This window comes from Pseudomonas fluorescens (genome assembly GCF_000968015.1).
Lineage (GTDB): Bacteria > Pseudomonadota > Gammaproteobacteria > Pseudomonadales > Pseudomonadaceae > Aquipseudomonas > Aquipseudomonas fluorescens_W.
Genome location: NZ_LACH01000002.1, coordinates 209,255 through 266,925, shown reverse-complemented (window position 1 = coordinate 266,925; position 57,671 = coordinate 209,255). Strand labels below are relative to the sequence as shown.

At 59.4% G+C, this 57,671-nt stretch carries 48 protein-coding genes (1 of these 48 cut by a window edge); 30 read left to right on the top strand and 18 right to left on the bottom strand.

Annotation, left to right across the window (positions count from 1 at the left end; all coding sequences use genetic code 11):
• Positions 1–1,319 carry the 5' portion of a DNA translocase FtsK gene (locus VD17_RS02375; RefSeq protein WP_046052494.1) on the bottom strand. It extends 1,084 nt beyond the left edge of the window, so 1,319 of the gene's 2,403 nt are visible here — the first part of the coding sequence; its start codon is at positions 1,317–1,319; the stop codon falls past the left edge of the window.
• Positions 1,320–1,614: 295 nt separating this feature from the next.
• Here VD17_RS02375 and trxB point away from each other — a divergent pair, with 295 nt between their 5' ends.
• The 4 genes from trxB (at position 1,615) to infA (ending at position 4,414) form a co-directional block, all read left to right on the top strand.
• On the top strand, positions 1,615–2,574 hold the full coding sequence (trxB, locus tag VD17_RS02370; protein ID WP_046052493.1) for a thioredoxin-disulfide reductase: 960 nt from the start codon (positions 1,615–1,617) through the stop codon (positions 2,572–2,574).
• A gap of 64 nt (positions 2,575–2,638) precedes the next feature.
• Positions 2,639–3,319 carry a leucyl/phenylalanyl-tRNA--protein transferase gene (gene aat / locus VD17_RS02365; RefSeq protein WP_046052492.1) on the top strand — a complete coding sequence of 227 codons (681 nt, stop codon included), beginning with the start codon at positions 2,639–2,641 and terminating at the stop codon, positions 3,317–3,319.
• A gap of 57 nt (positions 3,320–3,376) precedes the next feature.
• On the top strand, positions 3,377–4,084 hold the full coding sequence (locus VD17_RS02360) for an arginyltransferase (RefSeq protein ID WP_008154860.1): 708 nt from the start codon (positions 3,377–3,379) through the stop codon (positions 4,082–4,084).
• 111 nt (positions 4,085–4,195) lie between these two features.
• Complete coding sequence (gene infA, locus VD17_RS02355) at positions 4,196–4,414, top strand: translation initiation factor IF-1 (protein ID WP_002553999.1); 219 nt, start codon at positions 4,196–4,198, stop codon at positions 4,412–4,414.
• Positions 4,415–4,668: 254 nt separating this feature from the next.
• Here infA and clpA read toward each other — a convergent pair whose 3' ends face one another.
• Positions 4,669–6,939 (bottom strand): ATP-dependent Clp protease ATP-binding subunit ClpA, encoded by a 2,271-nt coding sequence (clpA, locus tag VD17_RS02350; protein WP_033057050.1) that lies wholly within the window; start codon positions 6,937–6,939, stop codon positions 4,669–4,671.
• Positions 6,940–6,969: 30 nt separating this feature from the next.
• A complete protein-coding gene (clpS, locus tag VD17_RS02345) occupies positions 6,970–7,332 on the bottom strand; it encodes an ATP-dependent Clp protease adapter ClpS (protein ID WP_027925124.1) in 363 nt (120 codons plus the stop codon).
• 225 nt (positions 7,333–7,557) lie between these two features.
• Between clpS and VD17_RS02340 the strand changes: the two genes are divergently transcribed.
• The gene (locus tag VD17_RS02340) at positions 7,558–7,836 is read left to right on the top strand and encodes a cold shock domain-containing protein (protein ID WP_046052491.1); all 279 of its coding nucleotides are present in this window, start codon (positions 7,558–7,560) and stop codon (positions 7,834–7,836) included.
• Positions 7,837–7,911: 75 nt separating this feature from the next.
• Here VD17_RS02340 and icd read toward each other — a convergent pair whose 3' ends face one another.
• A complete protein-coding gene (gene icd, locus VD17_RS02335) occupies positions 7,912–9,168 on the bottom strand; it encodes an NADP-dependent isocitrate dehydrogenase (RefSeq protein ID WP_010458895.1) in 1,257 nt (418 codons plus the stop codon).
• Between the two features lie 496 nt (positions 9,169–9,664).
• On the opposite strand from icd, the gene VD17_RS02330 reads away from it, so the two are divergent.
• The 22 genes from VD17_RS02330 (at position 9,665) to nuoN (ending at position 35,958) form a co-directional block, all read left to right on the top strand.
• Positions 9,665–11,890, top strand: coding sequence for an NADP-dependent isocitrate dehydrogenase (locus tag VD17_RS02330; RefSeq protein ID WP_033057053.1), 2,226 nt, complete (start codon positions 9,665–9,667; stop codon positions 11,888–11,890).
• Between the two features lie 214 nt (positions 11,891–12,104).
• Positions 12,105–12,551, top strand: coding sequence for an NUDIX hydrolase (locus tag VD17_RS02325; RefSeq protein WP_046052490.1), 447 nt, complete (start codon positions 12,105–12,107; stop codon positions 12,549–12,551).
• Between the two features lie 59 nt (positions 12,552–12,610).
• Positions 12,611–13,756, top strand: coding sequence for a tRNA 2-thiouridine(34) synthase MnmA (gene mnmA / locus VD17_RS02320; protein WP_008146022.1), 1,146 nt, complete (start codon positions 12,611–12,613; stop codon positions 13,754–13,756).
• Positions 13,753–14,376: a high frequency lysogenization protein HflD gene (hflD, locus tag VD17_RS02315; RefSeq protein ID WP_033057057.1), complete on the top strand. Its 624-nt coding sequence runs from the start codon at positions 13,753–13,755 to the stop codon at positions 14,374–14,376. The genes mnmA and hflD overlap by 4 nt, the downstream gene beginning before the upstream one ends.
• A 126-nt stretch (positions 14,377–14,502) precedes the next feature.
• On the top strand, positions 14,503–15,873 hold the full coding sequence (gene purB / locus VD17_RS02310) for an adenylosuccinate lyase (protein WP_046052489.1): 1,371 nt from the start codon (positions 14,503–14,505) through the stop codon (positions 15,871–15,873).
• Between the two features lie 86 nt (positions 15,874–15,959).
• A complete protein-coding gene (locus VD17_RS02305) occupies positions 15,960–17,129 on the top strand; it encodes a ribosomal protein uL16 3-hydroxylase (RefSeq protein ID WP_046052488.1) in 1,170 nt (389 codons plus the stop codon).
• The gene (locus VD17_RS02300; RefSeq protein WP_017339601.1) at positions 17,122–17,547 is read left to right on the top strand and encodes a GNAT family N-acetyltransferase; all 426 of its coding nucleotides are present in this window, start codon (positions 17,122–17,124) and stop codon (positions 17,545–17,547) included. The genes VD17_RS02305 and VD17_RS02300 overlap by 8 nt, the downstream gene beginning before the upstream one ends.
• A 244-nt stretch (positions 17,548–17,791) precedes the next feature.
• Positions 17,792–18,553, top strand: coding sequence for a secretin N-terminal domain-containing protein (locus VD17_RS02295; RefSeq protein ID WP_046052487.1), 762 nt, complete (start codon positions 17,792–17,794; stop codon positions 18,551–18,553).
• A 500-nt stretch (positions 18,554–19,053) separates the two neighbouring features.
• Positions 19,054–20,379: an isocitrate lyase gene (gene aceA, locus VD17_RS02290; RefSeq protein ID WP_033057066.1), complete on the top strand. Its 1,326-nt coding sequence runs from the start codon at positions 19,054–19,056 to the stop codon at positions 20,377–20,379.
• A 640-nt stretch (positions 20,380–21,019) separates the two neighbouring features.
• Positions 21,020–21,433 (top strand): NADH-quinone oxidoreductase subunit A, encoded by a 414-nt coding sequence (locus VD17_RS02285; protein WP_008146033.1) that lies wholly within the window; start codon positions 21,020–21,022, stop codon positions 21,431–21,433.
• Positions 21,434–21,443: 10 nt separating this feature from the next.
• A complete protein-coding gene (locus VD17_RS02280; protein WP_008146035.1) occupies positions 21,444–22,118 on the top strand; it encodes a NuoB/complex I 20 kDa subunit family protein in 675 nt (224 codons plus the stop codon).
• A gap of 73 nt (positions 22,119–22,191) precedes the next feature.
• Entirely contained in the window at positions 22,192–23,976 is a 1,785-nt protein-coding gene (gene nuoC, locus VD17_RS02275) for an NADH-quinone oxidoreductase subunit C/D (RefSeq protein ID WP_008146037.1), read from the top strand.
• Positions 23,977–23,978: 2 nt separating this feature from the next.
• On the top strand, positions 23,979–24,476 hold the full coding sequence (gene nuoE, locus VD17_RS02270) for an NADH-quinone oxidoreductase subunit NuoE (protein WP_008146039.1): 498 nt from the start codon (positions 23,979–23,981) through the stop codon (positions 24,474–24,476).
• Positions 24,473–25,828 carry an NADH-quinone oxidoreductase subunit NuoF gene (nuoF, locus tag VD17_RS02265; protein ID WP_008146041.1) on the top strand — a complete coding sequence of 452 codons (1,356 nt, stop codon included), beginning with the start codon at positions 24,473–24,475 and terminating at the stop codon, positions 25,826–25,828. The genes nuoE and nuoF overlap by 4 nt, the downstream gene beginning before the upstream one ends.
• Before the next feature lie 136 nt (positions 25,829–25,964).
• A complete protein-coding gene (gene nuoG / locus VD17_RS02260; protein ID WP_046052486.1) occupies positions 25,965–28,679 on the top strand; it encodes an NADH-quinone oxidoreductase subunit NuoG in 2,715 nt (904 codons plus the stop codon).
• The gene (gene nuoH, locus VD17_RS02255) at positions 28,676–29,683 is read left to right on the top strand and encodes an NADH-quinone oxidoreductase subunit NuoH (RefSeq protein ID WP_008146046.1); all 1,008 of its coding nucleotides are present in this window, start codon (positions 28,676–28,678) and stop codon (positions 29,681–29,683) included. Before nuoG ends, nuoH begins: the two co-directional genes overlap by 4 nt.
• Positions 29,684–29,695: 12 nt before the next feature.
• Positions 29,696–30,241 carry an NADH-quinone oxidoreductase subunit NuoI gene (gene nuoI, locus VD17_RS02250; protein ID WP_019648466.1) on the top strand — a complete coding sequence of 182 codons (546 nt, stop codon included), beginning with the start codon at positions 29,696–29,698 and terminating at the stop codon, positions 30,239–30,241.
• Positions 30,242–30,250: 9 nt separating this feature from the next.
• The gene (gene nuoJ, locus VD17_RS02245; RefSeq protein ID WP_033057072.1) at positions 30,251–30,754 is read left to right on the top strand and encodes an NADH-quinone oxidoreductase subunit J; all 504 of its coding nucleotides are present in this window, start codon (positions 30,251–30,253) and stop codon (positions 30,752–30,754) included.
• Positions 30,755–30,756: 2 nt separating this feature from the next.
• Positions 30,757–31,065, top strand: a complete 309-nt coding sequence (gene nuoK, locus VD17_RS02240; RefSeq protein WP_007946416.1) for an NADH-quinone oxidoreductase subunit NuoK — start codon at positions 30,757–30,759, stop codon at positions 31,063–31,065.
• Positions 31,062–32,915, top strand: a complete 1,854-nt coding sequence (nuoL, locus tag VD17_RS02235; RefSeq protein ID WP_046052485.1) for an NADH-quinone oxidoreductase subunit L — start codon at positions 31,062–31,064, stop codon at positions 32,913–32,915. Before nuoK ends, nuoL begins: the two co-directional genes overlap by 4 nt.
• A 39-nt stretch (positions 32,916–32,954) precedes the next feature.
• Positions 32,955–34,487 (top strand): NADH-quinone oxidoreductase subunit M, encoded by a 1,533-nt coding sequence (gene nuoM, locus VD17_RS02230; protein ID WP_033057076.1) that lies wholly within the window; start codon positions 32,955–32,957, stop codon positions 34,485–34,487.
• A gap of 7 nt (positions 34,488–34,494) precedes the next feature.
• On the top strand, positions 34,495–35,958 hold the full coding sequence (gene nuoN / locus VD17_RS02225; RefSeq protein ID WP_033057078.1) for an NADH-quinone oxidoreductase subunit NuoN: 1,464 nt from the start codon (positions 34,495–34,497) through the stop codon (positions 35,956–35,958).
• Positions 35,959–36,231: 273 nt separating this feature from the next.
• On the opposite strand, the gene VD17_RS02220 is transcribed toward nuoN, so the two are convergent.
• From VD17_RS02220 to VD17_RS02195, 6 genes are all read right to left on the bottom strand, one after another.
• Positions 36,232–37,974 (bottom strand): ABC transporter substrate-binding protein, encoded by a 1,743-nt coding sequence (locus VD17_RS02220; RefSeq protein WP_046052484.1) that lies wholly within the window; start codon positions 37,972–37,974, stop codon positions 36,232–36,234.
• 167 nt (positions 37,975–38,141) lie between these two features.
• A complete protein-coding gene (locus VD17_RS02215) occupies positions 38,142–38,414 on the bottom strand; it encodes a DUF2160 domain-containing protein (protein WP_008146061.1) in 273 nt (90 codons plus the stop codon).
• Positions 38,415–38,424: 10 nt separating this feature from the next.
• Positions 38,425–39,225, bottom strand: coding sequence for a carbohydrate ABC transporter permease (locus VD17_RS02210; RefSeq protein ID WP_033057089.1), 801 nt, complete (start codon positions 39,223–39,225; stop codon positions 38,425–38,427).
• A gap of 8 nt (positions 39,226–39,233) precedes the next feature.
• Complete coding sequence (locus VD17_RS02205; RefSeq protein WP_046052483.1) at positions 39,234–40,100, bottom strand: carbohydrate ABC transporter permease; 867 nt, start codon at positions 40,098–40,100, stop codon at positions 39,234–39,236.
• Positions 40,101–40,102: 2 nt separating this feature from the next.
• Positions 40,103–41,194, bottom strand: coding sequence for an ABC transporter ATP-binding protein (locus VD17_RS02200; protein WP_046052482.1), 1,092 nt, complete (start codon positions 41,192–41,194; stop codon positions 40,103–40,105).
• Positions 41,194–42,288, bottom strand: a complete 1,095-nt coding sequence (locus tag VD17_RS02195) for an ABC transporter ATP-binding protein (protein WP_046052481.1) — start codon at positions 42,286–42,288, stop codon at positions 41,194–41,196. The genes VD17_RS02200 and VD17_RS02195 overlap by 1 nt, the downstream gene beginning before the upstream one ends.
• 388 nt (positions 42,289–42,676) lie before the next feature.
• On the opposite strand from VD17_RS02195, the gene VD17_RS02190 reads away from it, so the two are divergent.
• Entirely contained in the window at positions 42,677–44,542 is a 1,866-nt protein-coding gene (locus tag VD17_RS02190; protein WP_046052480.1) for a sigma-54-dependent Fis family transcriptional regulator, read from the top strand.
• 196 nt (positions 44,543–44,738) lie between these two features.
• Here the strand turns inward: VD17_RS02190 and cysS are convergent, their stop codons facing one another.
• Together cysS and VD17_RS02180 are read right to left on the bottom strand one after the other, a co-directional pair.
• The gene (gene cysS / locus VD17_RS02185; protein WP_046052479.1) at positions 44,739–46,121 is read right to left on the bottom strand and encodes a cysteine--tRNA ligase; all 1,383 of its coding nucleotides are present in this window, start codon (positions 46,119–46,121) and stop codon (positions 44,739–44,741) included.
• Between the two features lie 15 nt (positions 46,122–46,136).
• Positions 46,137–47,834, bottom strand: a complete 1,698-nt coding sequence (locus VD17_RS02180) for a glutamine--tRNA ligase/YqeY domain fusion protein (protein ID WP_046052478.1) — start codon at positions 47,832–47,834, stop codon at positions 46,137–46,139.
• A 260-nt stretch (positions 47,835–48,094) separates the two neighbouring features.
• Between VD17_RS02180 and VD17_RS02175 the strand changes: the two genes are divergently transcribed.
• Both VD17_RS02175 and lpxH read left to right on the top strand, forming a co-directional pair.
• Complete coding sequence (locus VD17_RS02175; RefSeq protein ID WP_033057103.1) at positions 48,095–48,598, top strand: peptidylprolyl isomerase; 504 nt, start codon at positions 48,095–48,097, stop codon at positions 48,596–48,598.
• Positions 48,595–49,347, top strand: coding sequence for a UDP-2,3-diacylglucosamine diphosphatase (lpxH, locus tag VD17_RS02170; protein ID WP_046052477.1), 753 nt, complete (start codon positions 48,595–48,597; stop codon positions 49,345–49,347). The genes VD17_RS02175 and lpxH overlap by 4 nt, the downstream gene beginning before the upstream one ends.
• Positions 49,348–49,478: 131 nt before the next feature.
• Here the strand turns inward: lpxH and VD17_RS02165 are convergent, their stop codons facing one another.
• From VD17_RS02165 to VD17_RS02140, 6 genes are all read right to left on the bottom strand, one after another.
• Positions 49,479–51,008 carry a DHA2 family efflux MFS transporter permease subunit gene (locus VD17_RS02165; RefSeq protein ID WP_046052476.1) on the bottom strand — a complete coding sequence of 510 codons (1,530 nt, stop codon included), beginning with the start codon at positions 51,006–51,008 and terminating at the stop codon, positions 49,479–49,481.
• Positions 51,009–51,217: 209 nt separating this feature from the next.
• Positions 51,218–52,435 carry an HlyD family secretion protein gene (locus tag VD17_RS02160; RefSeq protein WP_046052475.1) on the bottom strand — a complete coding sequence of 406 codons (1,218 nt, stop codon included), beginning with the start codon at positions 52,433–52,435 and terminating at the stop codon, positions 51,218–51,220.
• A 15-nt stretch (positions 52,436–52,450) separates the two neighbouring features.
• Positions 52,451–53,920 carry an efflux transporter outer membrane subunit gene (locus tag VD17_RS02155; protein ID WP_046052474.1) on the bottom strand — a complete coding sequence of 490 codons (1,470 nt, stop codon included), beginning with the start codon at positions 53,918–53,920 and terminating at the stop codon, positions 52,451–52,453.
• A complete protein-coding gene (locus VD17_RS02150) occupies positions 53,917–54,390 on the bottom strand; it encodes a MarR family winged helix-turn-helix transcriptional regulator (RefSeq protein ID WP_033057114.1) in 474 nt (157 codons plus the stop codon). The genes VD17_RS02155 and VD17_RS02150 overlap by 4 nt, the downstream gene beginning before the upstream one ends.
• Positions 54,391–54,616: 226 nt before the next feature.
• Complete coding sequence (locus VD17_RS02145) at positions 54,617–56,497, bottom strand: DEAD/DEAH box helicase (RefSeq protein WP_046052473.1); 1,881 nt, start codon at positions 56,495–56,497, stop codon at positions 54,617–54,619.
• A 223-nt stretch (positions 56,498–56,720) separates the two neighbouring features.
• The gene (locus VD17_RS02140; RefSeq protein WP_046052472.1) at positions 56,721–57,536 is read right to left on the bottom strand and encodes a substrate-binding periplasmic protein; all 816 of its coding nucleotides are present in this window, start codon (positions 57,534–57,536) and stop codon (positions 56,721–56,723) included.
• Between the last annotated feature and the right edge of the window lie 135 nt (positions 57,537–57,671).

Genomic DNA, 57,671 nt, shown 5'->3' with positions numbered 1-57,671 from the left:
CCAATGTCGTGACCCAGGGCCAAAGTAACCGGTGACTTGAAGTTGTCGTACTCGGGGGTCGACAGCACTTCGGAGAAGCGCACGATCTGGCGGTCTTCGTTAGGAATCTCGATACCGACAGTGGTCTTGCCCGGAATCACTTCCACCACGCGCACGCTGGTCACGGCCAGGGAACGTGCCAGGTCTTTTGCCAGGTTGGAGATACGGCTGACCTTGACGCCGGCCGCTGGCTGGATTTCGTAACGGGTAATCACCGGGCCCGGGTGAATCGAATCCACCGAGACTTCGACGCCGAATTCCTTGAGCTTGATTTCCAGCAAGTGGCCAACCGCAGCCAGGGATTCAGGCGAGTAATTGAGTTGTTTCTTTTCTGCCGGGTCGAGAATCGAGATCGGCGGCAAGGTGCCTTCGACGGCGCTGTCGACGAACAACGGCGCCTGTTTCTCTTTTTCCACGCGCTTGCTGGGCGCCGCTGGCTTGGGCGGCGCTGGGGCAATCACCGGCGGCACCTGCTTCTCGCGGTCCGACATGTGTTTGCTCAGGGCTTGCTCGCGCTCGATCAGGCGTTCCTTGACCTTGGCCTGCTCGCGTTTGTCGGTGACGGTCGGCGCCACCACGTCGTGGACGCGGTCGTCGACTTCACGCAATTGAGCAACCAATTGTTTGCGCTCGACACGGGCCGCCCACCAGCGATTGGCCGCGCCCTGGAACAATTCGAACAGGTCGAGGGTGATCTTGCCAGTGAGGTCCATCACCTTGAACCACGACAGGTCGGTGAACACCGTCAGGCCAAACAGGAACAACGCGATGAACAACAGCGTACTGCCCTGGATATTCAGCGCGTTCCGGGCCAGATCGCCAAGGCTTTCGCCTAAAGCGCCACCAGCGCCGGCCGGCAGACCGGTCGCGGCGTGGAAATGGATATGGGCCAGGGCCGCGCCCGACAGCACCAGGAACACCAGGCCAATCAGGCGCCAGGAGAACAGCCAGCCGCTCCACTCCCACTGCTCGTGGCGTTGGCGAAAGATTTGATAGGCCTTGATCGCCAGCAACAGCGGGAAGATGTAGGCGAAGTAACCCAACACCATGAACAGGATATCGGCGCTGTAGGAGCCGACCGGTCCGCCGAAGTTCTGCACATCTTCGATCTTGCTGTTATGGCTCCAGCCCGGATCGTCCTTGCCGTAGGTCAACAAGGCCATCATCAGGAACAGGCACAAGCCGCCGATGGCGATCAATGCACCTTCCTTGAGCCGGTAGTGCAATTGCTGGCGCCAGAGCGGAACGACTGTTTTTGGTGCTGCGGTGGATTTCTTCAAAACGCTTCTTTTCCTGCGCCCATGGCGCGTCCATCTGTTGAATGACTATAAAAAACTGCCCAATCCAGGCAGGTAAAAAAGTTAACAGGCGTAACTGGGACTACTTTTAACACTACGCTCCGGTTTTTATAAACACGGCGCGCCGCGAATATTCTGTAACAAGTAGGCATTGTACGGGTTTGTTCGTCCGATGCCATGCTTGAAACCCAAGGTGTAGCATAGCCAACAGCACATTACGTGCGGTTCAATTTGAGCATGCATTCTCTTTTGTGACAAAGGCTTATGAGGTGTTTTTATGAGCGAAGCGAAGCATTCCCGCCTGATCATTCTGGGTTCCGGCCCAGCCGGTTACAGCGCAGCCGTTTATGCCGCCCGCGCCAACCTCAAACCCGTTGTCATTACCGGAATACAGGCAGGTGGCCAGCTCACCACCACCGTCGAAGTCGACAATTGGCCCGGTGATGTCGAAGGCCTCACCGGACCGGTGCTGATGGAACGCATGCAAAAACACGCCGAGCGCTTCCACACAGAGATCGTTTACGACCACATCCACACCGCCAAGTTGCAACAGCGCCCGTTCGAACTTATCGGCGACGGTGGCACTTACACCTGTGACGCGCTGATTATCGCCACCGGCGCCTCGGCGCAATACCTGGGGCTGCCATCGGAAGAGACTTTTGCCGGTAGAGGGGTTTCGGCTTGCGCGACGTGCGACGGTTTTTTCTACCGCAATCAGGTGGTCGCGGTCGTGGGCGGCGGCAATACGGCGGTTGAAGAAGCGCTGTACCTGGCGAACATCGCCAAGGAAGTTCACCTGATTCACCGGCGCGACAAATTGCGCTCGGAGAAGATTCTTCAGGACAAGCTCTTCGAAAAAGCCGCCAAAGGTAATATCCGCCTGCACTGGAACCAGAATCTGGATGAAATACTGGGCGATGCCAGCGGTGTGACCGGCGCCCGCCTGCGGGACAGCCACACTGGCGAGACCCGTGAATTGCCGCTGACCGGCGTGTTCATCGCTATTGGCCACAAACCCAACACCGACCTGTTCGAGGGTCAGCTGCAAATGCGTAATGGCTATCTGCTGGTCAAGGGCGGCAGCGAAGGCGACGCTACCAGCACCGAAATCCCGGGCGTGTTTGCCGCCGGCGACGTGGCCGATCACGTTTACCGCCAGGCCGTCACGTCTGCCGGGGCCGGTTGCATGGCCGCGCTGGACGCCGAGAAGTATCTCGACGACATTCCAGTCGTTTGACGGCACACTTCACGGTGGGCCTACCCGCCCACCACTGCCCTCCCCTTCTGCAAGCCCGGATGCCATGCTGACTTGGTTACAACGCAACACCCTGACCTTCCCGCCCCTGGAAAAAGCCATGCGCGATCCCAACGGGCTGTTGGCCGCGGGCGGCGATCTGTCCGCCGATCGTCTGATTCAGGCCTATCGCCACGGCTGTTTTCCGTGGTTCTCGGAAGGCCAGCCGATTCTCTGGTGGTCGCCGGATCCACGCACCGTACTGTTTCCCGACGAACTGCATGTCTCGCGCAGCCTGAACAAACTGCTGCGCCAGCAACGCTATCAAGTGACCTTTGATCAGGATTTTGCCGCAGTCATCCGCGCTTGCGCGGCGCCACGGGATTACGCCGACGGTACCTGGATCACGGAAGCCATGCAGAACGCCTACCTCGATCTGCACAGGCGTGGCTACGCCCATTCGGTAGAAGTCTGGGACCAGGGTGAGCTGGTAGGCGGGCTCTATGGCCTGGCGATGGGTCAGCTGTTTTTCGGCGAGTCCATGTTCAGTCGCGCCGACAACGCCTCTAAATATGGCTTTGCCACACTGGTCCGACATCTGAAAGACTCAGGCTTTGTGCTGATCGACTGCCAGATGCCGACCGACCATCTGCACAGCCTCGGCGCCCGAGCGATTCCTCGCCGCGAGTTTGCCGACTACCTTGCGCGGCATTTGGATCACCCCAGCCTCGCATTCTGGGTTTGCTGAGCGACTTTGGCGCGTGTGGCTTACACTTAATTCAAAACCTTATTCCGAGGGTTGATCATGACCGAGTTGGCGCGTTTGAAGTTTTATGCCACTCAGCCCCACTCTTGCAGTTATCTGCCCGAGGAGCAGGCCACGACCTTGTTCCTCGACCCTAGTCAGCCCATGGATGTGCATGTCTATGCAGACCTGTCTGAAATGGGTTTCCGTCGTAGCGGCGATCATCTTTACCGGCCTCATTGCCAGAATTGCAATGCGTGCGTACCGGCGCGCATCCCTGTGGCGCAATTTTCGCCCAACCGCCAGCAGAAACGCATCTTCAAACGAAATGTCGACCTGCAGGTGCGCCCTGCCAGACCGCAATTCAGCGAAGAGTATTTCGACCTTTATCAGCGCTATATCGAACAGCGTCACGCCGATGGCGATATGTACCCGCCGAGTCGCGATCAGTTTGCGACATTCCTGGTTCGTGACCTGCCGTTTTCCCGATTCTACGAATTCCGCCTCGAAGGACGACTGGTGGCGGTGGCCGTCACCGACTTGCTGCCGAACGGTCTGTCGGCGGTCTACACCTTCTACGAGCCCACTGAAGAACGCCGCAGCCTGGGGCGGTATGCGATTCTCTGGCAAATCGCCGAGGCTCAGCGTCTGGGGCTGGAAGCCGTCTATCTGGGCTACTGGATCAAAAACTGCAAAAAGATGAGCTACAAGACTCAATATCGCCCTATCGAACTGCTGATTAATCAGCGCTGGGTCATCCTGAACTAGAGCAAGCCGTAAACCCCTTGGCTTAAACCCCATTTTTCGGGCACAATGCACGCCGCTTTTGCCTGGCGCAGTTGCACCGGGCCATTCATTGGACACCGAGGGCTTTACTGCATGTCGAAAGAAGACAGCTTCGAAATGGAAGGCACTGTCGTCGACACCCTGCCCAACACCATGTTTCGTGTGGAGTTGGAAAATGGGCACGTCGTAACCGCGCATATCTCCGGCAAGATGCGCAAGAACTACATTCGTATTCTTACCGGCGACAAAGTGCGCGTCGAGCTGACGCCCTATGACTTGAGCAAAGGGCGCATCACTTACCGCGCTCGCTAATCAAGTCAATACAAAACGCCCGGTTTATGCCGGGCGTTTTTGTGTCTGCGTGATTTACCTGCAGCAACAATGATCACCTGTGGGAGCGAGCTTGCTCCGGGCGGCGTTCCGACGATAGCGGTGGATCAGCTTGCATCGATATCGAATGTGCTGCCGTCATCGCGAGCAAGCTCGCTCCCACAGGGGGACGGGGTACAAACCTCCAGACAGCAAAAAGGCGCCTTTCGGCGCCTTTTGCTTTCTTGCGATAACTGTCAGGCCATTTCAGCCGTGGTCTCGAAGTCGAAGGTCAGCTCGCCGTCCTTGAGATCGATGTGAACCACACCACCATGGTCGGCCAGTTCGCCAAAGAGAATCTCTTCCGCCAGCGGACGCTTGATCTTGTCCTGGATCAAACGCGCCATTGGACGAGCGCCCATTGCCGTGTCGTAGCCTCCCACTGCCAGCCAGCCGCGCGCCGCATCCGTCACTTCCAGCTGCACGCGCTTGTCTTCCAGCTGCGCCTGAAGCTCGGTAAGGAACTTGTCCACCACACTTTTGATGACCTCATGGCTGAGGCGACCAAACTGGATAATGGTGTCCAGACGGTTGCGGAACTCTGGCGTGAAGCTCTTCTTGATCACTTCCATCGCATCGGACGAGTGGTCCTGATGGGTGAAACCGATCGAAGCGCGAGCCGCTGTTTCGGCACCGGCGTTGGTCGTCATGATGACGATCACGTTACGGAAGTCCGCCTTGCGCCCGTTGTTATCGGTCAGCGTACCGTGGTCCATGACCTGCAGCAGCAGGTTGAAGACTTCCGGATGCGCCTTCTCGATCTCATCGAGCAACAGCACGCAGTGAGGCTGCTTGGTGATGGCTTCGGTCAGCAGACCGCCCTGATCGAACCCGACATAGCCTGGAGGCGCACCGATCAGACGCGATACGGTGTGGCGCTCCATGTACTCGGACATGTCGAAGCGAACCAGCTCGATGCCCAACGCCTTGGCCAGCTGACGTGCCGCTTCGGTTTTACCGACACCGGTAGGCCCTGCGAACAGGAACGAACCGACAGGCTTGTCAGGCGACTTGAGGCCGGCACGGGACAGTTTGATCGCGGTCGACAGCGAGTCGATCGCGGCATCCTGGCCAAATACCGTCAGCTTCAGGTCACGCTCAAGGTTACGCAGCAGCTCTTTGTCGGAGCTGGTGACGTGCTTAGGCGGAATCCGCGCGATTTTCGCGACGATGTCCTCGACCTGAGGCACTTCGATGCGTTTCACGCGCTTCTCGATTGGCTGCAGACGCTGGTAGGCGCCCGCCTCGTCGATGACGTCGATGGCTTTGTCCGGCATGTGCCGGTCATTGATGTAACGCGAGGCCAGTTCGGCCGCTGCACGCAACGCTTCATCGCTGTATTCGATGTTGTGGTGCGCTTCGAAACGACCTTTCAGGCCGCGCAGGATGCCAATGGTGTCTTCCACTGAAGGTTCCGACACATCGACCTTCTGGAAGCGCCGAGCCAACGCACGGTCCTTCTCGAAGATCCCGCGGAATTCCTGGAACGTGGTCGAACCGATGCAACGGATATCACCCGACGACAGCAGCGGCTTGAGCAGGTTCGAGGCATCCATGACCCCACCGGACGCGGCACCCGCACCAATGATGGTGTGAATTTCGTCGATGAACAGGATCGCCTGCGGACGTTTTTTCAGCTCATTGAGCAACGCCTTGAAGCGCTTCTCGAAATCGCCGCGGTATTTGGTCCCGGCCAGCAAGGCCCCCAGATCGAGGGAATACACCACGCTGTTGGCCAGCAGGTCCGGCACCTGGTTGTCGACAATGCGTTTGGCCAGGCCTTCGGCAATCGCGGTTTTACCCACGCCCGCCTCGCCCACCAACAGCGGATTGTTTTTGCGACGACGCGCCAGGATCTGCGCAACGCGCTCGACTTCCAGCTCACGGCCTACCAATGGATCGATTCGACCCTGACGCGCGAGTTCGTTGAGGTTGCTGGCATAAGCATCCAGAGGATTGCCTGAAGAAGAAGACTCACCGCCCTCGTCGTCCTGCATATCTTGCTCACCTTCAGAGTGATCGCCATGCCCCGGCACTTTGGAAATGCCGTGTGCGATGTAGTTGACGACATCAATGCGCGCAACGCTCTGCTGTTTCAGCAGGAACACGGCCTGACTCTCTTGCTCACTGAAGATCGCGACCAGTACGTTGGCGCCAGTCACTTCGCGTTTGCCCGAGCTCTGTACGTGAAAGACAGCACGTTGCAGAACACGCTGGAAGCCCAGGGTTGGCTGGGTCTCACGATCCTCGTCATGAACGGGGATCAATGGCGTGGTGGAGTCGATGAACTCCTGCAGATCGTGCTTGAGTTTGTCGAGGTTTGCGCCGCAGGCACGCAAAACGGTGGCGGCAGCCTCATTGTCCAATAGGGCCAGCAGGAGGTGTTCGACGGTCATGAATTCATGACGCTTCGATCGGGCCTCCTTGAAGGCAAGATTGAGGGTGACTTCGAGCTCGCGGTTTAACATAGCTTCACCTCATACCCAAGTGGTCGGCGATTAACCGTCCTTCTCGATTTCACAGAGTAGCGGATGCTGGCTTTCCCTGGCGTACTGGTTGACCTGCATGGCCTTAGTCTCGGCGATGTCGCGGGTAAACACTCCACATACTGCCCGTCCTTCTGTGTGGACGGCCAGCATGACCTTGGTCGCCAGCTCGCGATTCAGGTTAAAAAACACCTCGAGCACTTCGACGACGAAATCCATCGGTGTGTAGTCATCATTGAACAAAACCACCTTGTACATCGGCGGCGCCTGTAAAGCAGGCTTTGCCTCCTGAACAGCAATGCCTGCGGAATCGTCGTCGTGTGAATCAGGGTGATCCTGATTGAATGTTAGTCGAATCTGGCTGATTGCATGCATGGAAAGAAAGGTTCGTCAGTTGTGCAAATACAGTGGTGGGGGCGGCTATGGACGATTTCAACTCCGACTGCCCGGTCACCTTGACTATCGGGAAAACGGTGTTACAACCAATAGAGCCCACAGTGGGTAAAAAAGGTCCGCGGAGTCAATCTTATTTCCAGGAAATGACTGCGGATGAACTGGATGATACTCCAGTGATGGAGTCTGTTGCAGAGGGATATGGGTATGTCAGTCGGTAAGGTGAAATGGTTCAACAATGCCAAGGGGTTTGGTTTCATTAACACCGACGCCAAAGAAGGCCGTGACGAAGACGGTCATCTTATTGATTTCTTTGCCCACTATTCGGCCATTGATATGAACGGATACAAGACCCTCAGGGCCGGGCAAGCCGTAAACTTCGAGATCGTCCAGGGCCCCAAAGGGCTGCACGCAGTCAAGATTAAAGCAGTCACGACCGAGAACGAACAGGCCGCTGACACCCAGCAAGAAACAGTGTCGAGCTGACGCCCCCCGTCATCCAGTCATAAAAAAACCGCCCGAAGGCGGTTTTTTTAATGCCTATTCGCTTACATATGCAGCTTACATATGCGAGATGAGCGCATCACCAAACGCAGACGAAGACAGCAGCTTCGCGCCTTCCATCAAACGGTGGAAGTCATAGGTCACGGTCTTGGCGGAAATCGCGCCGTTGGTGCCCTTGATGATCAGATCGGCCGCTTCGGTCCAGCCCATGTGGCGCAGCATCATCTCTGCGGACAGGATCAGGGAACCCGGGTTGACCTGGTCCTTGCCAGCGTACTTCGGCGCAGTGCCGTGGGTCGCTTCGAACATCGCAATGGTGTCAGACAGGTTGGCACCCGGTGCGATACCGATACCGCCCACTTCCGCCGCCAGGGCGTCGGAGAGGTAGTCGCCGTTCAGGTTCAGGGTCGCGATCACATCGTATTCGGCCGGGCGCAGCAGGATCTGCTGGAGCATGGCGTCGGCGATGGCATCTTTGACGATAACGTTCTTGCCGGTTTTCGGGTTTTTGAACTGCATCCACGGACCACCATCGAGCAGAGTCGCGCCGAACTCTTCAGCCGCCACTTCGTAGGCCCACTCCTTGAAGGCACCTTCGGTGAACTTCATGATGTTGCCTTTGTGCACGATGGTCAGCGAGTCGCGGTCGTTGTCGACCACATACTGCAGCGCTTTTCGCGCCAGACGCTTGGTGCCTTGCAGCGAAACCGGCTTGATGCCGATACCGCAGTTTTCGTCGAAACGAATCTTGGTGACGCCCATTTCATCTTTAAGGAACTTGATGACTTTGGTCGCTTCCGGCGAACCGGCTTTCCACTCGATACCGGCGTAGATGTCTTCCGAGTTCTCACGGAAGATCGTCATGTCGACGTCGCCTGGCTTCTTGACCGGGCTAGGCACACCTTCGAACCAACGCACTGGGCGCAGGCAGACATAAAGGTCGAGTTGCTGACGCAGGGCCACGTTCAGGGAACGGATGCCGCCACCGACCGGGGTGGTCAGAGGGCCCTTGATGGAAACCACGTAATCCTTGACCGCGTCCAGGGTTTCCTGAGGTAGCCAGGTGTCCTGATCGTAAACCTGAGTCGCTTTCTCCCCGGCATAGACTTCCATCCAGGAAATTTTGCGCTCGCCGCCGTAAGCCTTCTTAACAGCAGCATCGACAACCTTGATCATGACCGGGCTGATATCAACGCCAATACCATCACCTTCGATGAAGGGGATGATCGGGTTGTTAGGAACATTGAGAGAATGGTCCGCGTTGACGGTGATTTTGTCGCCGACTGCTGGAACCTGAATCTTCTTGTATCCCATGCTGAACTCCATTGTTTGGATTGAACATCTGGCTTCGTTCGAGCGTACCCCAGTTAAATCGGCACGCAAACCCTATGTTCCAACCATCTGCCGCAAAGCTGCACAGTTCGCGACGTACAAGCCTGAAAGCAAAGGGAAAAGCGCCAAACTCAAGCACGGTGCAAGACTCTACGCCTCGCTCTGCCCTGCGACCTTTAGACCAATGGACGACAATCGTTACGTATGAACCATCGGCAGATTGCCAGCTACCTATGTATAATGCCGCCCGCTGACCACAGAGTCACGACGGCCGACCTTTCTACTACGAGGCTTTGGGCCCGAAAAAGCCGGACTGTTACCGCAGTCCACCCGCTTGACGCTCGACTGATGCACCCAACATCACCGCGAAGAAATCTCGACATTCGGCTCATGGATGACTTTGAACGAACGCGCTTACCCGGCGCCCCTCGAGTTTTTCTGCGCACGCTTTAGCAAAGAAGAGAGAGTTAATCCGAATATGCCCACCCGCTCGAAGATCATCTATACCTTCACCGACGAAGCTCCCGCCCTCGCCACCTATTCACTGTTGCCTATCGTAGAGGCCTTCACCGCCTCCGCTGATATCGCCGTGGAAACCCGCGATATCTCTCTTGCAGGGCGCATCCTGGCCAGCTTCCCCGAGCAACTGGGTGACAAAGCCGTAGCCGACCACCTCGCCGAACTGGGCGACCTGGCCGTTACGCCTGAAGCCAACATCATCAAGTTGCCGAACATCAGCGCCTCGGTTCCGCAACTGCAAGCCGCGATCAAGGAACTGCAAGCCCAGGGCTTCGCACTGCCTGATTACCCGGAAACCGTGACCAGCGACGCCGACAAGCTCGCCAAGTCACGTTACGACAAGATCAAGGGCAGCGCCGTGAACCCGGTTCTGCGCGAAGGCAACTCCGATCGTCGTGCACCGCTGTCGGTCAAGAACTATGCACGCAAGCACCCGCACAAAATGGGCGCCTGGGCTGCGGACTCCAAGTCCCACGTCGCGCACATGAGCACCGGCGATTTCTACGGCAGCGAAAAAGCTGCCCTGATCGACGCCGCTGACGCCGTCAAAATCGAACTGATCGCTCAAGACGGCACCACCACCGTCCTGAAAGAAAAAACCACCGTGCAAGCCGGTGAGATCCTCGATTGCGCGGTCATGAGCAAAAACGCTCTGCGCAGCTTCATCGCTGCCGAGATCGAAGACGCCAAGCAAAAAGGCGTGCTGCTGTCGGTTCACTTGAAAGCCACCATGATGAAGGTCTCCGACCCGATCATGTTCGGCCAGATCGTTGCCGAGTTCTATAAAGACGCACTGGCCAAGCACGCTGACGTGCTGGCACAGATCGGCTTCAACCTGAACAACGGCATCGGCGACCTGTACGCTCGCATCAAAGCCCTGCCGGCTGAGCAGCAAGCGCAGATCGAAGCGGACATCCAGGCGGTCTACGCCGTTCGTCCGTCGTTGGCCATGGTCAACTCCGACAAAGGCATCACCAACCTGCACGTGCCGAGCGACGTTATCGTCGACGCCTCGATGCCAGCGATGATCCGTGACTCCGGCAAAATGTGGGGCACTGACGGTCAGTTGCACGACACCAAGGCTGTGATCCCGGACCGCTGCTACGCCACCATCTACCAGGCGGTGATCGAAGACTGCAAGCTGCACGGCGCTTTCGATCCAACCACCATGGGCAGCGTGCCAAACGTTGGCCTGATGGCGAAAAAAGCCGAAGAGTACGGCTCGCACGACAAGACGTTCCAGATCAAGGCGAACGGCGTTGTCCGCGTTACCGACGGCAAAGGCGGCCTGTTGCTGGAGCAATCGGTTGAAGCCGGCGACATCTTCCGCATGTGCCAGACCAAAGACGCGCCGATCCAGGACTGGGTCAAACTGGCCGTCAACCGTGCTCGTGCAAGCGCCACTCCAGCGATCTTCTGGCTGGACCCAATGCGCGCCCACGACGGTGTAGTGATCGAGAAAGTTCAGGCCTACCTGAAGGATCACGACACCTCCGGCCTGGACATCCGCATCATGTCGCCAGTCGACGCGATGGCCTTCACCTTGGGTCGCACTCGCGAAGGCAAGGACACCATCTCGGTGACCGGCAACGTACTGCGCGACTACCTGACTGACCTGTTTCCGATCATGGAACTGGGCACCAGCGCCAAGATGCTGTCGATCGTTCCGCTGATGAACGGCGGTGGCCTGTTCGAAACCGGCGCTGGCGGTTCGGCACCGAAGCACGTTCAGCAGCTGCTGGAAGAGAACTTCCTGCGCTGGGATTCCCTGGGCGAGTTCCTGGCCCTGGCCGCTTCCCTTGAGCACCTGGGTGTTACCTACAACAACCCTAAGGCGCTGGTTCTGGCCAAGACCCTGGATCAGGCCACCGGCCAGTTCCTGGACAACAACAAGTCGCCATCGCGCAAAGTCGGCAACATCGACAACCGCGGCAGCCACTTCTACCTGGCGCTGTACTGGGCTCAAGCCCTGGCTGCCCAGACCGAAGACACTGCACTGCAAGCGCAGTTCGGCGAACTGGCCAAGACCCTGACCGAGAACGAAGCAACCATCGTTGCCGAGCTCAACGCCGTTCAGGGCAAGCCAGTGGACATCGGCGGTTACTACCACGCCAATGCCGAGCTGATCAGCAAGGCCATGCGCCCGAGCAACACCTTCAACGCCGCGATCGCTGCGCTGGTTTAAGGTTGTAAGGGAACATCACAACCCCGGCCATGTGCCGGGGTTTGTGTTTGTGGCGGTCACACATATTTATCTATAGAACCCGGACCCTGTGGGAGCGAGCTTGCTCGCGATGACGGTTTATCATTCAACATTGATATTGACTGACCTACCGCTATCTCGAGCAAGCTCGCTCCCACATTGACTGCGTTCCAACATTAAAGATTGAGGAAGTCCAATGACCTGGCTACCCCACATCACCGTCGCCACCATCGTCGAAGACAACGGCCGCTTCCTGATGGTTGAAGAATCCAAGGGTGGGCGAACGGTGCTCAATCAGCCCGCCGGTCACCTCGACCCGGACGAAACCCTGATCGAAGCTGCCGTACGCGAAACCCTCGAAGAAACCGGCTGGGACGTCGAGCCGACTGGCGTGGTGGGCATTTACCTCTACACCGCCCCGAGCAACGGCGTGACTTATCAGCGGGTCTGCTTCACCGCAAAACCGCTCAAGCATCACCCCGACTATCAGCTGGACGACGGCATCGTCGGCGCAAAATGGCTGACGCGTGACGAACTGCTGGCACAGCGCGCAAACTGGCGCAGTGAGCTGATCATCCGCTGTATCGATGATTATCTGGACGGTCAACACTTCGGCCTCGAACTGATCCGCCCTTCTCTTTAGCCTTGCGGGCTTCGGCCTGTTAGAATCGCGTCCTTTTTCAAGACACTCATTGAATCCCTATGCGTGATCCAGCCCCTTCTGACACACAAAAGAAGCGCGTCATTGTCGGCATGTCCGGCGGCGTGGACTCTTCCGTTTCCGCTCTCCTGCTGATCGAGCAGGGTTATGAGGTGGAAGGCCTGTTCATGAAGAACTGGGAAGAAGACGATGGAACGGAATACTGCACCGCCATGGACGACCTGGCGGACGCTCAGGCCGTGTGCGACAAGATTGGCATCAAGCTGCACACTGCCAACTTCGCCGCCGAGTACTGGGACAACGTGTTCGAGCACTTCCTGGCCGAATACAAGGCCGGTCGCACGCCGAACCCGGACATCCTGTGCAACCGCGAGATCAAGTTCAAGGCGTTCCTCGACTACGCCATGATGCTCGGCGCCGACCTGATCGCCACCGGTCACTACGTGCGTCGCCGCGACATCGATGGTCGCACCGAGCTGCTCAAGGGCCTGGACCCGAACAAGGACCAGAGCTACTTCCTGCACGCCGTCGGCGGCGAACAGATCGCCAAGACCCTGTTCCCGGTCGGCGAGCTGGAAAAACCCGAAGTGCGCGCGATTGCCGAGAAACACGAACTCGCCACCGCGAAGAAAAAGGATTCCACCGGGATCTGCTTTATCGGCGAACGCCGCTTCAGCGACTTCCTCAAGCAGTACCTGCCGGCGCAGCCAGGCGAGATCAAAACCACCGAAGGTGAAGTCATCGGCCGTCACCACGGCTTGATGTATCACACCATCGGCCAGCGTCAGGGTCTGGGCATCGGCGGTTTGAAAGATGCCAGCGACGAGCCGTGGTACGTGCTGATCAAAGACCTGGAGCATAACGAGCTGATCGTTGGCCAGGGCAATGACCATCCGTATCTGTTCTCCCGCGCCCTACTCGCTTCAGACATCTATTGGGTCAACCCGATCGACCTGAGCGAACCGCGCCGGCTGACTGCTAAAGTCCGCTATCGCCAAAGCGACCAGCCGTGCACGCTGGAAAAAACCGCCACCGGCTACCGCGCGACCTTCGATGACCCGCAACGCGCGGTCACCCCAGGCCAGTCCGTGGTGTTCTACGACGGTGAAATCTGCCTCGGCGGCGGCGTGATCGAAGTCGCGGAGCCGTGGACCAGCAAAGGCACTCCTCAAGGCGAGCAGCAATGAGCCCGACTCAGGAGCAACTGACGGCACTGGGCGGTGTGTTCCTCGCCGCCGTGCTGGTCGACAAGATCGCCAAGACCGGCCAGACCGCCGAAGCCGGCCTGACGTGCATGCTCGGCAGCCTGCTGATTCGCGACCCCAAGGACACCCTGGAAGTCTACGGCGGCGACGACATCAATCTGCGTGAAGGTTACCGCGCATTGATCGGCGCCCTGGAACGCGACCCAAGCACCCTTCAGCGCGAACCGCTGCGCTATGCGCTGGCGATGCTCGGCCTGGAGCGTCAACTGGCCAAGCGCAACGACATGCTGGACGTGATCGGCAAGCGTTTGCCGCAGATTCAGTCCCAGGTCGAGCACTTCGGCCCGGCGCACGAAAACGTGATTGCTGCTTGCGGTGCGCTGTACCAGGACACCCTGAGCACCCTGCGCCAACGCATTCAGGTCCATGGCGACATGCGCAACCTGCAACAACCGAGCAACGCCTCGAAAATCCGCGCCCTGTTGCTGGCCGGAATTCGTTCGGCGCGCCTGTGGCGGCAGTTGGGCGGTCATCGCTGGCAGCTGGTGATCAGCCGTCGCAAGTTGCTGAAAGAGCTTTACCCGTTGATGCGCAGCAGCTGAACCGCGCCCGCAAGACCCTTTGTATTGTGTAACGCGTAAGACGCTGGTCAGTTGGCAACGGACCGGCGGATTTTTTCATGTATGATACGCGCCCCATTTCGTTGCCCGACTGTCCGAGAACACCCCATGCAGCTTTCTTCGCTCACTGCGGTTTCCCCTGTTGACGGCCGCTACGCCGGCAAAACCCAGGCCCTGCGCCCAATTTTTAGCGAATACGGCCTGATCCGCGCTCGCGTTCTGGTTGAAGTGCGCTGGCTCCAGCGCCTGGCCGCTCACCCTGGCATCAGCGAAGTGCCGGCGTTCTCCGCCGAAGCCAACGCTGTGCTGAACACCCTGGCGGAAAACTTCGCGCTGGAGCACGCCGAGCGCGTCAAAGAGATCGAGCGCACCACCAACCACGACGTCAAAGCCATTGAGTACCTGCTCAAAGAGCAAGCGGCCAAGTTGCCGGAACTGGCTGCTGTCAGCGAATTCATCCACTTTGCCTGCACCAGCGAGGACATCAACAACCTGTCCCACGCCCTGATGCTGCGCGAAGGCCGTGATGACGTGATGCTGCCGCTGATGCGCCAAACCGCTGAAGCCATCCGCGAGCTGGCCATCCGTTTCGCTGACGTACCGATGTTGTCGCGTACCCACGGTCAACCGGCTTCGCCGACCACCCTGGGCAAAGAGCTGGCGAACGTGGTTTACCGTCTGGAGCGTCAAATCGCTCAAGTCGCTGCCGTTCCGCTGCTGGGCAAAATCAACGGCGCTGTCGGCAATTACAACGCTCACCTGTCGGCCTACCCTGAGATCGATTGGGAAGAGAACGCCCGCGCCTTCATCGAAGACGAGCTGGGCCTGGGCTTCAACCCGTACACCACGCAGATCGAACCGCACGACTACATCGCCGAGCTGTTCGACGCGATCGCGCGCTTCAACACCATCCTGATCGACTTCGACCGCGACATCTGGGGCTACATCTCCCTGGGTTATTTCAAGCAGCGCACCATCGCTGGCGAAATCGGTTCGTCGACCATGCCGCACAAGGTCAACCCGATCGACTTCGAAAACTCCGAAGGCAACCTGGGCATCGCCAACGCACTGTTCCAGCATTTGGCGAGCAAGCTGCCGATCTCCCGCTGGCAGCGCGACCTGACCGACTCCACCGTGCTGCGCAACCTCGGTGTCGGCTTCGCCCACAGCGTGATCGCGTACGAAGCCAGTCTGAAGGGCATCAGCAAACTCGAGCTCAACGCTCAGAAAATCGCTGCTGACCTGGACGCGTGCTGGGAAGTATTGGCCGAGCCAATCCAGACCGTGATGCGTCGCTACAACATCGAAAACCCGTACGAAAAACTGAAAGAGTTGACCCGTGGCAAGGGCATCAGCCCTGAAGCACTGCAAACTTTCATCGACGGCCTGGACATGCCAGCCGCCGCCAAGGCCGAGCTGAAACTGCTCACCCCGGCGAACTACATCGGCAACGCTGCAGAGCAAGCCAAACGCATCTGATCGACCGCTTTACCCTTTTGAGACGCCCGGCAGCGCCGGGCGTTTTTATTCCCGTCTGAAAAGTGCATTTTTTCAATAGGTTACACATGAATCCTGACATTCCTCTTCAACTTCTGGGCGGCATCACGGCGCGCGAATTCCTGCGCGACTACTGGCAGAAAAAACCCCTGCTGATCCGTCAGGCGATTCCTGAATTCGAAAGCCCGATCGACGCCGACGAACTGGCCGGCCTGGCGCTGGAAGAAGAAGTCGAGTCGCGCCTGATCATCGAGAACGGCGAACGTCCTTGGGAAATGCGCCGCGGCCCGTTCGCAGAAGACGAATTCAGCAAATTGCCGGAACGCGACTGGACCCTGCTGGTTCAAGCCGTCGACCAATTCGTGCCGGAAGTCGCCGAGCTGCTGGAAAACTTCCGCTTCCTGCCGAGCTGGCGCATCGACGACGTGATGATCAGCTTCGCTGCCCCAGGCGGCAGCGTCGGTCCGCACTTCGACAACTACGACGTGTTCCTGCTGCAAGGTCACGGCAAGCGCAACTGGAAAATCGGCCAGATGTGCGATTCCGAGAGCAAGCTGCTGCAACACGCCGACCTGCGCATCCTTGCCAACTTCGAAGCCACCGACGAATGGGTTCTGGAACCGGGCGACATGCTCTACCTGCCGCCGCGCCTGGCCCACTGCGGTGTTGCCGTTGATGACTGCCTGACCTACTCGGTCGGTTTCCGCGCCCCGAGCGCCGCCGAAGTGCTGACCCACTTCACCGACTTCCTCAGCCAGTTCCTGTCGGACGAAGAGCGTTACACCGACGCCGACGCCCTGCCTGCAGTCGATCCGCATCAGATCCAGCACGACGCCCTCGACCGCCTGAAAGCCTTGCTGGCCGAGCACATGAGCGACGAGCGCCTGCTGCTGACCTGGTTCGGCCAGTTCATGACCGAACCACGCTACCCGGAACTGGTGGCAGGCCCGGAAGAGATCGAAGAAGACGACCTGCTCGCCAGCCTTGAGCAAGGCGCAGTGCTGATCCGCAATCCAAGCGCACGCCTGGCCTGGTCCGAAGTCGATGACGACCTGCTGCTGTTCGCCAGCGGCCAGAGCCGTTACTTGCCAGGCAAACTGCGCGAATTGCTGAAGTTGATTTGCGCCGCAGACGCGCTGCACGTCGACAATCTCGGCGACTGGCTGAGCGACGAAGATGGTCGCGGCCTGCTGTGTGAGCTGATCAAGCAAGGAAGCCTGGGGTTTGCTGATGAATAAAATTCACGTACGTGTCGCAGACTGGCAAAAGGACAACGCCGAGATCCGGCGCATTCGTGAGACGGTGTTCATCGCCGAGCAATCCGTTCCACCTGAGCTGGAATGGGATGCTGATGACGCGACGGCGGTGCATTTTCTGGCCTTCGAAGGCGACTTTCCGATTGGCACCGCCCGCCTGCTGCCCGATGGCCACGTCGGCCGGGTATCGGTGCTGAAAGACTGGCGCGGATTGAAAGTCGGCGATGCGCTGATGCAAGCGGTGATCGGCGAAGCCGAGAAGCGCGGGCTCAAGCAGCAGATGCTGAGCGCACAGGTACAGGCCACGGCGTTCTATGAGCGCCTGGGCTTCAGCCTGGTCAGTGAGGAATTCCTGGAAGCCGGGATTCCGCATGTGGACATGGTGCGGCACTCGGCCTGACACCGAGGTGCTGCCATCGCGAGCAAGCTCGCTCCCACAGGGTTTTAGGTGTTGCCACAGATTGCAGCAACACCATTGAACTACTGTGGGAGCGAGCTTGCTCGCGATGAGGCCCGAGAGAACACCACAAAACGCCCCGCCATCCTCGGATGCCGGGGCGTTTTGCTGTCTACGATTCAACTTGCCCCACGCTGGGCCGACAAACTGGCAATATCAACACTTCAAGATGTCGGAGATAACGGATATGTCCCTACGCACCCTGCTCACCACGCTGCTGCTGACCTGCAGTTTTTCGGTCATGGCAGCCACCGAGATCGTGCCACTGAACTACCGCACCAGCGACGACATGCTGCCCATCGCGCAGAACTTCATCGGCAAGGAAGGTCAGGTCAGCGCCTACGGCAATCAGCTGATCGTCAATGCCGATCAGCGCAAGATCGACGAACTTAAGGCCCTCATCTCCCAACTCGACGTCGCCGCCAAACGCCTGCTGATCACTGTCGACACCAACGAAAACAACTTCCAGGGCGATCAGGGCTACTCGGTAAATGGCGCCAAACCAAGTCAGACCCGCATCATCAATCGCAGCACCGACAGCCGTGACGGCGGGATTCAGCAGATCCAGGCCAGCGAAGGCACGCCGGCACTGATCCAGGTCGGCCAGAGCGTACCGCTCACCAGCACTCAGATCGATTCCTACGGCGACCTGCGCAGCCAGACCGAATACCGCAACGTCACCCAGGGTTTCTACGTCACCGCCAGCGTCACCGGGGAGATCGTTCACTTGGCGATCAGCACAAACCGTGACCGCATGAGCCAGGAACGTCCCGATGTAGTGAATGTGCAAAGTACCGACACAACTGTCACGGGTCGTCTCGGCGAATGGATCACCCTGGCTGGCGTAAACCGCCAGACTCAGGCCGACAAACAGGGCCAGACCCGCAGCTACTCGACTCAGGGCCGCGATGACATGACCCTGCGGGTGAAAGTCGATACTTTGGACTAAACCACCGAAAACTGACTGATTAGTCGTATTAGACCAAAGATGTAGTGCTATAAAAAAAGCACTACAAAACGTTTGACGATACAAAAAAGCGAAGGCATGATGGCCTCGCTCCCGCTAATCAGGGGCCCTGGCAAGGGCCTTCGAGGCGCCGTTCGCACCTACCCCGCGAGCCGCTTCGTGTCTGTACCGCCCACAAGGTGTGTTTGACGAGGTTGCCGACTGGAACGAAGTTGTCCCGAGGGACGGAAGCGTAATTAGGTAACCCGGCTCCACACTGAAGTTCGTACCAAGGCCCACGACGCCCGAATGCGCTCGCCAGTTCGCCCTTACCTGCTCACTTCCCCTCGAGCCCATCGTTCATCCCGTCGCCACCCCCGCCGAATCCGACTTGACCGCCTAAGCTTCTGGTCAGCGAGCAGCCTTTTACGCCCACTTTTGAAAAGCGTATTCGGCAGGAGCAGGAATTTTCCACCCAGACCTATGCGACGAGGTTTATCTCCATGGCACTGACACGCGAACAGCAAATTGCAGCCCTCGAAAAAGATTGGGCTGAAAACCCACGCTGGAAAGGCGTGACACGCGCTTACTCCGCTGCTGACGTCGTCCGCCTGCGTGGCTCGGTTCAACCTGAGCACACCTTTGCAAAATTGGGCGCCGAGAAGCTGTGGAACCTGGTGACCCAGGGCGCCAAGCCATCCTTCCGTCCTGATAAAGATTTCGTCAACTGCATGGGCGCCCTGACCGGCGGCCAGGCTGTGCAACAAGTCAAAGCCGGTATCCAGGCAATCTACCTGTCGGGCTGGCAAGTGGCTGCGGACAACAACTCCGCCGAATCGATGTACCCAGACCAGTCGCTGTACCCGGTGGATTCGGTTCCAACCGTGGTCAAGCGCATCAACAACTCGTTCCGTCGTGCTGACCAGATCCAGTGGAAAGCCGGTAAAGGCCCGGGCGACGAAGGCTACATCGACTACTTCGCACCGATCGTGGCTGACGCTGAAGCCGGTTTCGGCGGCGTACTGAACGCTTACGAACTGATGAAAAGCATGATCGAAGCAGGCGCCGCCGGCGTTCACTTCGAAGACCAACTGGCTTCCGTGAAAAAATGCGGCCACATGGGCGGCAAGGTACTGGTTCCTACCCAGGAAGCTGTACAGAAGCTGACCGCTGCCCGTCTGGCGGCTGACGTTGCCGGTACTCCGACCATCATCCTGGCTCGTACCGACGCTAACGCAGCTGACCTGCTGACGTCCGATTGCGACCCGTACGACCAGCCATTCGTAACTGGCGAACGTACCCAGGAAGGCTTCTACAAAGTGCGCGCCGGCCTGGACCAGGCGATCGCTCGCGGCCTGGCTTACGCTCCGTACGCCGACCTGATCTGGTGTGAAACTGCCAAGCCGGATCTGGACGAAGCTCGTCGCTTCGCTGAAGCGATCAAAAAGGAATACCCGGACCAACTGCTGTCGTACAACTGCTCGCCTTCCTTCAACTGGAAGAAAAACCTGGACGACGCGACCATCGCCAAGTTCCAGCGCGAACTGTCCGCCATGGGTTACAAGCACCAGTTCATCACCCTGGCCGGCATTCACAACATGTGGCACAGCATGTTCAACCTGGCGCACGACTACGCCCGCAACGACATGACTGCCTACGTGAAGCTGCAAGAGCAAGAGTTCGCTGACGCTTCGAAGGGCTACACCTTCGTGGCTCACCAGCAGGAAGTGGGCACCGGCTACTTCGACGACATGACCACCGTGATTCAAGGTGGCTCGTCTTCGGTGACCGCGCTGACCGGTTCGACTGAAGAAGAACAGTTCCACTGATCTGCTTCACCTGAGCAAACGGCCGTTGCGGACCGAATAGAAAGCTAACCGCGACGCCGCACATCTGACGCCCCGACTGGTTCGGGGCATTTTTTTTGCCCTCGATTTAACCAACACCGCCGAACCCTGTGGGAGCGAGCTTGCTCGCGATAGCGGAATGTCAGTCAGTACAACTTCGACTGGACGGCCGCCATCGCGAGCAAGCTCGCTCCCACAGTGGTCAGTGGTGAATCTGGGAAAAACCTTGATCCAGAGCATTTTCCCGATCAGGAAAACACGCTAAAACCTCCCTGCGCACTACTTGCAATAAGGCGCATGTAAGACAACTTCCCACCCATTAACCTGTTAAACAGTTTAAAAACCGCCACAAACAATATTGATTATCATTTAGCCGCAACTATGTTCGTTACATTCCCAACAAAACAATATTGATGAAATCCCGGCCAATGCCCGAACCGCATGGGCTGCGGGGTTTTGGAGGTGCGCCATGTCCTTATTCCTATAAATAATTTCGCTATAGGAATTTTACTTGCACGGTGTTGTGCCATAAAATCAGCGGGATTGATTGCTGCGACATATCGTCACTGCTTTGTTTCTTTTCAAGCTCAGAGACCTTTGCTCTCTGTTAAGGATTACCAGCATGCCCGAAGCGACAGGACTCATGGCCCACAACTGGGGCTTTGCCATTTTCCTTCTGGGCGTCGTCGGCCTTTGTGCCTTCATGCTCGGCGTCTCCAGCCTCCTCGGGTCAAAAGCCTGGGGCCGCAGCAAAAACGAACCGTTCGAATCCGGCATGCTGCCTACAGGTGGCGCCCGTCTGCGGCTCTCTGCAAAATTCTATCTGGTCGCGATGCTCTTCGTGATCTTCGATATCGAAGCCCTTTTTCTCTTTGCCTGGTCTGTGTCCGTCCGCGAAAGCGGCTGGACCGGATTCGTCGAAGCTCTCGTTTTCATAGCAATTCTGTTGGCAGGTCTTGTCTACCTATTTCGAGTGGGCGCCCTTGACTGGGCTCCGGCAGCTCGTCTTAAGCGGCAAGCGAAGCTGAAACAATGAGGCTTTGGCAATGCAATACAATCTCACCAGGATCGACCCCGATGCTCCTAACGAGCAGTATCCGATTGGCGAACGGGAAACCGTTTCCGATCCGTTAGAAGATCAAGTCCACAAAAACATTTTCATGGGCAAGCTCGAAGACGTGCTTAACGGCACGATCAACTGGGGGCGCAAGAACTCCCTGTGGCCGTATAACTTCGGTCTTTCGTGCTGCTACGTGGAAATGACCACCGCCTTCACGGCGCCCCACGACATCGCGCGCTTTGGCGCCGAGGTTATCCGGGCATCGCCGCGTCAGGCGGATTTCATGGTTATCGCCGGTACCTGCTTCATCAAGATGGCGCCGATCATTCAGCGTCTCTACGAGCAAATGCTCGAACCTAAATGGGTTATCTCCATGGGTTCGTGCGCCAACTCCGGTGGCATGTACGACATCTACTCAGTCGTTCAAGGGGTGGACAAGTTCCTGCCCGTGGACGTCTACGTGCCTGGCTGCCCGCCCCGCCCTGAAGCTTTTCTGCAAGGCTTGATGCTCTTGCAAGAGTCGATTGGACAGGAGCGTCGTCCGCTTTCCTGGGTCGTCGGCGATCAAGGCGTATACCGCGCCGAGATGCCTTCGCAAAAGGAACAGCGCCGCGAACAGCGAATCGCAGTCACCAACCTGCGCAGCCCCGACGAAGTCTGATCCAGACCTGCTTCTTTTATAGAACGAGAACCTGGCTTCATTCTTTACGTTGACCGAAAGCGATAAAATAACCATGACTACAGGCAGTGCTCTGTACATCCCGCCTTATAAGGCAGACGACCAGGATGTGGTCGTCGAACTGAATAACCGTTTTGGCCCTGAGGCGTTCACCGCCCAGCCTACCCGCACCGGCATGCCGGTGCTTTGGGTTGCCCGTGCCAAACTCGTCGAAGTCCTGACCTTCCTGCGCAACCTGCCCAAGCCGTACGTCATGCTCTATGACCTGCACGGCGTGGACGAGCGTCTGCGCACCAAGCGTCAAGGGCTGCCAAGCGGCGCCGACTTCACTGTGTTCTATCACTTGATGTCGATCGAACGTAATAGTGACGTAATGATCAAGGTCGCCTTGTCCGAGAGCGACCTCAGCGTGCCGACCGTGACCGGCATCTGGCCGAACGCCAACTGGTACGAGCGTGAAGTGTGGGACATGTACGGCATCAACTTTGCCGGTCACCCGCACCTGACCCGCATCATGATGCCGCCGACCTGGGAAGGTCACCCGCTGCGCAAGGACTTCCCGGCCCGCGCCACCGAGTTCGACCCGTTCAGCCTGACCCTGGCCAAGCAACAGCTTGAGGAAGAAGCCGCGCGCTTCAAGCCTGAAGACTGGGGCATGAAGCGTTCCGGGGCGAACGAGGACTACATGTTCCTCAACCTCGGCCCTAACCACCCTTCCGCGCACGGTGCGTTCCGCATCATTCTGCAGCTGGACGGTGAAGAGATCGTCGATTGCGTACCGGACGTCGGTTACCACCACCGTGGTGCCGAGAAGATGGCCGAGCGTCAGTCCTGGCACAGCTTCATTCCGTACACCGACCGTATCGACTACCTCGGCGGCGTGATGAACAACCTGCCGTACGTGCTCTCGGTCGAGAAGCTGGCCGGCATCAAGGTGCCCGAGAAGGTCGACGTCATCCGCATCATGATGGCCGAGTTCTTCCGGATCACCAGCCACCTGCTGTTCCTGGGGACTTACATCCAGGACGTCGGCGCCATGACCCCGGTGTTCTTCACGTTCACCGACCGTCAGAAGGCGTACACGGTGATCGAAGCCATTACCGGCTTCCGTCTGCACCCGGCCTGGTACCGCATCGGTGGCGTCGCTCACGACCTGCCGCGCGGCTGGGAAAAACTGGTGAAAGACTTCATCGAATGGATGCCAAAGCGTCTGGACGAATACCAGAAAGCCGCACTGGACAACAGCATCCTGCGTGGCCGGACCATCGGCGTCGCCGCCTACAACACCAAAGAAGCCCTGGAATGGGGCGTCACCGGTTCCGGCCTGCGTTCGACCGGTTGCGATTTCGACCTGCGTAAAGCGCGTCCGTACTCCGGTTACGAGAACTTCGAATTCGAAGTGCCGCTGGCGGCCAATGGCGATGCCTACGACCGTTGCATCGTGCGTGTCGAAGAAATGCGCCAGAGCCTGAAGATCATCGAGCAGTGCATGCGCAACATGCCGGAAGGCCCGTACAAGGCGGATCACCCGCTGACCACGCCGCCACCGAAAGAGCGCACCCTGCAGCACATCGAGACCCTGATCACGCACTTCCTGCAAGTTTCGTGGGGCCCGGTCATGCCGGCCAACGAATCCTTCCAGATGATCGAAGCGACCAAGGGCATCAACAGTTATTACCTGACGAGCGATGGCGGCACCATGAGCTACCGCACCCGGATTCGCACCCCAAGCTTCCCGCACCTGCAGCAGATCCCTTCGGTGATCAAAGGCAGCATGGTCGCGGACTTGATTGCGTACCTGGGTAGTATCGATTTCGTTATGGCCGACGTGGACCGCTAAGCATGAACAGCACGCTTATCCAGACAGACCGTTTCGCCCTGAGCGAAACCGAGCGCTCGGCCATCGAGCACGAGCTGCATCACTACGAAGACCCGCGCGCGGCGTCGATCGAAGCCCTGAAGATCGTCCAGAAGGAACGTGGCTGGGTGCCTGATGGCGCGCTCTACGCCATCGGCGAGATCCTCGGCATCCCGGCCAGCGACGTTGAAGGGGTGGCGACGTTCTATAGCCAGATCTTCCGTCAGCCGGTCGGCCGTCACATCATTCGCGTCTGCGACAGCATGGTCTGCTACATCGGTGGCCATGAATCGGTAGTCAGCGAAATCCAGAGCAATCTGGGCATCGGCCTGGGTCAGACAACCGCCGACGGTCGTTTCACCCTGCTGCCGGTCTGCTGCCTCGGCAACTGCGACAAGGCGCCGGCGTTGATGATCGACGACGACACATTCGGTGATGTGCAGCCTGCCGGCGTTGCCAAATTGCTCGAGGGCTACGTATGACCCTGACTTCCTTCGGTCCAGCCAACCGCATCAAGCGTTCGGCCGAGACTCACCCGCTGACCTGGCGTCTGCGTGACGACGGCGAAGCCGTATGGCTCGACGAGTACCAGGCCAAGAACGGTTACGCGGCTGCGCGCAAGGCTTTCGCCGACATGGCTCAGGACGACATCGTCCAGACCGTGAAAGACTCCGGCCTTAAAGGTCGCGGCGGTGCAGGCTTCCCCACTGGCGTTAAGTGGGGCCTGATGCCCAAAGACGAATCCATCAACATCCGCTACCTGCTGTGCAACGCGGACGAGATGGAACCGAACACCTGGAAAGACCGCATGCTGATGGAGCAACTGCCCCATCTGCTGATCGAAGGCATGCTGATCAGTGCTCGCGCGCTGAAAACCTACCGTGGCTACATCTTCCTGCGTGGCGAATACACCACCGCCGCCAAGCACCTGAACCGTGCCGTGGAAGAAGCCAAGGCTGCAGGCCTTTTGGGTAAAAACATTCTGGGCAGCGGCTTCGATTTCGAGCTGTTCGTCCACACCGGCGCCGGGCGTTACATCTGCGGTGAAGAAACCGCACTGATCAACTCCCTCGAAGGTCGCCGCGCCAACCCGCGCTCCAAGCCGCCCTTCCCTGCGGCCGTTGGCGTGTGGGGCAAGCCGACTTGCGTGAACAACGTTGAAACCCTGTGCAACGTGCCGGCGATCATTGCCGACGGCGTGGACTGGTACAAATCGTTGGCCCGCGAAGGCAGTGAAGACATGGGCACCAAGCTCATGGGCTTCTCCGGCAAGGTCAAGAACCCGGGCCTGTGGGAATTGCCCTTCGGCGTCACCGGTCGCGAGTTGTTCGAAGACTACGCCGGCGGCATGCGCGACGGTTACAAGCTCAAGTGCTGGCAGCCAGGCGGCGCCGGTACCGGTTTCCTGTTGCCGGAACACCTCGACGCACAAATGTACGCCGGCGGCATCGCCAAAGTGGGCACCCGTATGGGTACCGGCCTGGCCATGGCGGTGGACGACAGCGTCAACATGGTGTCCCTGCTGCGCAACATGGAAGAGTTTTTCTCCCGCGAATCCTGCGGCTTCTGCACCCCGTGCCGTGACGGTTTGCCGTGGAGCGTCAAGCTTCTGCGCGCCATCGAGAACGGTGAAGGGCAAGCCGGCGATATCGAGACCCTGCTGGGTCTGGTCGGTTTCCTCGGCCCTGGCAAGACCTTCTGTGCTCACGCACCGGGCGCCGTGGAGCCGTTGGGCAGCGCAATCAAATACTTCCGCCATGAGTTCGAAGCCGGCATCGCGCCTACCAGCGCCGTCGTCCCGCCTCTGGCAAGGCCGATCGTAGTCGGCGCGTAAACGCTTAAAAAAGCGAAGGGTCCGTGCCCGCAGCTTTTCGTGTGATGACGCCTTGAACGGCTGTGTTGATTCACGCGAATAACAAGATTCCATTAGCCACGCCCGCTGACACCGGGCCAACGAAGAACTTTGAACCATGGCCACTATCCACGTAGACGGCAAAGAGCTCGAAGTCGATGGGGCAGACAACCTGTTACAGGCATGTCTGTCGCTAGGCCTCGATATCCCTTATTTCTGCTGGCACCCAGCCCTAGGCAGCGTTGGCGCTTGCCGCCAGTGCGCGGTCAAGCAGTACACCGACGAAAACGACAAGCGTGGTCGGATCGTCATGTCCTGCATGACCCCCGCCACCGACGGCAGCTGGATCTCCATCGACGACGAAGAAGCGAAAGTGTTTCGCGCCAGCGTCGTTGAATGGCTGATGACCAACCACCCTCACGACTGCCCGGTCTGTGAAGAAGGCGGTCACTGCCACCTGCAAGACATGACGGTGATGACCGGCCACAACGAGCGCCGTTATCGCTTCACCAAGCGTACTCACCAGAACCAGCAACTGGGCCCGTTCATTTCCCACGAAATGAACCGCTGCATCGCTTGCTACCGCTGCGTGCGCTTCTATAAGGATTACGCTGGCGGCACCGACCTCGGTGTATTCGGCGCCCACGACAACGTGTACTTCGGTCGCGTTGAAGACGGCACCCTGGAAAGCGAGTTCTCCGGCAACCTCACCGAGGTCTGCCCGACCGGTGTGTTCACCGACAAGACTCACTCCGAGCGCTACAACCGCAAGTGGGACATGCAGTTCTCGCCGAGCATCTGCCATGGCTGCTCCAGCGGTTGCAACATCTCCCCGGGTGAGCGCTACGGTGAACTGCGTCGTATCGAAAACCGTTTCAACGGTTCGGTAAACCAGTACTTCCTGTGCGACCGTGGCCGTTTCGGCTATGGCTACGTCAACCGCAAGGATCGCCCGCGTCAGGCATTGCTGGCCAACGGCGCCAAGCTGACCCTCGACGAAGCGCTGGATAAAGCCGCCGACCTGCTGCGCGGTCGTAACATCGTCGGTATCGGTTCGCCACGCGCCAGCCTCGAAAGCAACTACGCGTTGCGCGAGCTGGTCGGTGCCGAGCACTTCTACTCCGGTATCGAAGCCGCCGAGCTGGAACGCATTCGTCTGGTGATGCAGGTGCTTAAAGACAGCCCGCTGCCGATCCCGAACATGCGCGACATCGAAGACCACGATGCGATCTTCGTCCTCGGTGAAGACCTGACCCAGACCGCTGCGCGTATGGCCCTGTCCCTGCGTCAATCGGTCAAAGGCAAAGCCGAAGACATGGCCGACGCCATGCGCGTTCAGCCTTGGCTCGACGCCGCCGTGAAGAACATCGGTCAGAACGCTCTGAACCCGCTGTTTATCGCCAGCCTGGCTGAAACCAAGCTCGACGACATCGCTGAAGAATGCGTTCACGCTGCGCCAGACGACCTGGCCCGCATCGGTTTCGCTGTGGCTCACGCCCTTGACGCCAGCGCGCCTGCCGTTGAAGGCCTGGACGCTGAAGCTCTCGAGCTGGCCAAGCGCATTGCCGACGCCCTGCTCGCCGCCAAGCGTCCGCTGATCATTGCCGGTACCTCGCTGGGTTCCAAGGCACTGATCGAAGCTGCGGCAAACATCGCCAAAGCACTGAAGCTGCGCGAGAAGAACGGCTCCATCAGCCTGATCGTGCCAGAGGCCAACAGCCTCGGCCTGGCCATGCTCGGTGGCGACTCGGTCGATGCCGCGCTGCAAGCCGTGATCGACGGTAAAGCTGACGCCATCGTCGTGCTGGAAAACGATCTGTACACCCGTACCGACAAAGCCCGTGTCGATGCTGCCCTGAACGCCGCGAAAGTGGTGATCGTGGCGGACCATCAGAAGACCGCCACCAGCGATCGCGCGCACCTGGTTCTGCCAGCGGCCAGCTTCGCTGAAGGCGACGGTACGCTGGTCAGCCAGGAAGGCCGCGCCCAGCGCTTCTTCCAGGTCTTCGACCCGACTTACCTCGACGCAAGCATCATGGTTCACGAAGGCTGGCGCTGGCTGCATGCCCTGCGCGCCACCCTGTTGAACCAGCCGATCGACTGGACCCAACTGGACCACGTCACCGCTGCCTGTGCCGCAAGCACTCCGCAACTGGCCGGCATCGTCAGCGCTGCACCGTCCGCCGCGTTCCGCATCAAGGGCCTGAAACTGGCTCGCGAACCGCTGCGTTACAGCGGCCGGACCGCCATGCGCGCCGACATCAGCGTGCATGAACCGCGTACTTCCCAGGACAACGACACCGCGTTCTCGTTCTCCATGGAAGGTTACTCGGGCTCGGTCGAACCGCGTCAGCAAGTGCCATTCGCCTGGTCTCCGGGCTGGAACTCGCCGCAAGCCTGGAACAAGTTCCAGGACGAAGTCGGTGGTCACATCCGCGCTGGCGACCCGGGCACCCGCCTGATCGAAAGCACCGGTGACTCGCTGAACTGGTTCGCCAGTGTTCCTCGGGCGTTCAACCCGGCTCCAGGCACCTGGCAGGTTGTGCCGTTCTTCCACCTGTTCGGCAGCGAAGAGAACTCTTCCAAAGCCGAGCCGGTTCAGGAACGCATTCCGGCCGCTTACGTGTCGCTGGCCAAATCCGAAGCCGACCGTCTGGGTGTCAATGACGGCGCCATGCTGAGCTTGAGCGTTGCTGGCCAGACCCTGCGTCTGCCGCTGCGCATCAACGAAGAGCTGGGTGCCGGCCTGGTCGCATTGCCGGCCGGTATCGCCGGTATTCCGCCAGCGATCTTTGGCAAAACCGTTGACGGTCTGCAGGAGGCAGCTCAATGACCTGGTTCACGCCTGAAGTGATTGACGTGATCATCGCGGTCCTCAAGGCCATCGTGATTCTGCTCGCCGTCGTGGTGTGCGGCGCGCTGCTGAGCTGGGTCGAGCGTCGTCTGCTCGCCCTCTGGCAGGACCGTTACGGTCCGAACCGCGTCGGCCCGTTCGGCGCGTTCCAGATCGCGGCCGACATGATCAAGATGTTCTTCAAGGAAGACTGGACCCCGCCGTTCGCCGACAAAGTGATCTTCACCTTGGCACCGGTCGTGGCCATGAGCGCCTTGCTGATTGCCTTCGCGATCATCCCGATCACCCCCACCTGGGGTGTGGCGGACATCAACATCGGCATCCTGTTCTTCTTCGCCATGGCCGGTCTGTCGGTCTACGCGGTGCTGTTCGCCGGCTGGTCGAGTAACAACAAGTTCGCCCTGTTGGGCAGCTTGCGGGCCTCGGCACAAACCGTGTCGTACGAAGTGTTCATGGGCCTGTCGCTGATGGGCATCGTGATCCAGGTTGGCTCGTTCAACATGCGCGACATCGTTGAATACCAGGCACAGAACCTGTGGTTCGTCATTCCACAGATCTTCGGTTTCCTGACCTTCTTCATTGCCGGCGTCGCCGTGACTCACCGTCACCCGTTCGACCAGCCGGAAGCGGAACAGGAATTGGCCGACGGTTACCACATTGAATACGCCGGCATGAAATGGGGCATGTTCTTCGTCGGTGAGTACATCGGCATCGTGTTGATTTCGGCGCTGCTGGTGACCCTGTTCTTCGGTGGCTGGCACGGTCCGTTCGGCATTCTGCCGCAGATCCCGTTCATCTGGTTCGCACTGAAAACCGCGTTCTTCATCATGTTCTTCATCCTGCTGCGCGCCTCGATTCCGCGCCCACGGTATGACCAAGTGATGGATTTCAGCTGGAAGTTCTGCCTGCCGCTGACCCTCGTCAACATGCTGGTGACCGCTGCGATCGTGTTGCTCAACACGCCCGCCGTCGCGGCTCAGTGAGGATAGAGAATCATGAAGTACATATTTGACATCGTGCATGGCTTCTTCACCCAGCTTCGCAGCCTGGTGATGATCTTCGGCCACGCCTTCCGCAAGCGCGACACGCTGCAGTACCCGGAAGAAGCCGTGTACCTGCCGCCGCGCTTCCGTGGCCGTATCGTCCTGACCCGCGACCCCGACGGTGAAGAGCGTTGTGTAGCTTGCAACCTGTGCGCCGTGGCGTGCCCGGTCGGTTGCATCTCGCTGCAGAAAGCTGAAACCGATGACGGTCGCTGGTACCCGGAGTTTTTCCGTATCAACTTCTCGCGCTGCATTTTCTGCGGCCTCTGCGAGGAAGCCTGCCCGACCACCGCGATCCAGCTGACACCGGATTTCGAGATGGCCGAGTTCAAACGTCAGGACCTGGTGTACGAGAAAGAAGATCTGTTGATCTCCGGCCCCGGCAAAAACCCTGATTACAACTTCTATCGTGTTGCAGGTATGGCGATTGCCGGTAAGCCGAAAGGCGCCGCGCAGAATGAAGCCGAACCGATCAACGTGAAGAGCTTGCTGCCTTAAGGAAGAAAGATGGAATTCGCTTTCTATTTCGCATCGGGTATCGCTGTTGTGTCCACGCTTCGCGTGATCACCAACACCAACCCCGTGCACGCCCTGCTCTACCTGATCATTTCGCTGATTGCCGTGGCGATGACGTTTTTCGCCCTCGGCGCGCCGTTCGCCGGTGTGCTGGAAGTGATCGCCTACGCTGGCGCCATCATGGTGCTGTTCGTGTTCGTGGTGATGATGCTGAACCTGGGCCCGGCCTCGGTTCAGCAAGAGCGCGTCTGGCTCAAGCCCGGCATCTGGCTCGGCCCGGTCGCGCTCGGCGCCCTGCTGCTGGTTGAACTGCTGTACGTGCTGTTCAGCCACTCCAGCGGTCAGGCCGTCGGCCACACCACCGTAGACGCCAAGGCCGTGGGCATCAGCCTGTTCGGTCCTTACCTGCTGGTGGTCGAACTCGCCTCGATGCTGCTGCTCGCCGCAGCTGTCACGGCGTTCCACTTGGGCCGCAACGAAGCCAAGGAGCAATGACGATGCCTGCTATCCCTATGGAGCATGGTCTGGCGGTCGCCGGCATCCTGTTCTGCCTCGGTCTGGTCGGCCTGATGGTCCGCCGCAACATTCTCTTCGTGCTGATGAGCCTGGAGGTCATGATGAATGCCTCCGCACTGGCCTTCATCGTTGCCGGTAGCCGCTGGGCGCAGCCGGATGGACAGATCATGTTCATCCTGGTGATCAGCCTGGCAGCCGCCGAGGCCAGTATTGGCCTGGCGATTCTGTTGCAGCTGTATCGCCGCTTCCACACTCTCGATATCGACGCTGCCAGCGAGATGCGCGGATGAATCTTCTCTATCTGACTTTCGTATTCCCTCTCATAGGTTTCCTGCTGCTGGCGTTCTCACGCGGCCGCCTCTCGGAAAACCTGTCGGCGCTGATCGGCGTCGGTTCCATCGGATTGTCGGCCATCGTCACGGCTTACGTGATCTGGCAATTCAACGTCGCCCCGCCGGAAGGCGGTCACTACACCATGGTGTTGTGGCAGTGGATGGCGGTGGAAGGCTTTACGCCTAACTTCGCGCTGTACCTGGATGGTCTGTCCCTGACCATGCTGGGTGTGGTGGTCGGCGTCGGCTTCCTGATCCACCTGTTCGCGTCCTGGTACATGCGCGGTGAAGCCGGTTACTCGCGCTTCTTCGCCTACACCAACCTGTTTATCGCCAGCATGCTGTTCCTGGTCCTGGGCGATAACCTGTTGTTCCTGTACTTCGGTTGGGAAGGCGTGGGCCTGTGCTCGTACCTGTTGATCGGTTTCTACTACAGCAACCGCAACAACGGTAACGCGGCACTCAAAGCCTTCATCGTGACCCGTATCGGCGACGTGTTCATGGCCATCGGCCTGTTCATCCTGTTCGCACAACTGGGCACGCTGAACATCCAGGAACTGCTGGTTCTGGCACCACAGAAATTCCAGTCTGGCGACTTCTGGATGGTCATGGCGACCTTGATGCTGCTGGGCGGCGCTGTCGGTAAATCCGCGCAACTGCCGCTGCAAACCTGGCTGGCGGACGCGATGGCCGGTCCTACTCCGGTTTCGGCACTGATCCACGCCGCAACGATGGTAACCGCCGGTGTCTACCTGATCGCCCGTACTCACGGCCTGTTTGCCCTGGCGCCGGACATCCTGCACCTGGTTGGCGTGGTCGGCGGTGTGACCCTGGTACTCGCCGGTTTTGCCGCACTGGTCCAGACCGACATCAAACGTATCCTCGCCTACTCGACCATGAGCCAGATCGGCTACATGTTCCTGGCCCTGGGCGTGGGTGCCTGGGATGGCGCGATCTTCCACCTGATGACCCACGCCTTCTTCAAGGCGCTGCTGTTCCTTGCGTCCGGTTCGGTGATCGTTGCCTGCCATCACGAGCAGAACATCTTCAAGATGGGCGGCCTGTGGAAGAAACTGCCACTGGCCTACGCCAGCTTCATCGTCGGCGGCGCGGCCCTGGCGGCCCTGCCACTGGTGACCGCAGGCTTCTACTCCAAGGACGAAATCCTCTGGGAAGCGTTCGCCAGCGGCAACCACGGTCTGCTGTATGCAGGTCTGGTCGGCGCGTTCATGACTTCGCTGTACACCTTCCGCCTGATCTTCATCGCGTTCCACGGTGAAGTGAAGACCGAAGCGCACGCCGGTCACGGCATCGCTCACTGGCTGCCACTGTCGGTGCTGATCGTATTGTCTACCGCCATCGGCGCGATGATCGTTCCACCACTGCACGGCGTGCTGCCGGAAAGCGTCGGCCATGCCGGCGGCGAAGCCAAGCACAGTCTGGAAATCGCGTCGGGCGCCATCGCCCTGTCCGGTATCCTGCTGGCCGCGCTGCTGTTCCTCGGCAAGCGTCGTTTCGTCACTGCAATCGCCAACAGCGGCATCGGCCGCTTCCTTTCGGCCTGGTGGTTCGCTGCCTGGGGCTTCGACTGGATCTACGACAAACTGTTCGTCAAGCCATACCTTGCGATCAGCCACGCACTGCGCAGAGACCCGCTCGACCAGACCATCGGTCTGATCCCGCGTATGGCCAAAGGGGGTCACACCGCCCTGAGCCGTACCGAAACCGGTCAACTGCGTTGGTACGCGGCATCGATGGCAGCCGGCTCCGTGCTGGTCATCGGCGCCATCGTGCTGGTAGCGGTCTGATATGAACCTTGCGAACTTGCGAAAGGAATTGAGCCCGTCATGATTCTGCCTTGGCTAATCCTGATCCCCTTCATCGGCGGCCTGCTGTGCTGGATGGGTGAGCGCTTCGGCGCTACCCTCCCCCGCTGGATTGCGCTGTTGACCATGACCCTGGAACTCGCGCTCGGCCTCTGGCTGTGGGCCCACGGTAATTATTCATTTGCTCCGGCACCTGGCGCCGATCCGACCTGGGCGCTTGAGTTCAAGCACATCTGGATCGAGCGCTTCGGCATCAGCGTGCACCTGGCCCTCGACGGCCTGTCGCTGTTGATGATCCTGCTGACCGGTCTGCTGGGTATCCTCTCGGTACTCTGCTCGTGGAAAGAGATCCAGCGTCACGTTGGCTTCTTCCACTTGAACCTGATGTGGATCCTGGGCGGTGTCGTCGGCGTGTTCCTCGCCCTCGACCTGTTCATGTTTTTCTTCTTCTGGGAAATGATGCTGGTGCCGATGTACTTCCTCATCGCGCTCTGGGGTCATAGTTCTTCGGACGGCAAGAAAACCCGGATCTACGCGGCGACCAAGTTCTTCATCTTCACTCAGGCTTCCGGCCTGATCATGTTGGTGGCGATCCTGGGCCTGGTACTGGTCAACTTCAACGACACCGGCGTGATTACCTTCAACTACGCCGATCTGTTGAAAACCAAGATGTCGCTGACCACCGAGTACATCCTGATGCTCGGCTTCTTCATCGCCTTCGCGGTGAAGCTGCCGGTGGTGCCGTTCCACTCCTGGTTGCCTGACGCTCACGCCCAGGCACCGACCGCGGGTTCGGTCGACCTGGCCGGTATCTTGTTGAAAACGGCTGCTTACGGTCTGCTGCGTTTCGCCCTGCCGCTGTTCCCGAATGCCTCGGCCGAGTTCGCGCCGTTCGCCATGACCCTCGGTCTGATCGGGATCTTCTACGGTGCGTTCCTGGCCTTCGCCCAAACCGACATCAAGCGCCTGATCGCCTACTCCTCCGTTTCCCACATGGGTTTCGTGTTGATCGGCATCTACTCCGGCAGCCAACTGGCGCTGCAGGGCGCTGTGATGCAGATGCTGGCGCACGGTCTGTCGGCGGCGGCACTCTTTATCCTCAGTGGTCAACTGTACGAGCGTACCCACACCCGCGACATGCGTGAGATGGGTGGCCTGTGGTCGAAGATCGCTTACCTGCCGGCCGTCAGCCTGTTCTTCGCAGCCGCGTCCCTGGGCTTGCCGGCTACCGGTAACTTTGTGGGTGAGTTCCTGATCCTGATCGGCACGTTCCCGAGCGCTCCAATCATCACTATCCTCGCGACGTCCGGTCTGGTGTTCGGTTCGGTCTACTCGCTGATCATGATCCACCGTGCCTACTTCGGCCCGTCCAAATCGGACGCGGTGCTGCATGGCATGGACGGTCGCGAACTGATCATGGTGGTCGGCCTGGCAGCGTTGCTGATTTTCATCGGCGTGTACCCGCAACCGTTCCTCGATACCTCTGCTGCGACGATGCATGGCGTGCAGCAATGGCTCGGCACCGCCTTCACTCAACTCGCTTCGGCCCGGTAAGAGCGCTATGGAATTCACGACTCAACACTTTATCGCGCTTGCGCCGTTGTTGATCACCAGCGCCACGATCATCGTGGTGATGCTGGCGATCGCCTGGCGCCGCAACCACTCGCAGACCTTCCTGATTTCCGTGGCGGGTCTGAACCTGGCGTTGCTGTCGATCCTGCCAGCCCTGAAAGTCGCGCCTCTGGCCGTGACTCCATTGCTGCAGATCGACACCTTCGCTTGCCTGTACATGGCGCTGATCCTGGTCGCCACCCTCGCTTGTGTAACCCTCGCCCACGCCTACCTCGGCGATGGCGGTTCGGGTTACCCGGGCAACCGTGAAGAACTTTACCTGCTGATCCTGATGGCCGCCGCCGGTGGCCTGGTGCTGGTCAGCGCGCAGCACCTGGCCGGGTTGTTCATCGGTCTGGAACTGCTCTCGGTACCGGTCTACGGTCTGGTGGCTTATGCCTTCTTCAACAAGCGTTCGCTGGAAGCCGGTATCAAGTACATGGTGCTGTCGGCCGCCGGTTCTGCGTTCCTGTTGTTCGGCATGGCCCTGCTCTACGCCGACTCCGGCAGCCTGAGCTTCGTCGGTATCGGCCAGGCCCTCGCGGCCACCGGCCTGCCAAGCTCGCTGGCGCAACTGGGCCTGGGCATGATGCTAATCGGTCTGGCGTTCAAGCTGTCGCTGGTACCGTTTCACCTCTGGACCCCGGACGTTTACGAAGGTGCTCCGGCACCGGTGGCCGCGTTCCTGGCCACCGCTTCGAAAGTGGCTGTGTTCGCAGTGATGGTGCGTCTGTTCCAGATCTCGCCCGCGGCGAGCAGCGGTGTACTGAGTGACGTGCTGACCATCATCGCCATCGCGTCGATCCTGTTCGGTAACCTGCTGGCACTGACCCAGAGCAACCTCAAGCGTCTGCTGGGTTACTCGTCCATCGCTCACTTCGGTTACCTGCTGATCGCACTGGTAGCGAGCAAGGGTCTGGCCGTGGAAGCCATCGGCGTGTACCTGGTCACCTACGTGATCACCAGCCTCGGCGCGTTCGGCGTGATCACCCTGATGTCCTCGCCGTACAACGGCCGTGACGCGGATGCCCTGTACGAATACCGCGGCCTGTTCTGGCGCCGTCCGTACCTGACCGCCGTACTGACCGTGATGATGCTGTCCCTGGCCGGTATCCCGCTGACCGCGGGCTTCATCGGCAAGTTCTACATCATCGCTACCGGCGTCGAGTCGCACCAATGGTGGCTGGTCGGTTCCCTGGTACTGGGCAGCGCCATCGGCGTCTTCTACTACCTGCGTGTGATGGTCACCCTGTACCTGATCGAACCGAACCTGCGTCGCCACGATGCGCAACTGCACTGGGAACAACGTGCAGGCGGCGTGATGCTGCTGGCCATCGCTGCACTGGCGTTCTTCCTCGGGCTGTATCCGCAGCCGTTGCTGGTGCTGGTTCAGCAAGCGGGTCTGGCGGGTTGATCGCTTAAGCGACACTCGGTAGAAAACAGAAACGGCACCTTCGGGTGCCGTTTTTGCGTTTGATCTTCGTACTTGTGTGCCGTCATCAGTAACCGGTTGTCTGGGATGGCCTCTTCGCGAGCAAGCTCGCTCCCACAATGGATCTCCTGTTAACACACTATTTGTGAACAACACCGAACTACTGTGGGAGCGAGCTTGCTCGCGATGGCGGTGGAGCAGGCACAAAGTAAAACGGCACCTTTCGGTGCCGTTTGCGTTTCACATTAAAGCCTCTTACTTCCGTGCATCAGCCCACGATTTCAGCAGTTCGTTGTAGCTCACGGTTTCACCTTTAGGCTTCTCGTTCGCCAGTTTTGGCTTCGGTGCACCCGGCTGATCGAACCAGTATTGCGCATCGCGCTCGGGGTTCATTTTCGGTGCGCAAGTGGCTTGCGCCTTCGAGCGCTCCAGACGGGTCATGATCGCGTCCTGATCCTTGGCCAAACCATCCAGCGCCTGTTGCGGGCTTTTGTCGCCGCTGGCGGCTTCGGCAATATGGCTCCACCACAGTTGAGCCAGACGCGGATAGTCCGGCACGTTGGTCCCGGTCGGGGTCCATTGCACGCGGGCCGGGCTGCGGTAGAACTCCACCAGGCCACCGAGTTTCGGCGCCAGGTCGGTCATCGCTTGCGAGTTGATGTCCGATTCGCGGATGGGCGTCAGGCCGACGATGGTTTTCTTCAACGATACGGTTTTCGAGGTCACGAACTGCGCGTACAGCCAGGCCGCCAGTTTCTGTTTCTCAGGCGTGGACTTCATGAACGTCCACGAACCCACGTCCTGATACCCAAGCTTCATGCCCTCTTCCCAATACGGTCCGCGTGGCGATGGCGCCATGCGCCATTTCGGCGTGCCGTCGGCATTCACCACCGGCAGGCCCGGCTTGGTCATGTCCGCAGTGAATGCGGTGTACCAGAAAATTTGCTGGGCGATGTTGCCTTGGGACGGCACCGGGCCGGATTCGGAGAAGGTCATGCCCGCCGCTTCCGGTGGCGCGTATTTCTTCATCCAGTCGACGTATTTGGTGGTGGCAAAAACCGCTGCCGGGCCGTTGGTATCACCCCCGCGGGTCACGCTGGAGCCGACCGGATGGCAGTCTTCGACACGAATGCCCCACTCATCCACTGGCAAACCGTTGGGCAAGCCCTTGTCACCGCCGCCGGCCATGGAGAACCAGGCATCGGTAAAGCGCCAGCCCAGGGACGGGTCTTTCTTGCCATAGTCCATGTGCCCGTAGACCCGCTTGCCGTCGATTTCCTTGACGTCTTCGCTGAAGAATTTGGCGATGTCTTCATAGGCAGACCAGTTCACCGGCACGCCCAACTCGTAACCGTATTTTTCCTTGAACTTGGCTTTCAGCTCCGGCCGCTCGAACCAGTCGGCGCGGAACCAGTAGAGGTTGGCGAACTGTTGATCGGGCAATTGATAGAGCTTGCCGTCGGGCGCGGTGGTGAAGGAGATGCCGATGAAATCCTTGAGGTCCAGGGTCGGCGACGTAAAGTTTTTACCCTCATTGGCCATCAGGTCGGTGATGGCTTCGGTCTTGCCGTAACGGAAATGGGTGCCGATCAGGTCCGAGTCGTTGACCCACCCGTCATAGATGCTTTTGTCCGACTGCATCACGGTCTGCAGTTTCTCCACGACATCGCCTTCTTGCAGCAGGTCGTGGGTGACTTTGATCCCGGTGATCTCGGTAAAGGCCTTGGCCAATACCTTGGATTCATACTCGTGCGTGGTCAGGGTTTCGGAAACAACCTTGATGTCCATCCCGCGAAACGGCTCTGCAGCCTTGATAAACCACTTCAACTCTTCGAGTTGCTGGGCTTCGGTCAGGGTGGACGGTTTGAATTCGCTGCCAATCCATTTCTTGGCCGCGTCTTCATAGGCATCCGCCCAGGCTGCAGCGCTCAACCCGCTGAGTGCCAGCATGGCTGCCAATGAAACGCTATGTCGCAGCTTATTGTTTTTGTCGAACATAAGACCTCCTTTTTGGGTTTCGGAGCAGGCTCTGTACGAGAACTGCCTGCGCGTCGATCATGCTGCGTTAAAAACAGGCTCGGAATGCTCATTGACTAAAGTCAACTCCGCTACCTCGCCTGTTTTTGCCTTGCCTGATCGCCGCTCGGCGAGTTCTCGCACAGACCCTATCCCCAGCGCATCACAGCCAACAGCCACACCAGGGACAACGCGAACGCAACCCAGATGCTCCAGTCGGTGACGCCGATTACCAGCAAATGCAGGTAGGCGCTGCCGAGAAGACCGATAAACAACCGATCGCCACGGGTGGTGGCAATCGGCAACAAACCACGGCGAAGAATGCTCGGCGAACGCAGTTCCCAAGTCGTCATGCCCACCAGGATCAAGGCAATGACACTGAAGAATGCCGCCGTAGGGCCGGTCCAACTCATCCATTCCATCATCAGCTCCTCAGACCCGGCCCAGGGCAAAGCCCTTGGCCACGTGGTTGCGAACAAACCAGATCACCAGCATGCCCGGCAGGATGGTCAATACCCCGGCCGCCGCCAACACGCCCCAGTCGATGCCGGACGCCGAGACCGTGCGCGTCATCACCGCCGCAATCGGTTTGGCGTTGACCGACGTCAGCGTTCGCGCGAGTAGAAGTTCGACCCAGGAAAACATAAAGCAGAAAAATGCCGTCACACCGATCCCGGAACCAATCAACGGAACGAAAATCTTCACGAAGAACTTAGGAAAACTGTAACCGTCGATGTAGGCGGTTTCGTCGATTTCCTTGGGAACCCCAGACATGAAGCCCTCAAGAATCCACACCGCCAACGGCACATTGAACAGGCAATGAGCCAGCGCGACGGCGATGTGCGTATCGAACAAACCGATCGAGGAATACAGCTGGAAGAACGGCAACAGAAACACCGCCGGTGGTGCCATGCGATTGGTCAGGAGCCAGAAAAACAGGTGCTTGTCACCGAGAAACCGATAGCGCGAGAACGCATACGCCGCCGGCAATGCCACGCTCAGCGAAATCACCGTGTTCATGCTCACGTAGTACAACGAGTTGAGGTAACCGGTGTACCAGGCCGGATCGGTGAAGATCACCTTGTAGTTGGCGAAGGTGAAATCCTGCGGAAACAACGTCAGGCCGCTGAGGATTTCGGTGTTGCTCTTGAAGGACATGTTCAGCAACCAGTAGATCGGCACCAGCAGGAACAGGATGTAGATCAGCAACGGAATCAGCTTTCTCTTGCTCATGGCAGACCTCAGCGGTTGGCGTCAGAGTGAGTCATGGCCGTATAGAACAACCAGGACACCAACAGGATGATCAGGAAGTACACCAGCGAGAACGCCGCTGCCGGCCCCAGGTCGAATTGACCTACAGCCATCTGGGTCAGGGTCTGACTCAAGAACGTCGTGGCATTCCCCGGACCGCCTCCGGTCAGCACAAACGGCTCGGTGTAGATCATGAAACTGTCCATGAACCGCAGCATCACTGCGATCAGCAATACGCTCTTGAGCTTGGGCAACTGGATGTGTCGGAAAACCGCCCAGGCCGATGCCCGATCAATCCGCGCCGCCTGGTAGTACACGTCCGGAATCGCCCGCAGCCCCGAGAAACACAACAGCGCCACCAACGACGTCCAGTGCCAGACGTCCATCACCAGCACCGTGACCCAGGCGTCCATGGTGTTGGCCGCGTAGTTGTAGCTGATGCCCATGGCGTTGAGGCTCGAGCCCAGCAGGCCGATGTCCGCCCGGCCGAAGATCTGCCAGATGGTGCCGACCACGTTCCACGGAATCAGCAACGGAATCGCCAGGATGATCAGCACCAGCGACGACCAGCGACCCTTGGTCGGCATGGTCAGGGCGATGGCGATGCCCAGCGGGATTTCGATCAGCAGCACACAGCCGGAGTAGATGAACTGGCGCAGCAATGAGTCATGCAGGCGCGGATCGAGCAGCACTTGCTTGTACCAGTCGGCGCCGACGAAGTAGCGGCTGGACTGATCGAAAATGTCCTGCACCGAGTAGTTGACCACGGTCATCATCGGGATCACAGCACTGAACGCCACCAGCAAAAACACCGGCAACACCAGCCACCAGGCCTTGTTGTTTTGCACCTTGTTCATGGCTACGTCTCCAGGAGATATTCGTCGGCATACACCATCAACCATTGCGCCGGGAAGCTGATGTAGGCGGTTCCCTCGGGCACTGGCTTGTCTTCGGCCAGGCGCACTTTCAAAGGGGTGCCGTCGAGGTTCAGGGTCATGATCTTGTAGGTGCCAAGGTCTTCGACGTGTACGACCTGTGCCTGCATCGCCTCATCAAACGGCTCGTCCCACACATGCACGAACTCTGGACGGATGCCGACCTTCAGGGTTTTCCACTCCGACTCGGCAACGCGCGTCTGCTGAGCATCGGACAGCGGCAAATGAGTCGAGGCGAAACCGACACCGCCGGGCTGCGGCTGTACCTCGATCAGGTTCATCCCCGGGCTGCCGATGAAATAGCCGACAAAGGTGTGGCTCGGCCGCTCGAACAGTTCTCGCGGCGTACCGAATTGCACAATCTGCCCGCCGTACATCACCGCGATCTTGTCGGCGAAGGTCGAGGCTTCGAGCTGATCGTGAGTGACGTAGACCATGGTGATGTTGAACTGCTCATGGATCTGCTTGAGCTTGCGCCGCAGCTTCCACTTCAGGTGCGGGTCGATCACCGTCAGCGGCTCATCGAACAGGATCGCCGACACGTCATCGCGCACCAGCCCACGGCCCATCGAGACTTTCTGTTTTTCATCGGCGGTGAGGTTGCGCGCCTTTTTGCTCAACAGCGTCTGGAGGTCGAGTACTTCGGCGATTTCCTGCACCTTGCTGTGAATTTTCGCCTCGGCCATGCCCTGATTGCGCAGCGGGAAGGCCAGGTTATCGAACACCGTCATGGTGTCGTAGACCACCGGAAACTGGAAAACCTGGGCGATGTTGCGCTTCTCTGGGGTCAGGTCGTTGACCACTTTGCTGTCGAACAGCACCTGGCCCTGGGACGGACTGAGCAACCCGGAAATGATGTTGAGCAAGGTCGACTTGCCGCAGCCCGAAGGCCCAAGCAAGGCATAAGCACCGCCCTGCTCCCAGACGTGATCCATCTCACGAATCGCATAATCCTCGGGGCCGGTCGGCGTGCGGGTGTAACTGTGGGCGAGGTGCTGCAAACGAATTTCGGCCATCAGGCAACCCTCGCGATACGGCGACCGGGCGCCTGGACCAGCCGCCCCTGCATATCGAAGACAAACAGTTTATGGGTCGGGATATAGATACGAATCGGCGCATCGACGTCGTATTCGTGAACGCCGGGCAAGTGCAGCACCAGCAGGAAATGCTCGTTGCGCACGTGCAGGAAGGTTTCCGATCCGCTGATCTCGGCCACCTCGACGGTCACCGCCAGTTCCAGGTCATCGTCGTTGCTCGGCACCAGCGAAATATGGCTGGGCCGCACGCCGAAGCGAAACTCGCCCTCGCCCACCGGCCGCAAATCGACGTTCAGCGGGAAGTGCACGAAATTGGCGAAGCTGACTTCGTTGCCAGCGATACGCCCCGGCATCAGGTTGATCGGCGGCTCGGAGAACAGCTCTGCCGCCAGCACGGTTTGCGGCTGGTGATACACCTCGGAAGACTTGCCGCTCTGAATCACCCGGCCTTCGTGAAGAATGGTGGTGGTGCCACCCAGCGCCAGGGCTTCGTTGGGTTCGGTGGTGGCATAGATGGCGATGGTGTGGTGAGCCTTGAACAGCTCGCGCATTTCCTGGCGCAGTTCTTCGCGCAGTTTGTAATCGAGGTTCACCAGCGGCTCGTCGAACAGGATCAGTTCGGCATCCTTGACCAGCGCCCGGGCCATGGCCGTGCGCTGTTGCTGACCACCGGAGAGTTCGAGGGGGTGGCGCTGGAGGAATTTCTCGATGCGCAACATCTTCGCGGTTTCCAGCACTTTGCTCTGGATCAGCTCATCGGACACACCGCCCTGGCGCAATGGCGAGGCGATGTTCTCGAACACCGTCATGGTCGGGTAGTTGATGAACTGCTGATAGACCATCGACACGTTACGCAAACGCACCGGGCGCTGGGTGACGTCGACGCCGTTCATCAGGATGCGGCCGCTGTCGGGCTTGTCCAGACCGGCCATCAAGCGCATGAGACTGGTTTTGCCGGACAGCGTACGCCCGAGCAAAACGTTGAAGGATCCGGCTTCGAAACTAAGGCACGCATCATCGATCCAGGTCTGGCCCTCGACGGTGCGGCTGACGTGCTCCAGGGTTAATGACATGGCTCGGCCTTTTTATTATTGGAGTCAAGCGACCGGAGCTACAGAGCGACATTCGTGCCAGAAATTGCAAGCCGTTGATCCGGCTTGAGAATCCTTCAAATGGAAGAAAAACTGCGTTCGTTGCTGAACAGAAATGAACAACCTCAGTTGAACAATTGAACAATCCAACCGTTGACAATGAACAATAGTGAACAACACTCTACGGATGCTTTTTGCCTTCCCTGAAGCTAGGTCAGAATTGCTGAACCTGTGGGAGCGAGCCTGCTCGCGATAGCGGTGGGTCAGTCGACATAAATATTGACTGACCCACCGCTATCGCGAGCAGGCTCGCTCCCACAGGGGAAATACCTATAACAACAATAAAAGTGTTATTCAGAGGCTGACTGTCATGGCCGCACCTGCCCCCGTTTTGTCCCACGACGCCATCATTCAGGACTCCTGGTCCCGATGCCGCGCGTTCGGCCTCAATCATCAGAGCGCCCCGGCGTTCGATCAGTTGCCGGCCGAGGGCATTGTGCAATTGCTGGAGAGCCAGCACTCACTGGTGCAAACCACTCACCAGGAAGTCCTGCCGTACTACGAGAACATCCTCAGCAATTCCAACTGCCTGATCATGCTCGCCGACAATCAGGGCCAGGTGCTGACGTCCTGGGGCACCCAGCGTTTTATCGAGCCGAACCTGACCCGCGGTTTCAGCGCCGGTGCCAGCTGGATGGAACGCTGCAGCGGCACCAATGCGATCGGCACCGCGCTGGCCTGCGAGCAGGCGGTGCACATCGAGCACGATGAACATTTTCTGAAAGCCAACCGTTTCATGACCGGTTCCGCCGCACCGATTTTCGATGCCGAACGCAAGGTCATCGCGGTGCTGGATGTGTCCAGCGACAGCTACCTGCCGCCGTCCCACACGCTCGGCATGGTCAAGATGATGAGTCAGACCGTGGAAAACCGGCTGATCCTCAACCTGTTCCATGGCCAGCATTTCCAACTGACGTTCAACACCGGACTGAACAACCTCGACAGCCAATGGGCCGGGCTGTTGATTTTTGACGAAACCGGTCAGGTGCTGTCCGCCAACCGCCGTGCCGACAATCTGCTGGGCATCAGCCTGTCGCGGGTCAGTGTCGAAAGTCTGTTCAAGGTCTCGCTACTGGAATTGCTGAACCAGCCGGACGGACGGCCCTTCGCCTTGCAAACTTCGGGACGCAACCGCTTCCAATGCCTGTTGAGGCGGCCGAAACAGACAGTGATTCAGGCGCGGCAATTTTCTGAAACAAAGAGCGCAGAATCCAAGAGCGCCGAACCCACGGTGGCGGCACCGGCAGCGATCAGCCTCAACACCCTGCATTTCGGTGACAGCCGCGTGGAAAAAGCCGTGCGCCAGGCCGAGCGGTTGCTGGAAAAAGACATCCCGCTGCTGATCCACGGCGAAACCGGGGTCGGCAAGGAAGTCTTCGTCAAAGCCCTGCATCAGGCCAGCTCTCGGAGCAAAAAACCCTTCATCGCCGTCAACTGTGCAGCCATCCCCGCCGAACTGGTGGAATCCGAATTGTTTGGCTACGAGAAAGGCGCGTTCACCGGCGCCAACCAGAAAGGCAGCATCGGGCTGATCCGCAAGGCCGACAAAGGCACTCTGTTCCTCGATGAAATCGGCGATATGCCGTTGCCGACTCAGGCTCGACTGCTGCGAGTGTTGCAGGAGCGTTGCGTGCAACCGGTAGGCAGCAGCGAGTTGTTCCCGGTGGATATCCGGATTATTTCAGCAACCAACCGCTCGTTGCGCGAACAGGTGCAGTTGGGGCGGTTTCGTGAAGATCTCTATTACCGGATTGGTGGCTTGACCCTGGAACTGCCGCCGTTAAGGGAACGCAGTGATAAAGAGGCCTTGTTCAAACGCCTGTGGGAACAGCACCGCGAGCCATCGCAGTGGGCCGGGTTGAGCCGAGAGGTGCTGGAGTTGTTCAGTCGTCATCCGTGGCCGGGGAATTTAAGACAGGTCAGCAGCGTGATGCAGGTAGCGCTGGCCATGGCCGAGGAGCAACCGGTGCGGCCGGAGCATTTGCCGGATGATTTCTTTGTTGATTTGGAGATGGAGCCGGTGGATTTACCGGAGCCATTGGCGGTGGATTTGAATGATGCCGAGGATTTGAATCGGCAGTTGCAGGCGGCGGGGGGGAATATCTCGCACCTGGCCCGACGGCTCGGTGTTAGCCGCAATACCCTTTACAAGCGGTTGCGCCAGTCAGACAGCTGACTGCTGCGCAGTCAATCGCGAGCAGGCTCACTCCTACAGGGGATTTGTGTCGCGCCCGGAACTCAAACATGGCGAAGATCAACTGTAGGAGCGAGCCTGCTCGCGATAGCGTTAGTCCCATCACCGAACTACTGAATGTCTTGCACATAAACAAAAACCCGCACAAGGCGGGTTTTGTTTGTAGCAAACGCAGCAATCAGTCAGCCAGTCGCCAGGTGGTGCCGCCCTTCCCGTCTTCCAGCACCACGCCCATGGCGGTGAGCTGGTCGCGGATGCGGTCGGATTCGGCCCAGTCTTTACCAGCACGTGCCGCCAGACGCGCAGCAATCAGCGCATCAACCTCAGCCGCATCAACCCGCCCTTCAGCGCCGGCCTGCAAGAAGTCATCCGCTTCGAGCTGCAACACACCCAGCACACTCGCCAATTCCTTCAAGCGCGCCGCCAGACCCGCCGCTGCATCAAGATCGCTCTCGCGCAGACGGTTGATTTCACGAACCATCTCGAACAGCACCGCGCAGGCTTCCGGCGTGCCGAAGTCGTCGTTCATCACCTGAGTGAAACGCTCGACAAAGGCTTCGCCACCGGCCGGCGCCACGTTCGGCAGGCCTTTCAACGCATGGTAGAAACGCTCGAGTGCGCCTTTGGCGTCCTTGAGGTTGTCTTCCGAATAGTTGATCGCGCTGCGGTAGTGGCTCGACACCAGCAGGTAACGCACGACTTCCGGGTGGTACTTTTCCAGCACGTCGCGAATGGTGAAGAAGTTGTTCAAGGACTTGGACATCTTCTCGCCATTGATGCGAATCATGCCGCAATGCATCCACGCGTTGGCGTAGGTCTTGCCGGTGGCCGCTTCGCTTTGGGCGATTTCGTTTTCATGGTGCGGGAACTCGAGGTCGCTGCCGCCGCCATGAATATCGAAGGTCTCGCCCAGGCAGCAGGTCGACATCACCGAGCACTCGATGTGCCAGCCCGGACGACCGTCGCCCCAAGGCGAAGGCCAGCTCGGCTCGCCCGGCTTGGCGCCTTTCCACAGCACGAAGTCCAGCGGGTCCTGCTTGGACTCGTCGACTTCGATCCGCGCACCGATGCGCAGGTCTTCGATTTTCTTGCGCGATAGCTTGCCGTAGCCCATGAACTTGGCGACGCGGTAGTACACGTCGCCATTGCCCGGGGCGTAAGCGTAACCCTTGTCGATCAAGGTTTGGATCATCGCGTGCATGCCGGGGATATGCCCGGTGGCGCGCGGTTCCATGTCCGGCTTCTGGATGTTCAGGCGCGCTTCGTCTTCGTGCATCGCCGCGATCATGCGCTCGGTCAACGCTTCGAACGACTCGCCGTTCTCGTTGGCCCGATTGATGATCTTGTCGTCGATGTCGGTGATGTTGCGCACGTAGGTCAGGTCGTAACCGCTGAACCGCAACCAGCGGGTCACCAGGTCGAACGCGACCATGCTGCGGCCGTGGCCCAGGTGGCAGTAGTCGTACACGGTCATCCCGCAGACGTACATGCGCACCTTGTTGCCATCCAGAGGCTTGAAGACTTCTTTGCTCTTGGTGAGCGTGTTGTAGATCGTAAGCACTTTAGTTTCCTTGAATCACTGGCCCCACGAATCACGCAAGGTCACGGTACGGTTGAACACCGGATGACCAGGTTTTGAGTCCTTGATATCCGCGACGAAGTAACCTTCGCGCTCGAACTGGAAACGGTCTTCCGGCTGTGCATTGCCAAGCGAAGGCTCAGCACGACAACCGGTGAGGACTTGCAGCGAGTCAGGGTTGATGTTGTCCAGGAAACTGGCGCTGTCTTCGGCCTTCTCAGGGTTGGCCGAACGGAACAGGCGATCGTACAGACGCACTTCACACTCGACGCTGGCCGCGGCCGGCACCCAGTGCACCACGCCTTTGACCTTGCGGCCTTCAGGGTTCTTGCCCAGGGTTTCCGGGTCATAGGAGCAACGCAGTTCGACGATGTTGCCATCGGCGTCCTTGATCGCTTCGTCGGCGCGGATTACGTAGCTGCCGCGCAGACGCACTTCGCCAGCCGGTTCCAGGCGTTTGTAGCCTTTTGGCGGCTCTTCCATGAAGTCTTCACGGTCGATGTAGAGCTCACGGGCGAACGGCAGAACGCGCACGCCCATGTCTTCTTTCGGGTGGCACGGCAGTTCGAGGTTCTCGACCTGGCCTTCCGGGTAGTTGGTGATCACGACTTTCAGCGGACGCAGCACGCACATGGCACGCGGGGCGCTGTGGTCGAGGTCGTCACGGATGCTGAATTCCAGCATGCCGAAGTCGACCACGCCGTCGGAACGGTTGGTGCCGATCATTTCGCAGAAGTTGCGGATCGATTTCGGCGTGTAACCACGGCGGCGGAAGCCGGACAGCGTGGACATGCGCGGGTCGTCCCAGCCATGAACGTGCTTTTCATCGACCAGTTGCTTGAGCTTGCGCTTGCTGGTGATCGTGTAGTTCAGGTTCAGACGGCTGAATTCATACTGACGCGGTTGCGCCGGCACGGGCAGGTTCTCGAGGAACCATTCGTACAGCGGACGGTGGCTTTCGAACTCCAGGGTGCAGATCGAGTGGGTGATGCCTTCGATGGCGTCCGACTGACCGTGGGTGAAGTCGTAGTTCGGGTAGATGCACCACTTGTCACCGGTCTGGTGGTGGTGAGCGTGACGGATGCGATACATGATCGGGTCGCGCAGGTTCATGTTCGGCGAGGCCATGTCGATCTTGGCCCGCAGCACGCGTGCGCCGTCCTTGAATTCACCGGCCTTCATGCGGGCGAACCAGTCCAGGTTCTCTTCCACGGAGCGGTCACGGAACGGGCTGTTGCGACCCGGCTCGGTCAGGGTGCCGCGATATTCCTTGGCCTGTTCAGGGCTCAGGTCGTCGACGTAGGCCTTGCCGGCCTTGATCAGCTCAACGGCCCAGTCGTGCAACTGGTCGAAATACTGCGAGGCATAGCGCACTTCACCGGACCATTCGAAGCCCAGCCATTTGACGTCGCTTTCGATCGCGTCGATGTATTCCTGGTCTTCCTTGGCCGGGTTGGTGTCGTCGAAACGCAGGTGCGTGACGCCGCCAAATTCCTGGGCCAGGCCGAAGTTCACACAAATCGACTTGGCGTGACCGATGTGCAGGTAGCCGTTGGGCTCAGGCGGGAAACGGGTGACGATCTGCGTGTGCTTACCCGAGTCCAGGTCCGCCTGGATGATCGGGCGCAGGAAATTGACCGGCACGGCAGGGCCGGTCTTGGAATTCGAGGTAGGGTCGACAGTGGGCTTGCTCATAGGATCCTTGAACGTACAAGTGCGCGGCCAGTTGGCCAAATCAAAGCGGCTGTTAAAACAAAGGGGCTTATCATAGCCGATGCCGCCAAGTCGCTGACAGAGCAGGCCCGAAAACGGCTGCATTTAATCGGATGCAAATGAAAAACAGCCTCGAAATTCGCGCCCGGCACGCTAAACTGCGCACCTTGGCCAAATTTGGCCGGACCGGTTGAGGGCTGCAAAGCCCCGAAACCCACGAATTCCCAGAAAGAGTACCGATCATGACCCAAGTCAAACTGACCACCAACCATGGCGACATCGTCCTGGAACTGAACGCTGAAAAGGCACCGATCACCGTTGCCAACTTCATCGAGTACGTCAAAGCCGGTCACTACGAAAACACCGTTTTCCACCGCGTCATCGGTAACTTCATGATCCAGGGCGGCGGTTTCGAGCCAGGCATGAAAGAAAAGAAAGACAAACGCCCAAGCATCCAGAACGAAGCCGACAACGGCCTGCCGAACGAGAAGTACACCGTCGCCATGGCCCGCACCATGGAACCGCATTCGGCTTCCGCCCAGTTCTTCATCAACGTGGCTGACAACAGCTTCCTGAACCACAGCGCCAAGACCACTCAGGGCTGGGGCTACGCGGTATTCGCCAAAGTCGTTGCAGGCACCGACGTGGTCGACAAGATCAAAGGTGTTTCCACCACCATGAAGTCCGGCCACCAGGACGTACCAGCAGAAGACGTGATCATCGAGAAAGCCGAGATCATTGAGTGATACTGCTGATTTCAGACTTGCATCTGGAAGAGGAGCGCCCGGACATTACCCGGGCGTTTCTGGATTTGCTCGCCGGACGCGCCCGCTCGGCGAGTGCGTTGTACATCCTGGGCGACTTTTTCGAGGCGTGGATTGGCGACGATGCCATGACGCCGTTCCAGCGTTCCATCTGCCAGGCCCTGCGCGATCTCAGCGACAGCGGCACGGCCATTTTTCTGATGCACGGCAATCGCGACTTCATGCTTGGCCAGGCCTTCTGCAAACAGGCCGGCTGTACGTTGTTGAAAGACCCGAGTGTCGTGCAGTTTTACGGTGAGCCGGTGCTATTGATGCACGGCGACAGCCTCTGCACCCGCGACGAGGCTTATATGAAGCTGCGTCGCTATCTACGAAATCCCGTCACCCTGTTCATCCTGCGGCACTTGCCTTTGCGGACTCGCCATAAACTGGCGCGCAAGCTGCGCAGTGAAAGCCGTGCGCAGACGCGGATGAAGGCCAATGACATTGTGGATGTCACGCCGGAAGAAGTGCCGCGGATCATGCAGGCCTTTGGCGTGAAGACCTTGATCCATGGGCACACCCATCGCCCCGCCATCCACAAATTGCAGATTGGCGAGCAGGCGGCCAAGCGCATTGTGCTGGGGGATTGGGATCGTCAGGGCTGGGCGTTGCAGGTGGATGAGCAAGGGTTTGCGTTGGCGCCGTTCGACTTCGCCCCACCGCCGCAACTCGCAGCACCCGCCAGCTAACCGCCGAACACAAATCCCACTGTAGGAGTGAGCCTGCTCGCGATAGCGGTGTATCAGTCAACAAAGTTGTTGAATGTGATACCGCTATCGCCGGCAAGCCGGTCTCACTCCTACAATTTGACCGCGTTGGGTCAGTGGCCACTGGCAGCAGGGCCTGCTTTAGCGGCAAACGGCGGTTTCGCCAGCCACACCAGCACAATCAACCCCATGAACGCCCACCCCAGCAACGTGAAGTAATCCACGGTGGAGAGCATGTACGCCTGACTGGTCAGCACATGATCCAGTTGCGCATACGCCGGATTGCTCGCCCCGCCCAGGCTGTTCAGCGCCTCACGGGTCGCCGGCTCATAGGTGCTGATGCTTTCGCTCATATAGGCGTGGTGCTGATCGGCCCGGCGAATCCAGATCCAGGTCGTCAACGATGCCGCAAAACTGCCGCCCAAGGTCCGCAGGAACGTCGCCAGGCCCGCGCCGTCGGCGATCTGGCTCGGTGGCAGGTCCGACATCAGAATGCTCAAGGTCGGCATGAAGAACAGCGCCACGCCAATGCCCATGAACAGCTGCACCAGGGCGATGTGCTGGAAGTCCACTTCGTTGGTAAACCCGGCACGCATGAAGCAGCTCAGGCCAATCGCCAGGAACGCCAGGCCGGCCAGCAACCGCAAGTCGAACTTATGAGCGTATTTGCCGACAAACGGCGACATCAGCACCGGCAGAATCCCGATCGGCGCCACCGCCAGCCCCGCCCACGTAGCCGTGTAACCCATCTGGGTTTGCAGCCATTGCGGCAGGATCAAGTTGATCCCGAAGAAGCCGGCGTAACCCAACACCAGCACAATCGTGCCGATGCGGAAGTTGCGGTAAGCGAACAGCCGCAGATTGACCACCGGGTGTTTGTCAGTCATTTCCCAGATCACGAACACCGTAAGCGCAATCACCGAAATAGCCGCGCCGATGAGGATGAAGTTCGATTCGAACCAGTCCAGGTCATTACCCTTGTCGAGGATCACCTGCAACGCGCCGACGCCAATGATCAGGGTGATCAAACCGACGTAATCCATCGGCTGGTAGCTGGTTTCCACCGGCCGCGCCTTGAGTTGCTGGCGTACCACCATCACCGCGAAAACACCGATCGGCACGTTGATAAAAAAGATCCACGGCCAGCTATAGCTGTCGGTAATCCAGCCGCCGAGGATGGGGCCGGCAATCGGCGCCACCACCGTGACCATCGCCAGCAACGCCAGGGCCATGCCGCGCCTGGCGGGTGGATAGACCGCGATCAGCAGCGTTTGAGTCATCGGGTACAACGGACCGGCGACCAGGCCTTGCAGCACCCGGAAGCCAATCAGCTCGGGCATCGAGGTCGAGATACCGCAGAGAAACGAGGCGATCACGAACAGGATGGTCGCCCAGAGAAACAACTTCACCTCACCGAAACGGCGGCTCAGCCAACCGGTCAGCGGCAGCGCAATCGCATTGCTCACCGCAAACGAAGTGATGACCCAAGTGCCCTGCTCCGAACTCACGCCCAGGTTGCCGGAAATCGTCGGCAGCGCCACGTTGGCGATGGTGGTGTCGAGCACTTGCATGAAGGTCGCCAGCGACAGGCCAATGGTGCTGAGCAACAGGCTGGGCGGCGTAAAAGAGGCGTTATTGCTCATCGCGAATCCTTTGAAACCTGATTGGCGCTACGCCTGTTACAGACGCAACTGACCTTGTGGGAGCAAGCCTTGGTGGTGAGGGAGCTTTTGTGGCGAGGGGATTTATCCCCGTTCGGCTGCGAAGCAGTCGCAAAGCTTTTGGGGCCGCTTCGCGACCCAACGGGGATAAATCCCCTCGCCACAAAGGCTCGCTCCTACAGTGGGCGGTGTCAGCGTTGCGCGGTTTTGCTGACCGCAGCGCTGTTGTCGTGGATCAACTGCGTGATCATCGCGTCGGCCTCGGCCAACTGACGGTCATACACATTGGTGCTGAACGAGGCCTTTTGCGGCGGCTGTTGCGCCAGCACCGGGCCGCTCTGGTCACGCAGGTTCACATCGACCTGAGTCGACAGACCAACGCGCAACGGGTGTTTGGCCAGTTCTTCGGCGTTGATGTGAATCCGCACTGGCACCCGCTGGACGATCTTGATCCAGTTGCCGGTGGCGTTCTGCGCCGGCAACAGGGCAAACGCGCTGCCGGTACCGGCGCCGAGGCTGTCGATGGTGCCGCTGAACTTCACGTCGCTGCCGTAAAGGTCCGCTTCAATGTCCACTGGCTGACCGATGCGCATGTCACGCAGTTGGGTTTCCTTGAAGTTGGCGTCGATCCACAGCTGATCCAGCGGAATGACCGCCATCAATGCGGTGCCCGGCTGGACGCGTTGGCCCAGTTGTACCGAGCGCTTGGCCACGTAACCGGTGACCGGCGCGATCAAGGTGCTGCGGGAGTTGTTCAAGTACGCCTGACGCAATTGCGCGGCAGCAGACATCACGTCCGGGTGAGACGACACCACGGTGTCATCGACCAGCGCGCTGGTGGTTTTCAGTTGCTGTTTGGCGTTGGCCAGGGCGTTTTGCGCCGAGGTCAGGTCGTCGCGAGCGTGGGACAGTTCTTCCTGGGAGATCGCTCCGCCAGCGGCGAGGTTTTTCCGGCGATTGAAGTTGTCCTGAGCCTTCTGCACTTCAGCCTGTTGGGCGTTGACCTGGGCTTTCATGCCGTCGACGTTACTGTACAAGCCGCGAACCTGACGCACGGTGCGGGCCAGATTGGCCTGGGCACTTTGCAGACCGACTTCGGCGTCGTTCGGGTCGAAGTTGATCAGCACCTGACCTTCGTGAACCAGGTCGCCGTCGTCGGCACCAATGCTGACCACGGTGCCGGTGACCAACGGAGTGATTTCCACCACGTTGCCGTTCACATAGGCGTCGTCGGTGCTTTCGTTCCAGCGACCGTAGAATTCGTGATAACCCCAGACGCCGACACCGGCGAGGATCACCACGATCGCGAGCAGCACCAGCATGACTTTGCGTTTGCGCGAATTACTCGTGTCTTGAGCGTTGTCAGACGCTTTATCAGTTGGAGCAGGGGTTGTATCCGTAGTGGCCATGACAAATACCTTGAATTAGTTGTGCTGCGTGGCTGGGGTTGCGTTGGCTGCGGTCAGGGTTTCGCCCTGGAAGCCACCGCCCAGCGCCTGCATCAGTTGGATCGACAGATCGATCTGCTCGGCATTCAGGTTGGCCAGCTGACGCTGGGCCTGGAGCAATTGCTGCTCGATGCTGAGCACGTCCAGGTAATTCCCGATGCCGGAACCGTACCGCTGGACCACGGTGTTGTAAGAATCCTGGGCAATGTCGGTGGCGTGTTGCTGAGCGCCGATCTGCCGGCCGATATCGCGCAACTGGTTGATGGTGTCGCTGACATCACCCAGGGCTTTCACCAGGCTTTTGTTGTACTGCGCCACCGCGAGGTCGTAATCGGCGTCGCGGGAATCGAGGTCGGCGCGCAGGCGGCCGCCGTCGAAAATCGGCACCGAGATCGTCGGTGCAATGTTGAAGAAACGACTGGCCGAACCGAACATCGCATCGCCCAGCAACGACTCGGCACCGGCCGCGGCGCTCAGGTTGAGGTTGGGGTAGAAGCGGGTTTTGCCGGCGTCGATGCTCTTGCTCGCGGCCTCGACCCGCCAACGTGCGGCCACCAGGTCTGGACGACGACCCAGCAACTCGGCCGGCAGCACCGATGGCAACGCGACGGCGCTGGCCTGAAGAATTTTCGGCCGGGCGATTTCGTTGCCGCGATCCGGGCCTTTACCGAGCAAAACGGCCAAGGCGATTTTCGCGCTTTGCAGGCGTTTTTCGGCGTCGATCAGGCTGGCTTCCGAGGTGGCTTCCAGGCTCTCTGTTTGCTGGAACTGGTACTGACTGTCGATCCCGGAACTCAAGCGGCGCTGGCTCAGGTCAAGCATTTGTTTGGTGCGCTTGAGGTCTTCACTGGCCAGGTCATAGACGATGTGCGCCTGACCCAGATCGCTGTAGGCCCGAGCCACGTCGGCGGACAAGGTCAACTGAGCGGCTTGTTGATCGACTTCGGCAGCACGGGCCTGGCCCAGTGCGGCTTCCCAGGTGTCACGCTGACCGCCCCAAAGGTCGAAGTTGTAATTGAAACTGGCACTGATGTTGCGCACGGTCGAGTAGGCATCGCCCTGCCCGCGTGGGTCCTGATCCTTGGCCAGACGCGAACGACTGACGCCGGCACTGGCATCGAGAGTCGGCATGCGCGCGGCATCCGCTGCATAAGCAGCGGCACTGGCCTGGTGAGCACGGGCGTCGGCAATCTGCATGTCGGGGCTGTCGTGCAGGGCTTCGCGGATCAAGCCGTCGAGCTGTGGGTCGCCGAGGCTTTTCCACCAGTCGCTTTTCGGCCAGGCCGCCGGCGACAGGGTCACGCCGCTGAGGGATTGCCCGGCCTTGAGGTTTTTCGCATCGAGGCTGACGCCTTCGGTGGTCAGGCCGCTGTAGCTGGCGCAACCGGCCAGGGTCATGGCCGCCAGCACCAGGCTCAGGCCGGTCCGCAGGGTTTTACTGCTCATTTGTCACCTACCCGCAGCAGGGTGATCGAGTCACCGGCTGCCACCAAAATTTTCTTCAGGATCTGTTCGAGGGTTTTCAACTCCTCTGGGGTGATCGCGCCAGCCAGTTCATTCATGGCGTCGGCGCCGATCTCCGGCAGGCGATCCGTCAACTGCTGGCCTTGTTCGGTCAGCACCAGCTGAACCTGACGGCGATCCGCTTCGGAGCGTTGGCGGGCGAGGAAGCCTTTCTGTTCCAGACGATCGAGCATGCGGGTCATCGAACCGCTGTCCAGCGACAGGTGACGGCACAGCTCGGCCGGGGTATCGACGCCGAACTGGGCCATGATGATCAGCACTTTGAACTGCGCGGCAGTAATGCCGTGGGGTTCCATGTGCGTGTCGATGATCCGGTCCTTGAGCAGCGCAGCGCGCCCGAGCAGGAGGCCGAGATGGCAAGTGTGGAATTCGTCCGGGGTGAAATGTTTCATCTGACCACCAATTAGCTGCCTAGGCAGAGAATGTATGTCGAGATGTTACTGCCTAGGCAGCGAATGTCAACGCAATAGTTAGGTTGCTTGCTATTTAGTTGATCAATGGCGGTTCGCACAAGCAAAAAGATCGCAGGCTTCGCCAGCTCCTACAGAAGCAGTTTGCAGCACAAATAAAAATGCCCCTGATCTCGCGATCAGGGGCATTTTTTGTTACTGCGTTAAATCAGCGATTGCGGGTCAGCAAGGCTGGTTTCTCGCCGCGTGGACGGCCTGGCAGTTGATCAAGTTGCTCAGGAGTCGGGAAACGATCGGTTTTCGACTCCTTGTGAATGATCTTCGGTGCCGGGCCGCGCGGGTTTTGCACGGCCGGTTCCGAACGCGGCTGATCGTCACGAGCCGGGCGGCGGTTGCGGGACTCTTCGCGACGGGCCTGGCCGTCACGTGGAGCACCATTGCGTGGGCCGCTGCGCTTGGCCGGCGGCGTGCCGGTGGTAGCGCCATCGCTGCTGCGTGGGCCACTTTGACGACCCTGAGGCTTGCCGCCGCCGGTGCGCGGAGCACCTGCACCAGCTGCCGTGCCTTGTGCCGGAGCACCCGGACGGCGGCCACGGCCCTGAGCCGGTTTGGCTTGAGGAACGTAGTCGACGCGGTTACCGAAGTTATCGATATCGTCGTCCAGGAACTCGTCTGGAGCACGGTCCGCAGCAGCAGCGCGTGGCGCTGGACGCTGTTGCTCGCGAGCCGGAGTGCCTTCGCGTGGCTTGTGTTCACGCGCCGGGCGATCGCCACGGCCAGTGGCTGCAGGTTTTTCCTTGCCGCCCTTGTCCTTGCCTTTGTCTTTACGACCGCCGCCACCGCCGGTGCCGTTCGGACCGTCGCCACGCGGACCACGTGGGTTACGCGGGTTACGCACATCCGGACGCTCGCGGACTTCAGGTTTCTCGGCTTCTACAGCGCTGGAATCGAAGCCCATCAGGTTGCCGTCGGCAATCTTCTGCTTGGTCATGCGCTCGATGCTTTTCAGCAGCTTTTCTTCATCCGGAGCGACCAGCGAGATCGCCTCGCCCGAACGACCGGCACGGCCGGTACGACCGATACGGTGAACGTAATCTTCGTCGACGTTTGGCAATTCGAAGTTGACCACGTGTGGCAACTGATCGATGTCCAGGCCGCGAGCGGCGATGTCAGTGGCGACCAGGATGCGCACTTCGCCGGCCTTGAAGTCTGCCAGGGCTTTGGTGCGAGCGTTCTGGCTCTTGTTACCGTGGATCGCAACGGCGCTCAGGCCGTGTTTGTCCAGGTACTCGGCCAGACGGTTGGCGCCGTGCTTGGTGCGGGTGAACACCAGCACTTGTTCCCAGGCGCCAGCGGTGATCAGGTGCGCCAGCAACGAGCGCTTGTGGCTGGCGGCCAGGCGGAATACACGCTGTTCGATACGCTCGACCGTGGTGTTCGGCGGCGTGACTTCGATGCGCTCCGGGTTGTGCAGCAACTTGCCGGCGAGGTCGGTGATGTCTTTAGAGAAAGTCGCCGAGAACAGCAGGTTCTGGCGTTTGCTCGGCAGACGGGCGAGGACCTTTTTCACGTCATGGACGAAGCCCATGTCGAGCATGCGGTCGGCTTCGTCCAGCACGAGGATTTCCACGTGGGACAAATCGACGCTGCCTTGACCGGCGAGGTCGAGCAGGCGGCCGGGGCAGGCCACCAGCACGTCAACGCCGCGGGACATGGCCTGAACCTGTGGGTTCATGCCGACGCCGCCGAAGATGCAGGCGCTGACGAACTTCAGGTCACGAGCATAGACCTTGAAGCTCTCGTGTACTTGAGCCGCGAGTTCACGGGTAGGGGTCAGGACCAGTACGCGCGGTTGGCGCGGGCCGTGACGCTGGGATTTGTCCGGGTGACCGTTGGGGAACAACCGCTCCAGAATCGGAAGGGCGAAGCCGCCGGTTTTACCAGTACCTGTCTGAGCCGCGACCATCAGGTCGCGACCTTGCAACACGGCGGGAATGGCCCGCTGTTGCACCGGAGTAGGCTCGGTATAGCCCGCTGCCTCGATGGCGCGGACTAAAGCCTCGGAGAGACCGAGGGAAGCAAAGGACATGAGTAATCCTGTTTTAGTTAGGGCTTGGCCCAATGGGAGTCTTGCCTGGCGCGAATGGCGTTTAAGAGGAACGCAATCCCGTCCGGTCCTGCTGGGCCTTGAAAGCTCGTCTGGAGTGCTCGCGCGGGCTGAAAAGCTGCGCTGTAGCGGGGTCGAGATGCCTTGAACAAGTCCGAGCGTCCGGGCGTGAGCCTGGCGGGAAGGCCGGAGTATAACAGAGCAATCACTGCGCGCCGCTTTCCTGCTGCTCAACGGTTTTTCCGCTGGCGGCGGTGGCTCTGCTGGCTTTGACCTCGGCCGCCGGATCGGCGCCATATCGGGCGCTCAATTCAGCGTACGCAGGTTCGCGCTTGAAGCGTTTGAGTTCGGCGCCGAAGCGCTGCACCAACAAGTCCATGCCGGCGTTGCGGCGTACTGCCAGGTACTGGCTCTGGTGGCTGATGACGGTCGGGTTCTGGGTAATCTTGTCGCGGATGTCCAATTCGTCGAGCAAGTGCTGACCGACCCTGCGATCAGTGATCAGCAGGTCGATCCGTCCGCGCACCAGTTTGCCGAAGTTGGCTTCATGGGTCGGCGCCGGTTCACGAGTGAACAGCGTCGATTCGCGAAAGTCCTGGCTGTACAGATAGCCTGGGGAAGTGCCGATGGTCAGCCCCTTCAGGTCGTCCAGGGTGCGAAAAGGGTGGGGCCGCTCATTGGCGTAGAACATCACGAACTCCACTTCCGAGAGCGGCTCGCCGGGGTAGAGCAGGGTGGCGTCGCGCTCATCGCTGTGGAAGATGTCCAGCGCGCCGTCTGCCTGGCCCGTTTCGAGCATCGACAGGCAGCGTTTCCACGGCAGGAACTGCCATTCCACTTCGATGCCCAGGCGCTTGAAGACGATGGCGGTGGTTTCGTAGTCCAGTCCCAGGGATTTGCCGTTTTCCTCATACACGTACGGCGCCCAGGGTTCGGTGACAATGCGCAGCTTCTCGCCCCGAGCGGCGAAGCTCAGGCAAGTAAAAAGAAACACGGTCAGTAACTGCGTGATCAAAGGCATGGCTTGAGATTACGACGAGAAACCGGAAAGAGCCAGAAATGGGATCCAGAAGCTCTAACTCGGTGTGTGCTGCACAATAAAAGGGCGTTAAAACAAAAGATCGCAGCCTCGTTTCACTCGACAGCTCCTACCGGG

What these genes read in the sequence shown, in the direction of transcription:
- VD17_RS02340 (WP_046052491.1), top strand. Translation starts at nt 7,558, where the DNA reads ATGTCAGTCGGTAAGGTGAAATGGTTCAACAATGCCAAGGGGTTTGGT.
- VD17_RS02175 (WP_033057103.1), top strand. Translation starts at nt 48,095, where the DNA reads ATGACCCAAGTCAAACTGACCACCAACCATGGCGACATCGTCCTGGAA.
- nuoI (WP_019648466.1), top strand. Translation starts at nt 29,696, where the DNA reads ATGAAGTACATATTTGACATCGTGCATGGCTTCTTCACCCAGCTTCGC.
- clpS (WP_027925124.1), bottom strand. Translation starts at nt 7,332, where the DNA reads ATGCATGCAATCAGCCAGATTCGACTAACATTCAATCAGGATCACCCT.
- VD17_RS02360 (WP_008154860.1), top strand. Translation starts at nt 3,377, where the DNA reads ATGACCGAGTTGGCGCGTTTGAAGTTTTATGCCACTCAGCCCCACTCT.
- nuoK (WP_007946416.1), top strand. Translation starts at nt 30,757, where the DNA reads ATGCCTGCTATCCCTATGGAGCATGGTCTGGCGGTCGCCGGCATCCTG.
- hflD (WP_033057057.1), top strand. Translation starts at nt 13,753, where the DNA reads ATGAGCCCGACTCAGGAGCAACTGACGGCACTGGGCGGTGTGTTCCTC.
- nuoF (WP_008146041.1), top strand. Translation starts at nt 24,473, where the DNA reads ATGACCCTGACTTCCTTCGGTCCAGCCAACCGCATCAAGCGTTCGGCC.
- VD17_RS02180 (WP_046052478.1), bottom strand. Translation starts at nt 47,834, where the DNA reads ATGAGCAAGCCCACTGTCGACCCTACCTCGAATTCCAAGACCGGCCCT.
- VD17_RS02325 (WP_046052490.1), top strand. Translation starts at nt 12,105, where the DNA reads ATGACCTGGCTACCCCACATCACCGTCGCCACCATCGTCGAAGACAAC.
- clpA (WP_033057050.1), bottom strand. Translation starts at nt 6,939, where the DNA reads ATGTTAAACCGCGAGCTCGAAGTCACCCTCAATCTTGCCTTCAAGGAG.
- nuoM (WP_033057076.1), top strand. Translation starts at nt 32,955, where the DNA reads ATGATTCTGCCTTGGCTAATCCTGATCCCCTTCATCGGCGGCCTGCTG.
- VD17_RS02140 (WP_046052472.1), bottom strand. Translation starts at nt 57,536, where the DNA reads ATGCCTTTGATCACGCAGTTACTGACCGTGTTTCTTTTTACTTGCCTG.
- VD17_RS02285 (WP_008146033.1), top strand. Translation starts at nt 21,020, where the DNA reads ATGCCCGAAGCGACAGGACTCATGGCCCACAACTGGGGCTTTGCCATT.
- mnmA (WP_008146022.1), top strand. Translation starts at nt 12,611, where the DNA reads ATGCGTGATCCAGCCCCTTCTGACACACAAAAGAAGCGCGTCATTGTC.
- VD17_RS02205 (WP_046052483.1), bottom strand. Translation starts at nt 40,100, where the DNA reads ATGAACAAGGTGCAAAACAACAAGGCCTGGTGGCTGGTGTTGCCGGTG.
- VD17_RS02280 (WP_008146035.1), top strand. Translation starts at nt 21,444, where the DNA reads ATGCAATACAATCTCACCAGGATCGACCCCGATGCTCCTAACGAGCAG.
- VD17_RS02200 (WP_046052482.1), bottom strand. Translation starts at nt 41,194, where the DNA reads ATGGCCGAAATTCGTTTGCAGCACCTCGCCCACAGTTACACCCGCACG.
- VD17_RS02330 (WP_033057053.1), top strand. Translation starts at nt 9,665, where the DNA reads ATGCCCACCCGCTCGAAGATCATCTATACCTTCACCGACGAAGCTCCC.
- infA (WP_002553999.1), top strand. Translation starts at nt 4,196, where the DNA reads ATGTCGAAAGAAGACAGCTTCGAAATGGAAGGCACTGTCGTCGACACC.
- VD17_RS02145 (WP_046052473.1), bottom strand. Translation starts at nt 56,497, where the DNA reads ATGTCCTTTGCTTCCCTCGGTCTCTCCGAGGCTTTAGTCCGCGCCATC.
- VD17_RS02215 (WP_008146061.1), bottom strand. Translation starts at nt 38,414, where the DNA reads ATGGAATGGATGAGTTGGACCGGCCCTACGGCGGCATTCTTCAGTGTC.
- trxB (WP_046052493.1), top strand. Translation starts at nt 1,615, where the DNA reads ATGAGCGAAGCGAAGCATTCCCGCCTGATCATTCTGGGTTCCGGCCCA.
- VD17_RS02150 (WP_033057114.1), bottom strand. Translation starts at nt 54,390, where the DNA reads ATGAAACATTTCACCCCGGACGAATTCCACACTTGCCATCTCGGCCTC.
- VD17_RS02295 (WP_046052487.1), top strand. Translation starts at nt 17,792, where the DNA reads ATGTCCCTACGCACCCTGCTCACCACGCTGCTGCTGACCTGCAGTTTT.
- nuoG (WP_046052486.1), top strand. Translation starts at nt 25,965, where the DNA reads ATGGCCACTATCCACGTAGACGGCAAAGAGCTCGAAGTCGATGGGGCA.
- nuoE (WP_008146039.1), top strand. Translation starts at nt 23,979, where the DNA reads ATGAACAGCACGCTTATCCAGACAGACCGTTTCGCCCTGAGCGAAACC.
- VD17_RS02300 (WP_017339601.1), top strand. Translation starts at nt 17,122, where the DNA reads ATGAATAAAATTCACGTACGTGTCGCAGACTGGCAAAAGGACAACGCC.
- nuoL (WP_046052485.1), top strand. Translation starts at nt 31,062, where the DNA reads ATGAATCTTCTCTATCTGACTTTCGTATTCCCTCTCATAGGTTTCCTG.
- purB (WP_046052489.1), top strand. Translation starts at nt 14,503, where the DNA reads ATGCAGCTTTCTTCGCTCACTGCGGTTTCCCCTGTTGACGGCCGCTAC.
- VD17_RS02160 (WP_046052475.1), bottom strand. Translation starts at nt 52,435, where the DNA reads ATGGCCACTACGGATACAACCCCTGCTCCAACTGATAAAGCGTCTGAC.
- VD17_RS02210 (WP_033057089.1), bottom strand. Translation starts at nt 39,225, where the DNA reads ATGAGCAAGAGAAAGCTGATTCCGTTGCTGATCTACATCCTGTTCCTG.
- aat (WP_046052492.1), top strand. Translation starts at nt 2,639, where the DNA reads ATGCTGACTTGGTTACAACGCAACACCCTGACCTTCCCGCCCCTGGAA.
- VD17_RS02190 (WP_046052480.1), top strand. Translation starts at nt 42,677, where the DNA reads ATGGCCGCACCTGCCCCCGTTTTGTCCCACGACGCCATCATTCAGGAC.
- aceA (WP_033057066.1), top strand. Translation starts at nt 19,054, where the DNA reads ATGGCACTGACACGCGAACAGCAAATTGCAGCCCTCGAAAAAGATTGG.
- icd (WP_010458895.1), bottom strand. Translation starts at nt 9,168, where the DNA reads ATGGGATACAAGAAGATTCAGGTTCCAGCAGTCGGCGACAAAATCACC.
- VD17_RS02195 (WP_046052481.1), bottom strand. Translation starts at nt 42,288, where the DNA reads ATGTCATTAACCCTGGAGCACGTCAGCCGCACCGTCGAGGGCCAGACC.
- VD17_RS02305 (WP_046052488.1), top strand. Translation starts at nt 15,960, where the DNA reads ATGAATCCTGACATTCCTCTTCAACTTCTGGGCGGCATCACGGCGCGC.
- nuoN (WP_033057078.1), top strand. Translation starts at nt 34,495, where the DNA reads ATGGAATTCACGACTCAACACTTTATCGCGCTTGCGCCGTTGTTGATC.
- VD17_RS02155 (WP_046052474.1), bottom strand. Translation starts at nt 53,920, where the DNA reads ATGAGCAGTAAAACCCTGCGGACCGGCCTGAGCCTGGTGCTGGCGGCC.
- nuoJ (WP_033057072.1), top strand. Translation starts at nt 30,251, where the DNA reads ATGGAATTCGCTTTCTATTTCGCATCGGGTATCGCTGTTGTGTCCACG.
- VD17_RS02165 (WP_046052476.1), bottom strand. Translation starts at nt 51,008, where the DNA reads ATGAGCAATAACGCCTCTTTTACGCCGCCCAGCCTGTTGCTCAGCACC.
- VD17_RS02220 (WP_046052484.1), bottom strand. Translation starts at nt 37,974, where the DNA reads ATGTTCGACAAAAACAATAAGCTGCGACATAGCGTTTCATTGGCAGCC.
- nuoH (WP_008146046.1), top strand. Translation starts at nt 28,676, where the DNA reads ATGACCTGGTTCACGCCTGAAGTGATTGACGTGATCATCGCGGTCCTC.
- nuoC (WP_008146037.1), top strand. Translation starts at nt 22,192, where the DNA reads ATGACTACAGGCAGTGCTCTGTACATCCCGCCTTATAAGGCAGACGAC.